The sequence below is a fragment of the Nonomuraea sp. NPDC048892 genome, from assembly GCF_040649735.1.
Classification (GTDB): domain Bacteria; phylum Actinomycetota; class Actinomycetes; order Streptosporangiales; family Streptosporangiaceae; genus Nonomuraea; species Nonomuraea maheshkhaliensis.
In genome coordinates, this window is record NZ_JBEZFZ010000005.1 from 402346 (window position 1) to 457774 (window position 55429).

General features: G+C 70.5%; 56 protein-coding genes and 1 pseudogene (2 of these 57 running past the window's edge). 29 read left to right on the top strand and 28 right to left on the bottom strand.

All coding sequences use genetic code 11. The annotated features are described in order from the left end of the window. The 3 genes from AB0C28_RS19200 to AB0C28_RS19210 all read right to left on the bottom strand — a co-directional run. On the bottom strand, positions 1-43 hold the 5' portion of the coding sequence (locus tag AB0C28_RS19200; protein ID WP_125632505.1) for an NYN domain-containing protein. Its footprint begins 899 nt before the window's first position; only the first 43 of its 942 coding nucleotides appear in the window; its start codon is at positions 41-43; its stop codon lies beyond the left edge, outside the window. 107 nt (positions 44-150) lie between these two features. Further along, positions 151-351: an acyl-CoA carboxylase subunit epsilon gene (locus tag AB0C28_RS19205; RefSeq protein ID WP_357847411.1), complete on the bottom strand. Its 201-nt coding sequence runs from the start codon at positions 349-351 to the stop codon at positions 151-153. Then, positions 348-1934, bottom strand: a complete 1587-nt coding sequence (locus AB0C28_RS19210; protein ID WP_357847408.1) for an acyl-CoA carboxylase subunit beta — start codon at positions 1932-1934, stop codon at positions 348-350. The genes AB0C28_RS19205 and AB0C28_RS19210 overlap by 4 nt, the downstream gene beginning before the upstream one ends. Positions 1935-1970: 36 nt before the next feature. Between AB0C28_RS19210 and AB0C28_RS19215 the strand changes: the two genes are divergently transcribed. The 3 genes from AB0C28_RS19215 to AB0C28_RS19225 all read left to right on the top strand — a co-directional run bounded on the left by AB0C28_RS19215 (position 1971) and on the right by AB0C28_RS19225 (position 7013). Beyond that, positions 1971-2741 carry an ABC transporter ATP-binding protein gene (locus AB0C28_RS19215; protein WP_346112329.1) on the top strand — a complete coding sequence of 257 codons (771 nt, stop codon included), beginning with the start codon at positions 1971-1973 and terminating at the stop codon, positions 2739-2741. Positions 2742-2766: 25 nt separating this feature from the next. Next, on the top strand, positions 2767-4323 hold the full coding sequence (locus AB0C28_RS19220; RefSeq protein WP_358076077.1) for a hypothetical protein: 1557 nt from the start codon (positions 2767-2769) through the stop codon (positions 4321-4323). A 68-nt stretch (positions 4324-4391) separates the two neighbouring features. Further along, entirely contained in the window at positions 4392-7013 is a 2622-nt protein-coding gene (locus AB0C28_RS19225; RefSeq protein ID WP_358076079.1) for a phosphoenolpyruvate carboxylase, read from the top strand. A 46-nt stretch (positions 7014-7059) separates the two neighbouring features. On the opposite strand, the gene AB0C28_RS19230 is transcribed toward AB0C28_RS19225, so the two are convergent. Beyond that, positions 7060-8142, bottom strand: coding sequence for an epoxide hydrolase family protein (locus AB0C28_RS19230; RefSeq protein ID WP_357847398.1), 1083 nt, complete (start codon positions 8140-8142; stop codon positions 7060-7062). Between the two features lie 162 nt (positions 8143-8304). Between AB0C28_RS19230 and AB0C28_RS19235 the strand changes: the two genes are divergently transcribed. From AB0C28_RS19235 to bfr, 7 genes are all read left to right on the top strand, one after another. Beyond that, complete coding sequence (locus AB0C28_RS19235) at positions 8305-9129, top strand: biotin--[acetyl-CoA-carboxylase] ligase (protein ID WP_357847394.1); 825 nt, start codon at positions 8305-8307, stop codon at positions 9127-9129. Positions 9130-9232: 103 nt separating this feature from the next. After that, complete coding sequence (locus tag AB0C28_RS19240) at positions 9233-9745, top strand: PH domain-containing protein (RefSeq protein ID WP_357847390.1); 513 nt, start codon at positions 9233-9235, stop codon at positions 9743-9745. 15 nt (positions 9746-9760) lie between these two features. Beyond that, complete coding sequence (locus AB0C28_RS19245; RefSeq protein WP_357847387.1) at positions 9761-10753, top strand: adenylate/guanylate cyclase domain-containing protein; 993 nt, start codon at positions 9761-9763, stop codon at positions 10751-10753. Between the two features lie 15 nt (positions 10754-10768). After that, a complete protein-coding gene (locus AB0C28_RS19250; RefSeq protein WP_357847384.1) occupies positions 10769-11854 on the top strand; it encodes an S-(hydroxymethyl)mycothiol dehydrogenase in 1086 nt (361 codons plus the stop codon). After that, positions 11854-12474, top strand: coding sequence for an MBL fold metallo-hydrolase (locus AB0C28_RS19255; protein ID WP_357847380.1), 621 nt, complete (start codon positions 11854-11856; stop codon positions 12472-12474). The genes AB0C28_RS19250 and AB0C28_RS19255 overlap by 1 nt, the downstream gene beginning before the upstream one ends. Before the next feature lie 115 nt (positions 12475-12589). Further along, positions 12590-12766, top strand: a complete 177-nt coding sequence (locus AB0C28_RS19260; protein ID WP_132618226.1) for a (2Fe-2S)-binding protein — start codon at positions 12590-12592, stop codon at positions 12764-12766. Between the two features lie 27 nt (positions 12767-12793). After that, positions 12794-13279, top strand: coding sequence for a bacterioferritin (gene bfr / locus AB0C28_RS19265; RefSeq protein ID WP_106236544.1), 486 nt, complete (start codon positions 12794-12796; stop codon positions 13277-13279). A 37-nt stretch (positions 13280-13316) separates the two neighbouring features. Here the strand turns inward: bfr and AB0C28_RS19270 are convergent, their stop codons facing one another. After that, positions 13317-14027, bottom strand: coding sequence for a GNAT family N-acetyltransferase (locus AB0C28_RS19270; protein WP_358076082.1), 711 nt, complete (start codon positions 14025-14027; stop codon positions 13317-13319). A 228-nt stretch (positions 14028-14255) separates the two neighbouring features. Between AB0C28_RS19270 and AB0C28_RS19275 the strand changes: the two genes are divergently transcribed. Together AB0C28_RS19275 and AB0C28_RS19280 are read left to right on the top strand one after the other, a co-directional pair. Continuing rightward, entirely contained in the window at positions 14256-14924 is a 669-nt protein-coding gene (locus AB0C28_RS19275) for a response regulator transcription factor (RefSeq protein ID WP_043620820.1), read from the top strand. After that, positions 14925-16202 carry an ATP-binding protein gene (locus tag AB0C28_RS19280; RefSeq protein ID WP_357847372.1) on the top strand — a complete coding sequence of 426 codons (1278 nt, stop codon included), beginning with the start codon at positions 14925-14927 and terminating at the stop codon, positions 16200-16202. A gap of 9 nt (positions 16203-16211) precedes the next feature. On the opposite strand, the gene AB0C28_RS19285 is transcribed toward AB0C28_RS19280, so the two are convergent. Then, a complete protein-coding gene (locus AB0C28_RS19285) occupies positions 16212-16694 on the bottom strand; it encodes a GtrA family protein (protein WP_357847369.1) in 483 nt (160 codons plus the stop codon). Between the two features lie 425 nt (positions 16695-17119). On the opposite strand from AB0C28_RS19285, the gene AB0C28_RS19290 reads away from it, so the two are divergent. The 3 genes from AB0C28_RS19290 to AB0C28_RS19300 all read left to right on the top strand — a co-directional run bounded on the left by AB0C28_RS19290 (position 17120) and on the right by AB0C28_RS19300 (position 19846). Then, positions 17120-18268: a 5-(carboxyamino)imidazole ribonucleotide synthase gene (locus AB0C28_RS19290; protein ID WP_357847366.1), complete on the top strand. Its 1149-nt coding sequence runs from the start codon at positions 17120-17122 to the stop codon at positions 18266-18268. A gap of 85 nt (positions 18269-18353) precedes the next feature. Next, positions 18354-18830: a 5-(carboxyamino)imidazole ribonucleotide mutase gene (gene purE / locus AB0C28_RS19295; protein ID WP_357847878.1), complete on the top strand. Its 477-nt coding sequence runs from the start codon at positions 18354-18356 to the stop codon at positions 18828-18830. Between the two features lie 128 nt (positions 18831-18958). Further along, positions 18959-19846 (top strand): GNAT family N-acetyltransferase, encoded by an 888-nt coding sequence (locus AB0C28_RS19300; RefSeq protein WP_357847362.1) that lies wholly within the window; start codon positions 18959-18961, stop codon positions 19844-19846. Between the two features lie 20 nt (positions 19847-19866). On the opposite strand, the gene AB0C28_RS19305 is transcribed toward AB0C28_RS19300, so the two are convergent. Further along, entirely contained in the window at positions 19867-21180 is a 1314-nt protein-coding gene (locus AB0C28_RS19305) for a UDP-glucose/GDP-mannose dehydrogenase family protein (RefSeq protein WP_357847359.1), read from the bottom strand. Between the two features lie 132 nt (positions 21181-21312). Between AB0C28_RS19305 and AB0C28_RS19310 the strand changes: the two genes are divergently transcribed. Then, positions 21313-22476 carry an acyl-CoA dehydrogenase family protein gene (locus tag AB0C28_RS19310; protein WP_358076085.1) on the top strand — a complete coding sequence of 388 codons (1164 nt, stop codon included), beginning with the start codon at positions 21313-21315 and terminating at the stop codon, positions 22474-22476. 433 nt (positions 22477-22909) lie between these two features. On the opposite strand, the gene AB0C28_RS19315 is transcribed toward AB0C28_RS19310, so the two are convergent. The 3 genes and pseudogenes from AB0C28_RS19315 to AB0C28_RS19325 form a co-directional block, all read right to left on the bottom strand. Beyond that, positions 22910-23569 carry a hypothetical protein gene (locus AB0C28_RS19315; protein ID WP_358076088.1) on the bottom strand — a complete coding sequence of 220 codons (660 nt, stop codon included), beginning with the start codon at positions 23567-23569 and terminating at the stop codon, positions 22910-22912. Between the two features lie 115 nt (positions 23570-23684). Continuing rightward, positions 23685-23924: a tetratricopeptide repeat protein gene (locus tag AB0C28_RS19320; RefSeq protein WP_358076091.1), complete on the bottom strand. Its 240-nt coding sequence runs from the start codon at positions 23922-23924 to the stop codon at positions 23685-23687. A 111-nt stretch (positions 23925-24035) separates the two neighbouring features. Further along, positions 24036-24242, bottom strand: a pseudogene (locus tag AB0C28_RS19325) (tetratricopeptide repeat protein); the annotation flags it as partial. 1763 nt (positions 24243-26005) lie between these two features. On the opposite strand from AB0C28_RS19325, the gene AB0C28_RS19330 reads away from it, so the two are divergent. Then, complete coding sequence (locus AB0C28_RS19330; RefSeq protein WP_357847345.1) at positions 26006-26587, top strand: DUF4240 domain-containing protein; 582 nt, start codon at positions 26006-26008, stop codon at positions 26585-26587. A 28-nt stretch (positions 26588-26615) separates the two neighbouring features. Here AB0C28_RS19330 and AB0C28_RS19335 read toward each other — a convergent pair whose 3' ends face one another. The 6 genes from AB0C28_RS19335 to AB0C28_RS19360 all read right to left on the bottom strand — a co-directional run bounded on the left by AB0C28_RS19335 (position 26616) and on the right by AB0C28_RS19360 (position 31535). After that, positions 26616-27092 carry a hypothetical protein gene (locus AB0C28_RS19335; protein ID WP_358076094.1) on the bottom strand — a complete coding sequence of 159 codons (477 nt, stop codon included), beginning with the start codon at positions 27090-27092 and terminating at the stop codon, positions 26616-26618. Positions 27093-27232: 140 nt separating this feature from the next. Then, on the bottom strand, positions 27233-27580 hold the full coding sequence (locus tag AB0C28_RS19340) for a hypothetical protein (protein WP_358076096.1): 348 nt from the start codon (positions 27578-27580) through the stop codon (positions 27233-27235). Between the two features lie 57 nt (positions 27581-27637). Further along, positions 27638-28432 (bottom strand): DUF4240 domain-containing protein, encoded by a 795-nt coding sequence (locus AB0C28_RS19345; protein WP_358076099.1) that lies wholly within the window; start codon positions 28430-28432, stop codon positions 27638-27640. Between the two features lie 82 nt (positions 28433-28514). Then, complete coding sequence (locus tag AB0C28_RS19350) at positions 28515-29171, bottom strand: hypothetical protein (RefSeq protein ID WP_358076101.1); 657 nt, start codon at positions 29169-29171, stop codon at positions 28515-28517. 126 nt (positions 29172-29297) lie between these two features. Then, positions 29298-30020, bottom strand: coding sequence for a MerR family transcriptional regulator (locus AB0C28_RS19355; protein WP_357847325.1), 723 nt, complete (start codon positions 30018-30020; stop codon positions 29298-29300). Positions 30021-30110: 90 nt separating this feature from the next. After that, a complete protein-coding gene (locus tag AB0C28_RS19360; RefSeq protein ID WP_358076104.1) occupies positions 30111-31535 on the bottom strand; it encodes a serine hydrolase domain-containing protein in 1425 nt (474 codons plus the stop codon). Positions 31536-31659: 124 nt separating this feature from the next. Between AB0C28_RS19360 and AB0C28_RS19365 the strand changes: the two genes are divergently transcribed. Next, positions 31660-32028 (top strand): hypothetical protein, encoded by a 369-nt coding sequence (locus AB0C28_RS19365; RefSeq protein ID WP_357847319.1) that lies wholly within the window; start codon positions 31660-31662, stop codon positions 32026-32028. Positions 32029-32170: 142 nt separating this feature from the next. Further along, on the top strand, positions 32171-32329 hold the full coding sequence (locus AB0C28_RS19370) for a hypothetical protein (protein WP_357847316.1): 159 nt from the start codon (positions 32171-32173) through the stop codon (positions 32327-32329). 18 nt (positions 32330-32347) lie between these two features. Here AB0C28_RS19370 and AB0C28_RS19375 read toward each other — a convergent pair whose 3' ends face one another. Then, complete coding sequence (locus AB0C28_RS19375; protein WP_358076107.1) at positions 32348-33154, bottom strand: NAD(P)H-binding protein; 807 nt, start codon at positions 33152-33154, stop codon at positions 32348-32350. Between the two features lie 78 nt (positions 33155-33232). On the opposite strand from AB0C28_RS19375, the gene AB0C28_RS19380 reads away from it, so the two are divergent. Both AB0C28_RS19380 and AB0C28_RS19385 read left to right on the top strand, forming a co-directional pair. Next, the gene (locus AB0C28_RS19380; RefSeq protein WP_358076110.1) at positions 33233-33652 is read left to right on the top strand and encodes a VOC family protein; all 420 of its coding nucleotides are present in this window, start codon (positions 33233-33235) and stop codon (positions 33650-33652) included. A gap of 91 nt (positions 33653-33743) precedes the next feature. Continuing rightward, complete coding sequence (locus tag AB0C28_RS19385; RefSeq protein ID WP_358076112.1) at positions 33744-37052, top strand: hypothetical protein; 3309 nt, start codon at positions 33744-33746, stop codon at positions 37050-37052. A gap of 105 nt (positions 37053-37157) precedes the next feature. Here the strand turns inward: AB0C28_RS19385 and AB0C28_RS19390 are convergent, their stop codons facing one another. Next, on the bottom strand, positions 37158-37346 hold the full coding sequence (locus AB0C28_RS19390; RefSeq protein ID WP_357847304.1) for a hypothetical protein: 189 nt from the start codon (positions 37344-37346) through the stop codon (positions 37158-37160). Positions 37347-37536: 190 nt separating this feature from the next. Between AB0C28_RS19390 and AB0C28_RS19395 the strand changes: the two genes are divergently transcribed. Then, positions 37537-38358 (top strand): hypothetical protein, encoded by an 822-nt coding sequence (locus tag AB0C28_RS19395; RefSeq protein WP_358076115.1) that lies wholly within the window; start codon positions 37537-37539, stop codon positions 38356-38358. A 208-nt stretch (positions 38359-38566) separates the two neighbouring features. Here AB0C28_RS19395 and AB0C28_RS19400 read toward each other — a convergent pair whose 3' ends face one another. The 5 genes from AB0C28_RS19400 to AB0C28_RS19420 form a co-directional block, all read right to left on the bottom strand. Next, on the bottom strand, positions 38567-39229 hold the full coding sequence (locus tag AB0C28_RS19400; RefSeq protein ID WP_358076118.1) for a DUF4097 family beta strand repeat-containing protein: 663 nt from the start codon (positions 39227-39229) through the stop codon (positions 38567-38569). A gap of 202 nt (positions 39230-39431) precedes the next feature. After that, on the bottom strand, positions 39432-40271 hold the full coding sequence (locus AB0C28_RS19405; protein ID WP_357847295.1) for an LLM class flavin-dependent oxidoreductase: 840 nt from the start codon (positions 40269-40271) through the stop codon (positions 39432-39434). Continuing rightward, entirely contained in the window at positions 40268-41098 is an 831-nt protein-coding gene (locus AB0C28_RS19410) for a GNAT family N-acetyltransferase (RefSeq protein ID WP_358076121.1), read from the bottom strand. Before AB0C28_RS19410 ends, AB0C28_RS19405 begins: the two co-directional genes overlap by 4 nt. Before the next feature lie 200 nt (positions 41099-41298). Next, entirely contained in the window at positions 41299-41646 is a 348-nt protein-coding gene (locus tag AB0C28_RS19415; protein WP_357847289.1) for an STAS domain-containing protein, read from the bottom strand. A gap of 34 nt (positions 41647-41680) precedes the next feature. Next, positions 41681-43120: an LCP family protein gene (locus AB0C28_RS19420; RefSeq protein ID WP_357847286.1), complete on the bottom strand. Its 1440-nt coding sequence runs from the start codon at positions 43118-43120 to the stop codon at positions 41681-41683. Positions 43121-43202: 82 nt separating this feature from the next. On the opposite strand from AB0C28_RS19420, the gene AB0C28_RS19425 reads away from it, so the two are divergent. After that, on the top strand, positions 43203-44261 hold the full coding sequence (locus AB0C28_RS19425; protein ID WP_358076124.1) for a glycosyltransferase family 2 protein: 1059 nt from the start codon (positions 43203-43205) through the stop codon (positions 44259-44261). Positions 44262-44274: 13 nt separating this feature from the next. Here the strand turns inward: AB0C28_RS19425 and AB0C28_RS19430 are convergent, their stop codons facing one another. After that, positions 44275-46014 (bottom strand): CDP-glycerol glycerophosphotransferase family protein, encoded by a 1740-nt coding sequence (locus AB0C28_RS19430; protein ID WP_357847280.1) that lies wholly within the window; start codon positions 46012-46014, stop codon positions 44275-44277. Positions 46015-46230: 216 nt separating this feature from the next. Beyond that, the gene (locus AB0C28_RS19435; RefSeq protein WP_358076127.1) at positions 46231-46989 is read right to left on the bottom strand and encodes an IspD/TarI family cytidylyltransferase; all 759 of its coding nucleotides are present in this window, start codon (positions 46987-46989) and stop codon (positions 46231-46233) included. Between the two features lie 72 nt (positions 46990-47061). Between AB0C28_RS19435 and AB0C28_RS19440 the strand changes: the two genes are divergently transcribed. The 6 genes from AB0C28_RS19440 to AB0C28_RS19465 all read left to right on the top strand — a co-directional run bounded on the left by AB0C28_RS19440 (position 47062) and on the right by AB0C28_RS19465 (position 52877). Beyond that, positions 47062-48519 carry a CDP-alcohol phosphatidyltransferase family protein gene (locus AB0C28_RS19440; RefSeq protein ID WP_346102440.1) on the top strand — a complete coding sequence of 486 codons (1458 nt, stop codon included), beginning with the start codon at positions 47062-47064 and terminating at the stop codon, positions 48517-48519. Next, positions 48516-49139: a DUF5941 domain-containing protein gene (locus AB0C28_RS19445; protein ID WP_357847271.1), complete on the top strand. Its 624-nt coding sequence runs from the start codon at positions 48516-48518 to the stop codon at positions 49137-49139. Before AB0C28_RS19440 ends, AB0C28_RS19445 begins: the two co-directional genes overlap by 4 nt. A gap of 121 nt (positions 49140-49260) precedes the next feature. After that, positions 49261-49995 carry a phosphocholine cytidylyltransferase family protein gene (locus AB0C28_RS19450; RefSeq protein ID WP_357847268.1) on the top strand — a complete coding sequence of 245 codons (735 nt, stop codon included), beginning with the start codon at positions 49261-49263 and terminating at the stop codon, positions 49993-49995. 28 nt (positions 49996-50023) lie between these two features. After that, positions 50024-51064, top strand: coding sequence for an iron-containing alcohol dehydrogenase family protein (locus AB0C28_RS19455; protein WP_357847876.1), 1041 nt, complete (start codon positions 50024-50026; stop codon positions 51062-51064). Further along, on the top strand, positions 51042-51809 hold the full coding sequence (locus AB0C28_RS19460; RefSeq protein WP_357847265.1) for a CDP-alcohol phosphatidyltransferase family protein: 768 nt from the start codon (positions 51042-51044) through the stop codon (positions 51807-51809). The genes AB0C28_RS19455 and AB0C28_RS19460 overlap by 23 nt, the downstream gene beginning before the upstream one ends. Before the next feature lie 183 nt (positions 51810-51992). Then, positions 51993-52877, top strand: coding sequence for a glycosyltransferase (locus AB0C28_RS19465; protein WP_346102448.1), 885 nt, complete (start codon positions 51993-51995; stop codon positions 52875-52877). 18 nt (positions 52878-52895) lie between these two features. Here AB0C28_RS19465 and AB0C28_RS19470 read toward each other — a convergent pair whose 3' ends face one another. The 3 genes from AB0C28_RS19470 to AB0C28_RS19480 form a co-directional block, all read right to left on the bottom strand. Beyond that, positions 52896-53609 carry an acetoacetate decarboxylase family protein gene (locus AB0C28_RS19470; protein WP_358076130.1) on the bottom strand — a complete coding sequence of 238 codons (714 nt, stop codon included), beginning with the start codon at positions 53607-53609 and terminating at the stop codon, positions 52896-52898. Positions 53610-53697: 88 nt separating this feature from the next. Beyond that, positions 53698-54660, bottom strand: a complete 963-nt coding sequence (locus AB0C28_RS19475; protein ID WP_357847259.1) for a glycosyltransferase — start codon at positions 54658-54660, stop codon at positions 53698-53700. A 56-nt stretch (positions 54661-54716) separates the two neighbouring features. Further along, positions 54717-55429: the 3' portion of an acyltransferase family protein gene (locus AB0C28_RS19480; RefSeq protein WP_357847256.1), read on the bottom strand. Its footprint extends 565 nt past the window's final position; the window shows 713 of its 1278 coding nt (coding positions 566-1278); the start codon falls outside the window, past its right edge — the gene reads right to left on this strand; the stop codon is at positions 54717-54719.

A 55429-nucleotide genomic window follows, 5' to 3' on the forward strand; every position in this document is an offset into this window, starting at 1 on the left:
ACTTGGCTGCCACAGGATGCGGCATGAGGTCTGGGATGGCCATGTCGTCCTCCAGGCCGCGGTGTTAGTTGATCGGCTGACTATATACGCCTACTTTCTCTAGATAGTCCCAACTCCCGGGGAACTTGACACCCGATTCGCAGGATCTATCTAGGGTAGAGCGCTCATCCGCCATGCCGACTTCCCTGGCACGACAGGCTTACGCATACCTCTAGCCGGGTTTCGCCACGTATGTCTTCGGGGGGTGGCGGGAGGCTCGGGCGCGGCGGGTCTCGTCGCGAGGACGGCGATCAGTGCGGCGATCTCCTCGGGCGTGGCGTCGCCGCGGACAATGCGCAGATGTGGCGTCACAGCGGGATGTTCCCATGCTTCTTGGGGGGCAGCGTGGCCCGCTTGTTCCGTAGCGCGCGCAGCGCCCTGACCACCTGGGGCCGGGTCTCGGACGGCCGGATCACCGCGTCCACGTAGCCGCGCTCCGCCGCGATGTACGGATTCGCCAGCGTGTCCTCGTACTCGGTGACGAGTCTTGCCCGCTCGGCGTCGGGGTCGTCGGAGGCGGCCAGTTCGCGCCGGTAGAGGATGTTGACCGCGCCCTGCGCGCCCATGACCGCGATCTGCGCGGTGGGCCAGGCCAGGTTGACGTCCGCGCCGAGGTGCTTGGAGCCCATGACGTCGTACGCGCCGCCGTACGCCTTACGAGTGATCACGGTGATCAACGGGACGGTGGCCTCGGCGTACGCGTAAAGGATCTTGGCCCCGCGACGGATGATTCCGTTCCATTCCTGATCGGTGCCCGGCAGGAAACCCGGAACATCGACAAAAGTCAGGATTGGAATATTAAACGCATCACATGTTCGAATAAATCTGGCAGCCTTCTCGGATGCGTTGATATCCAGACATCCGGCGAAATGCATGGGCTGGTTGGCCACGACCCCCACCGGCTGGCCGTCCACCCGGCCGTACCCGACCACGATGTTCGGCGCGAACAGGGCGTGGACCTCCAGGAACTCCCCGTCGTCCAGCACGTGCTCGATCACCTGGTGCATGTCGTACGGCTGGTTGGCCGAGTCGGGGATCACCTCGTCGAGCTCGGGATCCGGCTCCAGATCCGCCGCCGCCTCGAACACCGGCGCCTCGTCCAGGTTGTTCGACGGCAGGTACGACAGCAGCGCCTTGACGTAGTCGAGCGCGTCCTGCTCGTCGGTGGCCTGGTAGTGGGCCACGCCCGACTTGGTGTTGTGCGCGTGCGCGCCGCCGAGCTCCTCGAACGTGACCTCCTCGCCGGTCACCGTCTTGATCACGTCGGGCCCCGTGATGAACATGTGGGACGTCTGGTCCACCATCACCACGAAGTCGGTCAGCGCGGGGGAGTAGACGTGGCCGCCGGCCGCGGCGCCCATGATGAGCGAGATCTGCGGGATCACGCCCGAGGCGTGCACGTTGCGCTTGAAGATCTCCGCGTACAGGCCGAGCGCGACCACGCCCTCCTGGATGCGGGCGCCGCCGCCCTCGTTGATGCCGATGATCGGGCAGCCGGTCTTGATCGCCAGGTCGAGCACCTTGACGATCTTCTCGCCGTACACCTCGCCGAGCGAGCCGCCGAAGACCGTGACGTCCTGGGAGAAGACGCACACCTGACGGCCGTCGATCGTGCCGTGCCCGGTGATGACGCCGTCGCCGTAGGGGCGCCGCCGTTCGAGCCCGAACATCGTGGAACGGTGCCTGGCGAACTCGTCGAACTCCACGAACGAGCCCTCGTCCAGCAGCGCCAGCACCCGCTCCCTGGCCGTCATCTTGCCCCGGGCGTGCTGCTTGTCCACCGCGGCCGCCGAGCCCGCGTGCACGGCCTCGTCGAGTCTGCGTTCGAGGTCGGCGATCTTCCCTGCGGTGGTGTGGATATCCGGTTCTTCTGGCATCGCCTCGGCAGCGCTCATGCGCGCAAGGCTAGCCCCTCTGCCTAGAGTGGATCCATGACGGATGCCGTTCGCACCCATGGGCTGTTCAAGCGATACGGGCAGCAGATCGCCGTCGCGGAGGTGGACCTCGTCGTCCCCGCGGGCAGCTTCGCCGGGCTGGTCGGCCCCAACGGCGCGGGGAAGACGACCACGCTCAGCATGATCACCGGGCTGCTCCGGCCCGACGGGGGCTCGGCCGAGGTCGACGGCTTCCACGTGTGGCGCGACCCGGTCGAGGTCAAGGCCCGCATCGGCGTGCTGCCCGAGGGGCTGCGGCTGTTCGAACGGCTGTCGGGCCGCGAGCTGCTGCTCTACAACGGCAGGCTGCGCGGCATCCCCAAGGCCGAGGTCGAGCGGCGCGCGGGCGAACTGCTCGCCGTGATGGACCTGGCCGGCGCCGCCGACAAGCTCGTCATCGACTACTCCACCGGCATGCGCAAGAAGATCGGCCTGGCCGCCGCGCTGCTGCACAACCCGTCCGTGCTCTTCCTCGACGAGCCGTTCGAGGGCGTCGACCCCGTCAGCGCCAACACGCTGACGGAGGTGCTGCGGCGCTTCACCGCCTCCGGCTCCACCGTCATCTTCTCCAGCCACGTCATGGATCTGGTCGAGCGGCTGTGCGACTGGGTGTCGGTGATGAGCGCGGGCCAGATCGTGGCGCAGGGCCCGTTAGCGGACGTACGCGGCGGGCGCAGCCTCAACCAGGCGTTCCTTGAGCTGGTCGGCGGCTCGCCCCAAGACGGCGAGACGGGCCTGACCTGGCTCGGCGCCAAGCCGCAGGCATGAGCGGCCCGCGACGGGAGGCGGCACGATGACCACGGTGACGCTCTTCGCCCGGCTCAAGCTGCGCCTGCTGGCCGGCAACCTGCGCGGAGACCTGCAGCGCAAGCTCGGCTTCATCTTCACCCTCGTGGCCGCGACCTTCCTGGCCGCGCTCGGCTTCTTCCTCATGAGCCTGCTGCGCTTCGCGCCGCCCGACATCTCCTCCTCGCTGACCATCGTCGCCTTCACGGCCTTCCTCGTCGGCTGGATGATCGTGCCGCTGCTCGTGTTCGGCCTGGACGACACGCTCGACCCGGCGAAGCTGGCGCTGTTCCCGCTGCGTACGGGCCGGATGGCGGTCGGCATGTTCACCGCGTCCGTCACCGGCGTGTGGCCGGCGGCCATGCTGATCGTCACGTTCGGCGCCCTGGTGGGGCTGGCGTCGAGCGCCGGTGGCTGGCTGCTCGGGGTGCCGGCCGTGCTGGTGCAGTTCGCGCTCTGCGTGGTGGCGTCCCGGCTGATCACCACGTCGCTGTCGAGCGCGCTGCGCACCCGGCGCGGCCGTGACGTGCTGGCCGTGGCCGCGCTGCTCTTCGTGGTGCTCTCGCAACTGCCCAACCTGGTGATGAACGCCGGGTTCGGCGACCCGGCGGCCATGCTGCACCGGATGGCGGACGTGCTGCGGTGGACCCCGTCCGGGATGATGGCCCACGCCATCGCGGACGGCGGCCTCGTGGGCCTGGCCGAGATCGTGTTCGTGGCGCTGCTCGTGGCCGTGCTGGCCTGGCTGTGGATCAAGGCGCTGAACCGGGCGCTGGTCACGCCCGACGCCTCCACCCAGGCCGCCTCCGTACGCAGGGAGCTGGGCCTGATCGACCGGATCCTGCCGGACGGGCCGCTGGCGGCGGTGGTGACGAAGGAGCTGAAGTACATCAGGCGCGAGCCCCGCTCCCGCGTGGGCTGGTTCAGCGCCGCGGTGGTCACGGTCGTGCTGGCCTTCTCGATGCGGAACCTCGGGGCCGGGGCCGGGCTGCCCGTCCTCCTGACGTCCGCGGGCGCGCTGATGATCGCGTTGCAGGCGGGCAACATCTTCGGCATCGACGGCCGCTCCCTGTGGATGAACGCCGTCGTCTTCGGCAGCGAGCGTGGCCTGATCACCGACCTGGCCGGGCGGCACCTGGCCAACGCACTGCTCGCCGTGCCGCTGCTGACCGTGATGGGCGTGGCCGCCGGGCTGCTCACCGGCAATCCCGGCTCGATCGTGCCGGCGGTGATGGCCGGGTGGGGCGCGCTCGGGATCGGGCTCGGAGTCGGCTCCGTGACGAGCGTGGTGCTCCCGTACACGCTGCCCGAGCGGATGAACGCCTTCAGCGGCGCCGCGCCGGGCCAGGGTGGCGTGGCCGCCGCCTCCGCGCTGGGGGCCACGGCCGGTATCGCGCTGCTGACGCTGCCGTTCGTGGTGCCGCTGCTGTTCGGGCTCTACTGGGTGTGCGTGGTGGCGCCGTTCTACGGCCTGCTGGCCGAGACAATGGGCCGCCGCCTGGCCGCCAAGATCGGCTTCCCCCGTACGCCCGAGCTGCTCGCGGCCATCTCGAAGCCCACCTGACCAGTGGTCTAGTCCAATACCTGAGACCGGTCTACGGCGCCGAGAAGCGACTGGATACCCTTCGAAACATGATTGACCAGGGGCTCGAGCGTCGCAGTGCCGCCGTAACCGAGATGCCGGACGAGCTACGCCACGATGTGCGGCTGCTCGGCAAACTGCTCGGCCAGGTGCTGGCCGAGCAGGGCGGCGACGACCTGCTGGCCGACGTCGAACGACTGCGCAAGGCCGTCATCGCCGCGCGCAGGGGTGAGATCTCGGCCGACGTGATCACCGAAATGGTCGCCGGATGGGAGATCGAGCGGGCCGTGGCCGTGGCCCGCGCGTTCACGTGCTACTTCCACCTGGCCAACCTCGCCGAGGAGCACTACCGCATCCGCACGCTGCGCGAACGGGACGCCGAGGGCAGGGTGCAGCGCGAGTCGCTCGCGCACGCCGTGCAGGAGCTGGGCCACGAGCGCGTCGAAGAGCTGCTGCAGGGCCTGGAGCTGCATCCGGTGCTCACGGCGCATCCCACGGAGGCGCGCAGGCGCGCCGTCGTCACCGCCATCCAGCGGATCAGCGGCCAGCTGACCGAGTACAACACCCCCGGACGCGGGGCCTCCGAGCGCGCCGAGAACAGGCGGCGCATGCTGGAGGAGATCGACCTGCTGTGGCGTACGGCCCAGCTCCGCTCGACCAAGCTGGACCCGCTCGACGAGGTCCGCACGGCGATGGCCGCCTTCGACGAGACGCTGTTCCGCATGGTGCCGCAGGTCTACCGCGCGCTGGACGCCGCGCTCGACGAGGGCACCGGCACCCGTCCGCCGCTGGCCAGGCCCTTCATCCGCTACGGGAGCTGGATCGGCGGCGACCGCGACGGCAACCCCAACGTCACCTCCAGGGTCACCCGCGAGACGATCCAGATCCAGTCCGAGCACGTGCTGACCGCCCTGGAGACGGCCTGCACCCGCATCGCCCGCACGCTCACCGCCTCCGCCCAGTTCGCGCCCAGCTCGTCCGAGCTGGCCGGGGCGCTGGCGGCGGCCGTGGACGCCCATCCCGACGTGGTCTCCGAGCTGGCCACCCGCTCGCCGCGCGAGCCGCACCGGCAGTGGCTGCTGTTCGTGGCCGCGCGCATCGCCGCGACCCGCCGCCGCGATCTCGACCTGGCCTACCGCTCGCCCGCCGAACTGCTGGCCGAGCTGCGGCTGGCCCAGGAGTCGCTGGCCGCGTCCGCGCCGCGGCAGGCGTACGGGGAGCTGCAGCACCTTATGTGGCAGGTGGAGACGTTCGGCTTCCACCTGGCCGAGCTGGAGGTGCGCCAGCACTCCCAGGTGCACGCGGCCGCCCTGGAGGAGCTGCGGGCCGGCGGCGAGCTGTCGGAGCGCACCGAGGAGGTCCTGGCCACGATCCGGGTGATCGGCTGGATCCAGGAGCGCTTCGGCGTCACGGCCTGCTCCCGCTACGTGGTCTCCTTCACCCGCTCGGCCGACGACATCGCGGCCGTCTACGAGCTGGCCCGGCGCGCCCTCGGCGAGCGGGCCCCGACGCTCGACGTGGTGCCGCTCTTCGAGTCGGGCCAGGACCTGGCCAATTCGCCGGCCGTGCTGACCGGCATGCTCGACATCCCCGAGATCCAGCGGCGCCTGGCCGACACCGGCCGGCGCATGGAGATCATGCTCGGCTACTCCGACTCGGCCAAGGAGCTCGGCCCGGCGGCGGCCACCCTGCGGCTGTACGAGGCGCAGGAGGAGCTGACCGCCTGGGCCGCCGAGCACGACGTCAAGCTGCGCATGTTCCACGGCAGGGGCGGCGCCCTGGGGCGGGGCGGCGGCCCGGCCAACCGCGCGGTACTCGCCCAGGCCCCCGGCTCGGTCGCCGGCCGGTTCAAGGTCACCGAGCAGGGCGAGGTCATCTTCGCCCGCTACGGTCACATCGCCATCGCCCGCAGGCACCTGGAGCAGGTGGCCAACGCCGTGTTGCTGGCCTCCTCGCCCACGGTCGGCGCCCGTACCGCGACGGCGGCTGAGCGTTTCCGCGGCCTGGCCGAGCGGGTGGCCGGGGCCTCGGAGGAGGCGTACCGGGCGCTGACCGAGGCGCCTGGCTTCCCCGAGTGGTTCGGCCTGGTCAGCCCGCTGGAGGAGATCGGCACCCTGCGGCTCGGCTCCCGCCCGGCCCGCCGCGGCCTGGGCGCGCCCCGCTCCCTCGACGACCTGCGGGCCATCCCCTGGGTCTTCGCCTGGGCCCAGACCCGGGTCAACCTGCCCGGCTGGTACGGCCTGGGCACCGGCCTGGCCTCGGTCGGCTCGCTGGAGGAGCTGCGGGCGGCGTACGCGGAATGGCCGCTGTTCAACGTGATGCTGGACAACGCGGAGATGTCGCTGGCCAAGACCGACCGCTCGATCGCCAAGCGCTATCTGGCCCTGGGCGGCAGGGAGGACTTCGCCCGCCAGGTGCTGGAGGAGTACGACCGCACCCGCGACCTGGTGCTCAAGGTCACGGGCCACACCCGGCTGCTGGAGAACCGCAAGGTGCTCTCGCGGGCCGTCCAGCTCCGCGACCCGTACGTGGACGCGCTCTCGCACCTCCAGCTCCGGGCCCTGCGCGCGCTGCGGACCGAGGACCTGTCGGAGCGGGAGCGCGACCGCATGTCCACGCTCCTGCTCCTGTCGGTCAACGGGGTGGCGGCGGGGCTGCAGAACACCGGCTGACCCCGCAAGGGCGGCGGCCCGTGGCGCTCTCCGCCACGGGCCGCGCTCAGCGCACACTGCCGAAGAAGGCGATGACGTCGGAGGTCAGCGCCTCGGTGGCGGTGTGGGCGGTGTAGTGGCCGTGGGCCGGGGCGGGCAGGGTCTTCCAGGAGACGATGTTCGCGTGGTCGCGCTCGGCGAAGCGGCGGATCGACCTGAAGTCGCCCTCGGCCATGGCCAGCGCGGTCGGCGTGGTCGTGGGCTCCTTCGGCTGCTCGGCCCTGGCGTTCTCCCAGTACAGCCGCAGCGCCGAGCCGGCCGTGCCGGTGAACCAGTGGATGGCCGCGTTGAGGAGCACGAAGTCGTCGTCGAGGTCCTCGTCGAAGAGCTGGGCCAGCCAGCCCACGAGCCCGGCGGGGGAGTCGGCGATGGCGTGCGCGAGCGTCTGCGGCTGCTGTGACTGCAGCACGTTGAAGGCGCCCTTCTCCTTCCAGAACCAGTCGAGCACGGCCAGCCCGGCCTGGTCCTCCTCGCTCAGCTCCGCGAACTCGGCCGGGTCGCCCGACGGGAACGAGAACAGCTGGGTGACGTGCACGCCGACGACGCGCTCGGCGTCGATCCTGGCGACCTCGGGGGAGATCATCGAGCCGGCGTCGTTGCCGACCGCGCCGTAACGCTCGTAGCCGAGCCGCGCCATCAGCTCGGCCCACGCCCTGGCGATGCGCTGGTTGTTCCAGCCCAGCTCCCGCGTCGGCCCGGAGAACCCGTAGCCGGGCAGCGACGGGATGACCAGGTGGAAGTGGCGCGACAGCGGCTCGACGGCGTCGAGGTATTCGGCGATCGAGCCGGGCCAGCCGTGGGTGAGGATCAGCGGGAGCGCGTCGGGGTTATCGGAGCGTACGTGGATGAAGTGGATGTTCTGCCCGTCGATCTCGGTGGTGAACTGCGGGAAGGCGTTGATCCTGGCCTCCTGCGCCCGCCAGTCGAACCCGTCGCGCCAGTGGCCGATCAGGCGCTTGACCCGCTCGACGGCGACGCCCTGCTCGGCGCCGGGGATCTCGTCGGTGAAGCGGGTGAGCGCGAGGCGGGCCTGGAGGTCGTCGAGCTCGGACTGCGGGATCTCGACGCGGAAGGAGGTGATGGCGCTCATGGGGAGCCTCCGGATAGTCGTGGATCGGAACGCTTTGTTCTGATCTCAGAATAGCAGAACGGAATGCTTTATTCCACACTTTTCTCGGACGGAGATCTGTCCGGCCCGTCCTGCCTGGTAGGCGTCGTCCTGAGAGGTCAGGCCATCCGCGAAGATGGGAGGATGCCCGACTCGCGATACTCCGACCTCGACCGTCCGCCACTCTCGCAGACGTCCCTCAACCGGGCCCTGGTCCGCCCCGGCTCGCTGTGGACCGGTGTCACCGTCGTCGAGAGCACCGGCTCCACCAACGCCGACCTGGCCAGGGCCGCCAGGAGCGGCGCCCCCGCCGGGACGGTGCTGGTGGCCGAGGTCCAGGAGTCGGGCCGGGGCCGCCTGGGCCGCGCCTGGTCGGCGCCGCCCCGCTCGGGGCTGACCTTCTCCGTGCTGCTCAGGCCGCAGACGCCGATCGCCGCGCAGGGCTGGCTGTCCCTCCTGTACGGCGTCTCCGCCGCCTCGGCGATCCGCCGCCTGGCCGAGGTGGACGTGGGCCTCAAGTGGCCCAACGACCTGCTGATCGGCGAGCGCAAGCTGGCGGGCATCCTGGCCGAGCGGGCCGACGACGCCGTCGTCATCGGCATGGGGCTCAACGTGACGCTGAGGAAGGACGAGCTCCCGGTCGAGACCGCCACGTCGCTGGCCATCGAGCAGGCTTCCTGCCTCGACCGCGACCCGCTGCTGCGGGCCGTGCTGAGAGAGCTGGAGAGCCACTACCGCGACTGGACGGAGGCCGGCGGCGACGCGGACGCGTCCGGGCTGCGCCCCGCCTACCTGGCCTCCAGCGCCACGGTCGGGCGGCTGGTCCGGGTGGAGCTGCCGGGAGACCGGTCGCTGACGGGGCTCGCCGCCGGGATCGACGCCTCCGGGCATCTCCAGGTCGAGGCGGGCGGCGAGCGCCACACGCTGAGCGCCGGCGACGTGGTGCACGTCCGCCCGGCCGACCTGTAGCCCGTCCCCGCCGGTCGCAGCCGGTCGCCGCCGATCGCCGGAGGGTCGTCCGGTTGTGTCGTCGGCATAGCAGGCGGGCCGGGTTGATGGCACGATTTGGGCCATGACCATTCCCGACCACCATCTGACGCAGGGTGAGCGGCGCGTCCGATCCTTCCACCCCCACTGGAAGCGACTGATCGTCCCCTTCATCGCGCTGCTTCTCATCGCCCTCGCCTCCGGTGCGGCGCTCTACTTCATCCCCGGCGACTTCGAGTACGCCTTCTACGCCAGGATCGCCGTCGTCGTCGTCGGGCTCATCCTGCTCACGATCTGGTCGTTCGTCCCCTATCTGCGGTGGAAGAACACCGGCTACGTGCTCACCACCCACCGCTTCACGATCAGCACGGGCGTGCTCAACAAGTCGACCGACGAGATCCCGATCACCAAGGTCAACACGGTGAGCTCCGACCAGACCTTCGCCGAGCGCCTGCTGGGCTGCGGCACGCTGACCGTCGAGTCGGCCGGTGACCGGGGCGAGATCGTGCTGCGCGACATCCCGCGCATCCAGGACGTCAGGACCGACCTGTTCCGGCTTGTGGAGGACGCCTCGGACGGCGAGCTCGATGGGCGCTGACCCGTCCGGCCGCAGGTGAGCGAGGCGCGCCCCGGCCGCCCGAGCGCCGAGGAGATCGAACGCCTGCTGCTCGGCCAGGCGCCCCGCTACACGCGGGCGGAGGTGGCCGCGGCGAGCGGGGTGCCGCAGCCGCTGGCCGAGCGCATCTGGCGGGCGCTCGGCTTCGCGCAGCGGGCGGACGACGCGGTCGCGTTCACCGAGGGCGACGCCGACGCGCTGCGCCGGGTGCGCAGCATGCTCGACGGCGGCCTGCTCGACGAGCAGACGCTGATCCGGATGGCCCGCGCCCTCGGCCAGACCACGGCCAGGCTGGCGCAGTGGCAGGCCGAGATCATGATGGGCACGATGATGCCGGAGCCGTCGGTGGATGCCGAGCCGTCGGCGGATGCGGATCTGGATCGGGTGCTCGACACCGCCCAGCGGCTGATGCCCGACTTCGAGCGCGTGCTCGTCCACGTGTGGCGGGCCCAGCTGGCCGCCGCCGGCACCCGGCTGCTGGCCATCGCCGACGTCACCGACGAGCTGGCGCCGGCCAGGGTGCCGATGGCGGTGGGCTTCGCCGACCTGGTCTCGTTCACCAGACGCAGCCGCGAGCTGGACGAGAAGGCGCTGGCCGAGCTGGTCGAGGGCTTCGAGTCGCGGGCCTCCGACGTGGTGGCCACGCACGGAGCCAGGCTGGTCAAGACGCTGGGCGACGAGGTGCTGTTCACGGCGCCGACCCCGGCGCAGGCGGCGGCCGTCGCGCTCGACCTGACCGGCACGGACGAACTGCGCATCGGCCTGGCCTACGGCCCCGTCGTGCCGCTGATGGGCGACGTCTTCGGCACGACCGTCAACCTGGCGGCCAGGCTCACCGCCATCGCCAGGCCCGGCACCATCCTGGTGGACGCGGCCCTGGCCGAGGCCCTGACCGGCGAGGACGGCTGCGAACTACGCAAGATCCGGCACCGTCCGGCCAGAGGACTCGGCGTGGTCCAGCCGTATGTCTTGCGGAGATCATCCCTCTGACACAAGATGGCTGGCATGCCGTACGAAGTGCAGGGCGTGGTCGCCCGGGGCAAGGGCCAGGAAGTATCGCTCGAGACGGTGATCGTGCCCGATCCCGGTCCGGGCGAGGCGGTCGTCGATGTGCAGGCCTGCGGGGTCTGCCACACCGACCTCCACTACCGCGAGGGCGGGATCAGCGACGACTATCCGTTCCTGCTGGGCCATGAGGCGGCGGGCGTGGTCGAGGCGGTCGGCCCAGGCGTCACCGAGGTCGAGCCCGGCGACTTCGTGATCCTCAACTGGCGCGCGGTGTGCGGCCAGTGCCGGGCCTGCCTGCGCGGCCGCCCGTGGTACTGCTTCGCCACTCACAACGCCAAGCAGAAGATGACGCTCAAGGACGGCACCGAGCTGTCGCCCGCGCTCGGCATCGGCGCGTTCCTGGACAAGACGCTCGTCGCGGCCGGCCAGTGCACGAAGGTCTCGGCCGAGGCTCCGGCCCAGGTGGCGGGGTTGCTCGGCTGCGGCGTGATGGCGGGGCTCGGCGCGGCGATCAACACCGGCGGGGTGACGCGCGGCGACAGCGTGGCGGTCATCGGCTGCGGCGGCGTCGGCGACGCGGCGATCCTCGGCTCCTCGCTGGCCGGGGCGAGCCGGATCATCGCGGTCGACGTCGACGATCGCAAGCTGGAGTGGGCCAAGGAGTTCGGCGCCACCCACACGGTCAACTCGCGCGAGAGCGACCCGGTCGAGGCCATCCGCGACCTGACCGGCGGCAACGGCGCCGACGTGGTGGTCGAGGCGGTGGGCCGGCCGGAGACGTACGAGCAGGCGTTCTACGCCCGTGACCTGGCCGGGACGGTCGTGCTGGTCGGCGTGCCGACCCCGGAGATGCGCATCGACCTGCCGCTGCTCGACGTGTTCGGCCGCGGCGGCGCGCTCAAGTCCTCCTGGTACGGCGACTGCCTGCCCAGCCGCGACTTCCCCATGCTCATCGACCTGTTCCTGCAGAACCGCCTGCCGCTCGACAAGTTCGTCTCCGAGACGATCGCGCTCGACGGGGTCGAGGAGGCGTTCGCGAAGATGCACCGCGGCGAGGTGCTGCGCTCGGTGGTGGTCTTCTGATGATCGACCGGGTCATCACGAAGGGCACGTTCTCGCTGGACGGCGGCACGTGGGAGGTCGACAACAACGTCTGGCTGGTCGGCGACGCGCGTGAGGTGGTGGTCATCGACGCCGCCCACGACGCCGCGCCGATCGCCGAACGGGTGGGCGGCCGCGCGGTCAGGGCCATCGTCTGCACCCACGCCCACAACGACCACATCAACGCCGCCGCCGACCTGGCCCGGCTGACCGGGGCGCCGATCCGGCTGCACCCGGACGACCAGGTGCTGTGGGAGCAGGTGTACGGCCCCGAGGTGTCGTACGAGCCGCTGGCCGACGGCGAGAAGCTGGTGGCCGGCGGCACCGTGCTGGAGATCCTGCACACGCCGGGCCACTCGCCCGGGGCGGTCTGCGTGTCCGCGCCCGAGCTCGGGGTCCTGTTCAGCGGCGACACGCTGTTCAAGGGCGGGCCGGGGGCGACCGGGCGCTCCTACAGCTCGTTCGACACCATCGTCGACTCGATCAGGCAGCGGCTGCTGACCCTGCCGCCCGAGACGGTCGTCCACACCGGTCACGGCGACTCGACGTCCATCGGGGCCGAGGCTCCTCACCTGGAGGAATGGATCGCCAGGGGGCACTGACAGCCGGGGAAGGCGACTGTGACACAGTCAACATAGGCAAGCCTAACCATAGTGAGGTACCTTAGGCGTGCCTAACCTAACGGCACCTTCCCCTGCTCGAAAGGCTTGTCCCCGGATGTACGTGTGCGTTTGTCGTGCTGTGACCGAGAATGAGGTGCACGACTGCATCGCCGCCGGGGCGACGAGCGCGAAGCAGATTCGCGACACTACAGGTGCCGGTGGTGACTGTGCCCGTTGTGTACGGAAGATCTGTGCGATCCTGAAACGGTCGGAAGAACTGACGACCGCATAGCCGGATAGCGATGAGGAGCCCGTTTCCATGCAGGGCGACAAGCAGATCATCGAATTGCTCAACGAACAGCTGACCGCGGAGCTCACCGCGATCAACCAATATTTCCTGCACGCCAAGATGCAGGAGAACTGGGGCTACACCAAGCTGGCCGAGCACACCCGCGACGAGTCCATCGAGGAGATGCGCCACGCGGAACGCCTCACCGACCGCATCCTCTTCCTGGAGGGCCTGCCCAATTACCAGCGGCTGGGCACGCTGCACATCGGCCAGACCGTCGAGGAGCAGCTGCGGGCCGACCTCGAAGTGGAGATGTCGGTGGTCGAGCGGCTGCGGCCGGCGATCCAGCTGATGCGCGAGAAGGGTGACATCACCTCCGCGAACATCTTCGAGGACATCCTGCGGGACGAGGAGGAGCACATCGACTACCTGGAGACGGAGCTGGGGCTGATCCGCAGCCTCGGCGAGCAGCTCTACCTGGCCCGCTACGCCGAGCCCCGCTCCAGCGGCGACTGACGCCCGCACCGACCCGGCCCGGCCTTATCTCACGGCCTCATTTCACGGCGGCGGCCAGGTCGCGGACGCTGAGCTGCTCGCCGTGCCGGCGGAAGCCGAGCGCCGCGGCGACCCGGCGCGAGGCGACCGGCCGGGCCCGCCACTGCGGCAGCAGCCCGTTCGCCAGCGCGTCCGCCACCGCCGCCGAGGCCACCGCGCGGGCCAGCCCGCGCCCCCGGTGCGTGTCCGCCGTCAGGACACAGACGTGCGCCGCCATCTCCAGCCACAGCCTGTACGCCGACGCCGCGACCACCCGCGACCCGTCGCGGACCACGTACACCGGCGACCCGGCATCCTCCAGCCCCGACTCCGCCGCGTCCGCCTCGGGGACCGACGCCAGCAGCGCCTTCACGTCGCCGTGCCCGGACGGCAGACGCTCCACCTCCGCGCCGGCCGGCCGGAAGTCCGTCTCGTCCAGGTAGGCGAGCTCCGCGGGGCCCAGCACCTCGCCCACCGCCAGCCGGGAGAGCCCGTCCCCCTCGCCGAGCAGGGCGAGCAGCCGCGCGCATACGCCGTCCACCAGCTCCGGGCGCGGCACCACGGCCAGGATCGCCCCGCCGAGCTCGACCAGCCCGCTCCAACCCGGCGGGCACAACGCCGACTCGCCCGAGACCACCACGCCGACGTCACCGGGGCGGGGGAAGCCGGCGGGCGCGCCGGCGAGGCGGGACCACATTTCACGCGCGCGATCGGCGGCAGGCAACGACATTTCCCCATGATCGCACCATGCCGTGACGACGACCCGCCGAGAGGGTGGATTGCGGCAATTCATCGGTGGGCATGATCACCCGATGAATTCACCCCCCGAAGCAGCGGTGCTTTAATCACGACCTACCGTATTTTGGCTACGTTTGCCCAGGTCAATGGATAGGTCAACGACGAGTCAAACCGCGCGCTGCGCCCGGGAAACGATCGCCTAAGGTCCTACGATCGCTTTATGACCTGCGTACTTCTCGCCGAGGATGACACCTCGATATCCGAGCCACTCGCGCGTGCGCTGCGCCGCGAGGGCTATCAGGTTGAGGTGAGTCCCGACGGCCCACAGGCCCTGGAAAGGGCACTGTCGGGCGGGATCGACCTCATCGTTCTCGACCTTGGCCTACCAGAGATGGACGGGCTGGAGGTCGCGCGCCGGATCCGCGCCGAAGGGCACGGCACCCCGGTGCTCATACTCACAGCCCGCGTCGACGAGGTGGACACCGTCGTCGGCCTCGACGCCGGCGCCGACGACTACGTGACCAAACCGTTCCGGCTGGCCGAACTGCTCGCCCGGGTACGGGCGCTGCTGCGCCGCGGCACGTCCGAGACCCCGGTCGTGCAGGGAGTGCGCATCGACGCGGACTCCCGGCGCGCCTGGATGGGGGAGAAGGAGCTGCACCTGACCACCAAGGAGTTCGACCTGCTCCGCGTCCTGGTCCGCGACGCGGGCAAGGTCGTCACCCGCGAGCAGATCATGCGCGAGGTGTGGGACACCAACTGGTGGGGTTCCACCAAGACCCTCGACATGCACATCTCCTGGCTACGCCGCAAGCTCGGCGACGACGCGGCCAAGCCGCGCTACATCACGACCGTCCGGGGGGTCGGCTTCCGGTTCGAGCGCGAGTAGATGCGCCGCCGACTGCTCTCCTCCACCCTGGTCGTCGCGGTCATCGCGGTCCTGCTGCTGGGGGTCCCCCTGGGCGTCGTCGTCAGCCGCCTGATCGTCGATGAGGCGGCTCAGGAGCTCGGGGCGGAAGCCAAGCGTCTCGTGGGAGAGGTGGAGTACGCCCGCGTCCAGGAGACGCCGCTCGATCCCCAGCAACTGGAGCAGAAGTACCCGGGCAGATTCATCCAGATCTGGGAACGCGGAACCCCCCTGAGGGTGACCGTCGTCGGCGACCCCCCGCCGTCCGGTCACCTGATGACCGAGGACGCCCAGACCAACACCGGGGTCTACGTACGGATCAGCCGCGACCAGGATCAGGTCGAGCAGGACGTACGGGCCAGGCTGCTGCTCATCGTGGCCCTGGCCGTCGCCGCCCTGGCGGTGGCCGTGAGCCTGGCCGTGGTGCAGTCGCGCCGGCTGACCCTGCCCCTCCAGGACCTGGCGAAGATCGCCGACCGGCTGGGCTCGGGGGACGCGCGGCCGAGCAAACACCGCTACGGCATCCCCGAACTGGACCGGGTGGCCCAGGTGCTCGACCGCAGCGCCACCCGCATCTCCGACCTGCTCACCCGCGAGAGGGAGTTCGCCACCGACGCCTCCCACCAGCTCCGTACCCCCTTGACCGGGCTCACCATGCGCCTGGAGGAGATCGTCGCCGCCTCCGACGAGCCCGAGGTCGTCCGCGAGGAGGGCGAGGCGGCGATCGTCCAGGCCGAGCGGCTGACCGCCGTGATCGACGAGCTGCTGGCCGCCGCCCGCCGCCAGCGCCACGCCCAGGCCGAACCTGTCGCCATCGACGAGGTGCTCGACCAGCAGATCACTGAGTGGGCGCCGGTCTTCCGCGACGCGGGCCGCGGGTTGCACCTCGACGGCGCCCGCGACCTGAAGGCGATGGCCACCACGGGCGGCTTCGGCCAGGTCATCGCCTCGCTGCTGGAGAACTCCCTGCGGCACGGCGGCGGTGACGTCACCGTGACCAGCAGCTGCGGCGACAACTACGTGGTGATCGAGGTGGCGGACCAGGGGCCCGGCATCTCCGACGAGATCGCCCCGAAGATCTTCGAGCGCAACGTGAGCGGTGGGGGAGGCACGGGGCTCGGGCTGACGCTGGCTCGCGCGCTGGCCGCCGCCGACGGCGGCCGGCTGGAGCTCGTACGCCGCCGTCCGGCGACGTTCGCCATCTTCCTGCGGCCGGCGGAGGACGACAACAGGAACCGGGTGGTCAGCGGCCCGGCGTGAGGGGTGGGGTCAGCGCTCCTGCTTGACGCCGCCCTCGGGCAGCTCGACCGGGATCGGCTCGGTGGCCTCCAGGAACACCCACTTCTTGTACGACCAGTAGCGGAAGAGGGTGCCGAGCCCCACGCCGACGATGTTGGCGATGTTGAAGCTGAGGGTGTCGTGCAGGCCGAGCGTGTAGGTGGTGAAGCCGATCGTCAGCATGCCGAACAGCAGCGCGATGCCGTTCAGCAGGAAGAACAGGAAGTATTCGCGGCCCAGCCCGCTCTGCTCGCGGTGCCGGAAGGTCCAGTATCGGTTGCCCAAGTAGGCGAAGGTGGTGGAGATCGTCGTCGCCACGACCTTCGAGGTCAGGGGGCCGAGGTCGAGCACGCTGTTGCACAGGTTGAGCAGGCTCAGGTCGATGACGAACGCCACCGCCCCGATGCTGCCGAACTTGGCCAGCTCGTGCACGAGGGCCGAGAACCGCTGGTAGAGCCGTCTGACGAAATCCACGTCTCTGCTCGGTCCCTTCCCTCATCGTGCCTGTTCGCCCCAGCGTACCGGCCGGGATGTCGGGCGAGTGTCAGACCGCCGAACATACCGCGCAAAGAACATCTAGCGAAATATCGCCTTATGCGGGGCATAACGGCGGGAGGGGGAATACGCTGCGGTGCAGTTCGAGGGCACGCGAACGCTGGACGGCCGTACCTGTGATGCGGCCTGCCGGCTGTGCCTGCGCGACGGCTGGGCGGCCGTGCCTGCGAGACGAGCCGGAACGGCTGCGCTTTGTCAGCGACCCGGAACGGTCGTGCACTGTGAGGCGACCCGGAACGGCGGCGTCTGTGAGGCGACCCGGAACGGCCGCCCAGCCCCGGCCCGTCGCGGATTGCTCCGGGCGGGTCGGGGAAAGCCCATCCGTCCAGGTAAGCTCACCTGGCGTGAGTTCATACAGCCCCATCGGGCCGGTCGTCGGCATCATCGGCGCGGGCCAGCTGGCCAGGATGTCGCAGCTGCCTGCCATCGCGCTCGGCGTCGAGCTGCGGGTGCTGGCCAACAATCCTGAGGAGAGCGCGGCCAGGGTCGTCGTCGACACGCGCATCGGAGACTATCGCGATCTTGGTGATCTGCGCGAGTTCGCCAGGGGCTGCGATGTGATCACGTTCGACCACGAGCACGTGCCCACCGAGCACATCAGGTCCCTGGCCGCCAACGGCTACGTCGTGCACCCGGGCGCCGACGCGCTCGTGCACGCCCAGGACAAGACGGTCATGCGCGAGCGGCTGACCGCGATCGGCGCGCCCTGCCCCGCCTGGGCGCGCGTGCGCTCCGTCGACGACGTCACGGCCTTCGCCGGCGAGCACGGCTGGCCCGTGGTGCTCAAGGCGGTGCGCGGCGGCTACGACGGGCGCGGCGTGTGGGTGTGCCGGTCCCCCGCCGACGTCGTGGAGGCGTTCGCGTCCGGGATCGAGCTCATGGCCGAGGCTTTCGTGCCCTTTGAACGGGAGCTGGCGGTGCTGGTGGCCCGCTCGCCCCACGGGCAGGGCGTGAGCTACCCGGTCGTCGAGACCGTGCAGCAGGACGGTATCTGCGTCGAGGTCATCGCTCCCGCCCCCGGCCTCGATCAGGAGCAGTCGGCCCAGGCCCAGCGCATCGCCCTGACCATCGCCGACCAGCTCGGGGTGACCGGGCTGCTGGCGGTCGAGATGTTCCAGACCTCCGGCGGGCTGGTGGTCAACGAGCTGGCCATGCGCCCCCACAACAGCGGCCACTGGACCATCGAGGGCTCGACGACGTCGCAGTTCGAGCAGCACCTGCGGGCCGTGCTCGACCTGCCGCTCGGCACGCCCAAGATGACCGCCCAGTACGTCGTCATGGCCAACCTGCTCGGCGGCGACGACCCTGACGTGTTCAAGCGCTACGAGCACGTGCTGGCCCACGATCCAGGCATCAAGCTGCACTTCTACGGCAAGGAGGTGCGTCCTGGCCGCAAGATCGGCCACGTGACCGCCCTCGGCTCCAACCTGGACGAAGTACGCGCCCGGGCCCGCCACGCCGCCGTGCACCTGATGACGGGGGAGTACGTGTGAGCAGGCACGTCACCGGGTCGGCAGCAGGACACGGTGCCGCGAGGGTCGCGGGGCCGGCGAAGGAGGCATCGTGATCGGCATCGTCATGGGCAGCGACTCCGACTGGCCGGTGATGAAGGCGGCGGCCGAGGCGGTGGCCGAGTTCGGGGTGCCGTTCGAGGCCGACGTGGTGTCCGCCCACCGCATGCCCGTCGAGATGATCGACTACGGCCGGCAGGCCGCGTCCCGGGGCGTCAAGGTCATCATTGCGGGCGCGGGCGGGGCCGCCCACCTGCCCGGCATGCTGGCCTCGGTCACGCCGCTGCCGGTCATCGGGGTGCCGGTGCCGCTGAAATACCTGGACGGTATGGACTCTTTGCTGTCGATCGTCCAGATGCCGGCCGGGGTGCCGGTCGCCACCGTGGCGGTCGGCGGGGCTCGTAACGCCGGGCTGCTCGCCGTACGCATCCTGGCGGCCTCCGACGAGGGGCTGCGGGCGCGAATGGAGGAGTTCCAGGGGCGGTTGAAGGAGCAGGCGTACGCGAAGGGCGAGAAGCTGCGCGCGGAGGCCGCCGGCCTCTGAGCCCGCCGGGCGCTGAGCCCGGCACCACCGGGACGGGTCGCCGGGCGCTGAGCCCGGCACTACCGGGACGTGGCACTCGGCGCTGAACCCCCTTTATTCATGGGCTCCGAGGCGGTTAGGGTGCCGGGATGGACGACCTGATCAAGGGCCATGCGGCTCGCGTACGCGCCGTGGACCCGCTCGTCGCCGGCCAGGACGAGCTCCACGGCAAGGGCGAATGGTTCGAAGTGCGCGACGCCGTCGGGCTCGCCTCGACGGACCGGCTCGACCCCGACAGCATGCAGGCCACCTGGTCCCCTCTGGTCGTCCACCGCCTCCAGGCCCGCGTCGCGGGCCCCGACCCCGAGGCCGCGCTCGGAGCCGTGCTCGACCGCTGGCTCGCCCGCCGCCGCCCCGCGGGCCCCGGGCAGGCGCTGAGCGTGTCATGGCCGAGCCGCGACACCGCTCCCGTCAAGGCGCTGGCCCTGCGCGGCTTCATGCCCGTCGCCGCCGCGGCGGCCCGCCGCATCCTGCCGCACACGCCTGCCGCTCCCGTCCCCGGCGTCACCGTACGCCGGGCGAACCAGGACGACCTGGACGTCGTGACCGGCATGTACCGGCGGCTGGTCGACTACGACGCCCAGTTCGGCTGGGTCACGGCGCGCGCGTCCACCACGGAGCGGCTGCGGGAGTCGGTGGCCAAGGAGGTGCTGCCGCTGGAGTGGTGCTGGCTCGCCGAGGTATGCGGCCAGGCGGCGGGCTGTGTCATCGTCCAGCCGCCCACCAGGACCCGCTGGATCTCGTCGTCCGTGAACGCCGCGCCCGTGGCGTACCTGGGCACCATGTACGTCGAACCGGCGGCCCGCGGCCAGGGCGTGGGCGTGGCGCTCACCGACGCGGCCCATGATCACGCGGCGGCCGAGGGCGTGACGTCCATGGTGCTGCACCACGCGCTGCCGAACCCGCTCTCGACGCCGTTCTGGGCCCGTCGCGGCTATCGTCCCCTCTTCACCCAGTGGATCCGGCACCTGGCGTAGCCACGGAAGCCGGATGGGGGTCAGGGACGGCCGAGGGCGCGATAGTGCCAGCCCGCCGACCGCCACAAATCGGAGTTGAGCGCGTTGCGCCCGTCCACGATGCGCCGGGTCGCGACCACGGCCCCCAGCTCCACCGGATCGAGCTGCACGAACTCCTGCCACTCCGTCAGCAGCAGCACCACATGCGCCCCGCGCACCGCCTCCACGGCAGATTCGCCGTAGTTGAGCTCGGGATGCGCCTTGCGAGCGTTGTCGAGGGCGATCGGGTCGTACACGGTGACCTGTCCGCCCTGATGCCCGATCGTCACGGCGACGTCGAGGGCGGGAGAGTCGCGGATGTCGTCGGAGTTCGGCTTGAACGCCGCGCCCAGCACGCCCACCGTGCACCCGTGGAAGGAGCCGCCGGCCAGCTCTCTGGCCAGGTCGACCATGCGGGCCCGGCGCCGCATGTTGATGGCGTCCACCTCGCGCAGGAACGTCAGCGCCTGGTCCGCGCCCAGCTCGCCGGCGCGGGCCATGAAGGCCCTGATGTCCTTGGGCAGGCAGCCGCCGCCGAAGCCGAGGCCGGCGTTGAGGTAGCGGCCACCGATGCGGTCGTCGTACGAGAGCGCCTCGGACAGCAGCTCGACGTCGGCGTGCGCGGCCTCGCAGACCTCGGCCATGGCGTTGATGAAGGAGATCTTGGTGGCCAGGAACGCGTTGGCGGCCGTCTTGACCAGCTCGGCCGTGGCGAAGTCGGTCACCACGACCGGCACCTCGCCCAGCGGCTCGTAGATCTCGCGCAACATCTTCTCGGCCCGCTCGCTGCGTACGCCGAGGACGATGCGGTCGGGGTGGAGCGTGTCCTGGACGGCGAAGCCCTCGCGCAGGAACTCGGGGTTCCAGGCCAGCTCGGCGTGCCCGCCCGCCGGGGCGAGCCGGGTCAGCTTGTCGGCCATCCGCTCGGCCGTGCCCACGGGAACGGTGGACTTGCCGACCACCAGGCACTCGCGATCGAGGAACGGGGCGAGGGACTCGATGGCGTTGTCCATGTATGTGACGTCTGCGGCATACTCGCCGCGTTTCTGCGGTGTGCCCACGCAGACGAAGTGCACGTCGCCGAAGGCGGCGACCTCCTCGTAGGAGGTGGTGAAGCGGAGCCGGCCCGATTCGAGGCCACGGCGAAGGACGGTTTCGAGGCCCGGTTCGTGAATGGGAAGCTCGCCCGCGTTCAGCCGGCGGATCTTGTCGGCGTCGATATCGAGGCCCAGGACGTCGAATCCGAGATCAGCCATGCACGCCGCATGCGTGATGCCCAGGTATCCGGTCCCGATCACCGTGAGGCGATATGGCACGAGGAGGCTCCTTTCGATCGCGCAGGCATGCTACCGGCTACCGGCCCTCGCTATCTGCTACGTGCCACCTGCAATTCCCCGCAAACCGTACCCGCTGGTAACAAGATGCTCGGACGTCCTAGTATTTGCAGCATGAGCTTCCCTCTCTATGCGCCCGCCGAAGAGCACGACATGCTCAGGGAGACCGTACGGGCCCTGGCCGACGAGAAGATCGCGCCGCACGCCGCCGAGATCGACGAGACCGAGGAGTTCTCCTGGGACGTCTACAAGGCGCTCGTGGCGGCGGACATGCACGCCGTACACGTCCCTGAGCAGTACGGGGGCGCCGGGGCGGACGCGCTGGCCACGGTCATCGTCATCGAGGAGGTGGCCCGCGCCTGCGCGTCGTCCTCCCTCATCCCCGCCGTGAACAAACTCGGCACGGTCCCCCTCCTGCTCTCGGCGTCGGAGGAGCTCAAGTCCCGCTACCTCGCGCCGGTAGCGCGCGGGGAGGCGATGTTCTCGTACGCGCTGTCGGAGCCGGAGGCCGGCTCGGACGCCGCCGCCATGAAGACGAGAGCGGTGGCCGACGGCGACCACTACGTCCTCAACGGCGTGAAGATGTGGATCACGAACGCGGGCGTCTCCGAGTACTACACCCTGATGGCGGTGACGGACCCGGAGGCCGGCGCGCGCGGCATCTCCGCGTTCGTGGTGGAGAAGTCCGACGAAGGCGTCTCCTTCGGCCCCAAGGAGAAGAAGCTCGGCATCAAGGGCTCACCCACCCGCCAGGTCATCCTCGACGACGTCCGCATCCCGGCCTCCCGCATGATCGGCGCCCCCGGCAGCGGCTTCAAGACCGCCCTCGCCACCCTCGACCACACCCGCATCACCATCGCCGCCCAGGCCCTCGGCATCGCCCAGGGAGCCCTCGACTTCGCGATCGGCTACATCAAGGAACGCAAGCAGTTCGGCCGCCCGGTGGCCGACTTCCAGGGCCTCCAGTTCATGATCGCCGACATGTCCATGAAGCTCGAAGCGGCCCGCCAGCTCACGTACCACGCCGCCGCCAAGTCGGAACGCGCGATGCACGGGGAGCCCCAGAAGGACCTGACCTTCCTGTCGAGCGCGGCGAAGTGCGCCGCCTCGGACGCGGCCATGGAGATCACCACGGACGCGGTGCAACTGCTCGGCGGGTACGGCTACACGAAGGACTTCCCGGTGGAACGCATGATGCGCGACGCCAAGATCACCCAGATCTACGAGGGCACCAACCAGATCCAGCGCGTGGTCATGGCCCGCCAGCTCCTCAAATAGGCCCAGGGGGAAAGCACGGTCATCGCAAAAGCGGCGCTTCGCGCACAGAAGCTCAGACTGCACCTTTGGGGGGCACGGCCCCCCAAGCCCCAACCCAAAAGCAAGGTCTTCCCTGGGGGCGCTGCGCGCACGGGGCTCAGGCTGTGTCCATCGGGGCGCGGCCCCCAAACCCCAGCTCAAACCCCGCCGCGTCAGCCGATGACCTGAACAGGTCCTTCGACCCCATCCAGCCCGTGTCACGCACCCATATCCGCTCGTAGGCGTAGGAGGAGGGCGGGATCCAGAGGGGCATTCGGCTGGTCATCGACGCGGGCCGCACCGGCTGTCCCATAGGACCTCTTGAAGGAGATCGGCCGGGCGACGGCGATCACCCGGTTGTGACTGGTGAGCCGCTGTGACCGGGGCCGGTGAGGCCGTGTCTGGATTTTGTCGGTCAGACGAAACCCTCGGCGACAAGCCGTGCGCCGTGTTCGTCTATGACGTGTCGCTGGCCTGATCCTCCGGCGATGCGGCTCCAGCTTTCCACGGTCAGTTCGGCCCCGCTCAGCCGATAACTGAAACCGCCGTACATGCCGGGAACGGCGAACCAGCAGGCCGGGTTCTGTTGCTCGGTGAGCGGCTCCAGCTCGGGAAGGCGCAACTGATGATCGGTGATCAGATCGTCGGCACGGTCGTGAATCAGCAGGTGGAAGTGGCGTTGGATCGATCTCAGGGTCTCTGCCGGCAGTGGGTGGTGGACGACCGGCGTCAGCGGTACCAGGAGATGATGGTGTCCCCTGCGATCGGCGATGTCGAGCGCCCGCTCTCCTTGAGCCGTGCGCAGCGTGCGCCAGGCGCCGTACGCGACCAGCCGGTGAGCGATGTCGGCGTCGGCGCCGTGCCAGGCGACCTGGTGAAGCGGGGCGTACCAGCTACTGCCGCCGACTCTGCCGCTGTTGATCCAGCCACGGTGTCTTTCGAGGAGATCCAGGACCGTGGACCAATCACCGTCACGCGCCGCGTCCGCCAGCTTGTCGCGTCCCTCGATCGCCTTGTCGCTGTAAGTCGACCGCAGTGTGACGCCGTCCCATGTGGAAACCTCGTCCTGCCCCATGTGACACCATTCTGCTCGGTCGCCGGTAGTCCATCGAGTCCGCAGGTCGTCGGCCGTGCCGGTGATGATCAGGTTGGTGGGAGCGTCGAGGTCGCTGATGTGACCAGCTGCTCGGTCAAGGGTGGTGGAGGCTGCGGCGGACACGTTCCAGGTCGGCTTTGGCCGTCTTGGTCAGGGTCTGTTCAGGGCCCATCACGGCCTCGAACCGGGCGGCTACTCGTTCGTATCCGGCGAGGGCGTCGTCGGCCCGTCCCGCAGCCTCGTACGCGGCGGCCAGGCCGTGCAGTGTGATCAGCGTGTCGGGATGGTCGGCGCCGATCACCCGTTCCTGGGCGGTCGTGACCACTTCGTACAAGCGGGCGGCCTCGACGGCGCGGCCTGCTGCCGCGTGTGCCCAGGCGACCCGTCCACGTATGACGAGAGCGTCAGGACTGTCGACGCCGAAGAGCCGTTCGTGATCGGCCGCCAGTCGCTCGAACAGGTCGGCCGCCCGGTCCGGCTGTCCGGCGTCGACACACACATATGCCTGGGAGAAGCGGGCCTGCAAGAGGGTCGGGTGGCCGGGGTCGAGCAGGCGGGTCTGGTCGGTGACGACCTGGTCCAGGAGCGCCAGCGCCTCGGCGGGCCGGCCGGCCGTGGTGTGGCTGAACGCGTGCCAGGAGCGGGCCAGCAGCGTATCCGGTGATCATCGCCCAGGACCCGGGCACGTTCGGACGCGACGTGCTGGAAGAGTTCGCGTGCCTGCGAGGCCTGATCCGCCGGGTAGGACCGCGCCAGCGTGAAGAGGGCGGTGAGCGTGTCCGGATGGTCGGCAGGCAGGAACTTCTCGCGCCCTGCGACGAGACTCTGCGCGATCGGAAAGGCTCGGATGTCGTCATTGAGATAGATGAGGTGATTGGCCGCCACCTCCCAGACGCGGAGCACGATCTCGGCAGCCGGCTGGGCATGCGCGGAGTCATCGTCGCCGAACTGCTCCATGGCCTCCCACAGGGCCGTCGCGTGGCCGGCCACCGCCATGATCGTGGGCGATTTCCGCCAGGTGTCCTTGTCGGGGATCTCCTCGACGGCCGCGCGCATCCGCTGGGCGGCCGTCTCGATCAACTGCGCCAGAGTGCGGTCACGCATGGCCTGTTCGCGTACGGCACGGCGGACCAGGCGGTGGACGAACGCGGTGGTGTCGTCGCGGCTGAAGGTCACCAGCGATCGACCGGCCAGCCGGCTCAATGCCGTTTGTGCCTCCGCGCCGAGCAGGTCCAGGCCGATGCCTGAGGTCGACAGCGCCGACAGTTCGCCGAGCAGGTGCGCGGACGCCGGGTCGATCTCCCCGACCGACTGCATGATCGCCTGCGCGACTCCTCGGGGGTAGGGCTCGCCACGAGGCCGCGTCAGGAGCACCTCGACCGGGGTGGTGCGCAGCCGTACGAGATAGGACGCACAGGACAGGCGGGGAGGGCCGAGCAGCGCGGCGGCGGCGATGGAGAGGGCGAGCGGCAGGCGATCCAGTTCCTGGGCGAGCGGCCGGAACCCGTCGCCCTCGTCGCCGCCCACCCGCATGCTGAGGTAGCTGACCGCCTCCTCCTCCGAGAACTGCTCCACCGTGATCAGCGTGGCGAGCCGCTCGAAAGATTGATCATTGGTGGTGATCAGTACGCGTGCTCGGCCGTGGGACGGGAGCAGCGACGCGAGCAGGTCGGGGTCCGTCGCGTTGTCGATCACGACGAGGTACGGTTCGCGGCGTTCCTGGAGCCAGGCTCTGACCTTGCGCGTCACGGTCGCCGCATCGTCGCCCTCGCCGCGGATCCGGAGTTCGGCGGCCATCCGATCCACGGATCCGTGCAGTTGCCCGGCGGTTTCCGCGTGCAGCCACGCCACGGGAACACCCTGGTCGATGCAGACGCGGGCGTAGGTGGCGGCCAGGTGCGTCTTGCCGACCCCGCGTCCGCCGGCCAGCGCGCACACCGCCGCCGCATGATGCCCGGAGAACACCTTGTCGATGCGCTTACTCAGGTCCGGACGCGGCTGGAAAGCCTTCGGCTCGCGGGGAACCTCGCCGATCACCGCGGGCGCGGAGCGTCGGTCGGCCTCCGGGGCGGGTTCCGGGCCGGTGTTCGGCTTCGCCTGCCCGGCCCAGATGGCGAGCGGGGTTCCTGGAAGGAGGACGACCAGCCCCACGACGATGCTCGTGGTGTCCAGCGCGAGCCCACGCGCCACACAGATCCACCAGGCCAGAACCCCCGCCGTGGACGGGACCACCGCCGCGATCGTGACCTTGAGCCAATGCGGCATCTCCGCCCTTCCTGCGCGCGAACGGTTTCGGTGATGAGCCGGAACGCCGTACCCGACGAGTTTGACATGCGGTGATCGGCTTGTCGCGGCCGGTTTTCCCGTGCTGGGTGATCTTCACACGGTGATCCGGAGGTGCGAGCATGACGCGGCATGACCATCGATGAGTTCTGGGATTTGATCGAGCGTTCCGGGCGTGAGAGCAGCACGAGGAAAGTGCGGGTCGCGTGGCTGGTGGACGAGCTCGCTCGGCGGCCCGTCGATGAGATCGTCGATTATCACGGCCTGTGGACGAGCACGATGAACCGCGGTTGCACCGTGGATCTCTACGCGGCGTACTGGTTCGTCTTCCAACTGGGTTCGCTGGACGGCTTCGAGTACTTCGTGCGCTGGCTCGTCAGCTTGGGACGGGAGACGTTCGAGATGGTGACCGACTGCCCTGATCGGCTGGTCGAGGCGCCTCAGGTTCTGCGGATGGTGGAGCTGGAGGAGTCGTACGACGGCACGGGGGAGTCACCTCGCCCCGGATTCGAATCGCTGGGGTACGTGGCGTATTACGCCTATGAGAAGGCGACCGGAGAAGCCGCCGATGGGCTCGTCGGGGCTGTTGAGAGCAGGTTTCCGCTGGTTCCGGCTATCGGTGGCGGTCCCGAGGGGGAGGATTGGGATTTCGACGATAAGCGGGAAGTGGCTCGCAGGTTGCCGCGGATAGCGCGCTACCTGGATCAAGGCTGACGCCGCCGCGCCTTGCCCGGTCGTTCTTCTAGCGGGTCGGGGTGAAGGAGGAGGCGATCAGCCAGAGGGCGCCGGCTGCGATCAACAGGGTGACGATGACGTACCTCGTGCGGGCCTGCGGGCGGCGCATCAGGTTTCTGGCCAGGCGGGCGGTGCCGGTCCAGGAGAAGCGTGGCGGCGGGTACCAGGCGGCCGATGCGACCAGTGCGGCCGTGAGAAGCAGGCGCCAGGACGCTGAATCGGTGAGAAGCAGTTCGAAGACGTCTGTGCCGAGGCTGACGCATGACGCGATTTCGACGAGGACGAACAGGAGCAGGGCTGCCGCGGACGTCGAGCCGGCTGTGCGTCTCCAGCGTGGGGGAGCCGTGGCCGTGGTGATCGCGGCGAGGGCGACGAGGACGAGGGGCAGGCCGATCCTGTCGGCGTCGCCGAACCACGACGCGAGGCCGTCCCAGACGGACGTCTCGGTGATGTAGGCAGTGCCGCCGATGAACATGGTGTACATGGGCGGAAGGCGGTCGAACAGCGCCGGCCACGCCGCCGCGATGGCGGCGACGGCCCAGAGGATCAGCCCGTACCTCCTGTGGGGCCGGGGCGATCGGGCGGTCAGGAGCAGGGCTCCGGCGGACAGCGGGTAGCAGGTGATCAGGAGCCAAGGCGGCGTGAGGGCATGGGGCCGGCCACGATGATCGGCAGCAGGAGCACGACCCAGAAGAGGAGTTCCCCTGGCAGGTCGTCCGGCGCGTACGAACTCCATCTGTAGGGGCCCGCCAGCGAGTACAGGCCCTCGAACGCGTACAGATCTTCCAGCGGGTACGAGTTCTCCCCTGCGTGATATGGCGGCGGAGCGCAGAACCAGCCGACTGTTTGCCGACCGATTCCGAAGGCGGTCAGGATCACCGGCCCGGACGCCGCCAGAACCGCGCCGGAGCGCAGGAGTGCCGCCGTTTTCGGGGATGGCGTGGGTAACGCGGGTTGCTGATCCTGGGTCATGCTGCCGCCTTCTCCTTGGGAAGATCAATTGGAGAAGTGTAGTGATGGTGGGCGTGTTTACTGGAGCGTGGGGGGAGGGGTCATTCGGAGTTCGGTGGCTATGGCGGTGGTGAGGTGGGTGGTTTCTTCGGACACGAGGTTGCGCAGGGTGTCCGGAGTGCGGTCGGTGAGGTGTGATCGGTCCATCGTGAATTGTGCTCTGGCGATGTTCCTGCCGCGTTCGATCCGGTGGTGGTTCTTGTCGGCGTTGACGGTGATGCCGACCTTGATCTTGCGGAGTGAGGTCTGCCGCCACCACGCGAGCCATTCCGCGGAGTGGTTGAGTTTCCGGTCGAGTTCGTGGGCGGCGGTGAGGTAGGCCGCCGGGATGGATTTCCCGGCCGATCCCCGGAAAGTCTCCCACCAGCCTTCGTCGGGGGGTGAAGGCGCTCTCAGGGGGTCGAGTTCGTCGTACCAGTCGAGGCCGGCGGACTCCCACAGGGTCGTGGCCGCCAGGTCGATGAGGAGTTCGGCTTCGCCGGCGTCCCATTCCGATTCTTCGACCGTGGAGGGATCGGTGATGACGGTGTCGTAGCGGGCCCGGCCGGCGGCGACGATCGCGTAGAGGAGGTTTTCGTGGGCGTCTCCCGACAGGGGCAGGGGCGGGTGCCCGGCGTCGGTGATGTCGGGGATGGCGGAGTCGGCCAGCGGTAGTTCGGTGAGTGCGCTTACTTTGGCGGCGAGGTGGGCGCAGAAGGACTCCACGTCTTCCGGTGAGAGTGAGGACAGTTGCTCGCCGAGGACGTCGACGCTGTCGTCGTCGATCACCCCGTCGAGTTCGTCGATCAGATCCCAGAAGGTCTCTTCGGTCATCGGCGAAGCCTTCCCTGCGGGTGCGGAGGAGAACGTGAGACGCCGGTCTCGGCGTCTCACGTTCTTGTCGGCGAGGGCCCTGCTATTTACAGCTTTTCAGCTGTCCGGGAGGGCAGTGGCCGTGCATGATGAAATACGCGGTGATCCTGCCGTGCTCCCACCAGCGTGCCTTGAGATAGCCCACTTTACGCGTGAGGATCTTGTACGTGCAGCCGCCCAGGATGCCGAAGTGGAAATTGCACGCCCTCAGCTGTTCCTGCGGTCGCACCACGCCCCGGGAGGCGAGGCTGATCCCGTACTTGTAGGTCTTGCGGCCGTAGAAGATCTCGTATCCGATGTAGAGATTGCGATCGTTCCTGGCCTTGTTGGAATTGATGTCGGGACGTTGGACGGCGGTTCTGGCCTTGGTCAGGTTGACGCTGCAGCCGTGCCGCTTGCAGTAGTTGATCGCCTGTTGCGTGGTCGTGACGGTCACCACCGTGCCGACGCTGAAGATCAGCGCGGTCATCAGCTCCGCCCCGCCGATCGCCAGCAGGGGGACGGCGAAGACGAGGGCGCCCTGGCGCCGGTCCTCGGCGGAGGCGATCCCGAGGTAAGGGGTCGCGTGCGCGACGGCGGTGGTGCTGACGTTCGCGCCGGCCGCCGACGTGGGCGGGGGTGCGGTCGTGGTGAGGAGGCCGGCGAGGGTGAGTCCCAAGCAGATCCGCAGGCCGGCCCGGCGTAACCGTGGTCGTCGCATGGTGGTCCTCTCGTACCGGGGATGAGGTCAACTCGCGGTACGAGGGGGGAGGGTTCGGGTGTTCAGGTCGGAGAGCGGGTGAGGTGCTGTCATAGCGAAGCGGTCTGGGACGTGGTGGTCGGTTGCCTACTCCTTGCCCATGAGCTGGGCCAGGCGGGTCCAGGCCGGGGACGAGGCTTCGGGCTGGGATTGCTGGGCCAGGCGGGCGACGGCCGGGTTCTGTACGGGGCGGGTCTCGGAGCGGCTGTGGTGGCGGGCGAACCAGTCGCGGGTACGGTCCGCGAGCCCCGGGAGCCGGGGGTCGTCCGGCGACCAGTCGTAGGCGGCGTCGTGTTCGAGGTAGAGGGCACGGAACTCGGGATCGGCGATGAGCTCGTGCTTCTCGGCGATCCACACGGCGGCGTCCTCGGGTGAGGCCGTCCGCATGAGGATCCAGCCGTCGCGTTCCAGCTGGATCTGGCGCTCGCTGACGCCGATGTCGCGCAGGGCGTCGAGGTGGTCGGCGACCTCGGTGGAGACGTAGAGCCGGTCGCCGCCCTGGAGTTGGGCGAGCTGGTCGCGAAGGTGCTCCAGTTGCGCGATGCGGTCCTGGAGGTTCAGGTCGATCTCGGTGACGGCCGCGGTGAGGATGTCCGGGTCCGCGTCGAGGAGGTCCTTGATCCGGGCCAGTGGCACGCCCGCACGGGCCAGGGTTCTGATCTTGACGAGGTCGATGGCGTGCTTGGCGGTGTAGCGGCGGTAGCCGGAGGAGTCGCGGCCGGGCTCGGGGAGCAGGCCGCGCTCGTGATAGTGGCGGATGGCCTTGGTGGTCACCCCGGCGTAGTTCGCCAACTGGCCGATCGTGAACATGCCGGGAATCCTTCCATCAAGCGGTCTATGGGTGGGTTGAGCGGCCAAGGAGGCGGTCAGGCGGGTCGGGCCGGCCTGGCGGTTCGGGGGTCAGGTGCGGCGGGTGAGGCGACCGCCGGCGTTGCGGTAGCGCGCCCGGCCGTCGCGGATGTCGTGGAAGGAGACCAGCAGCAGCCTCAGGTAGCCGTCGAAGACTTCCATCGGATATCCGGCGGGCGCGAACAGACCCGGCCGGATCGGTACGTAACGCTGCGGCGGTGCGGAGGTCGTGCCGCCGGCGAACTCGGTGAAGATCCGCTCCTGCGACTCGTCCGCCGGTTCGTACGTCGTCCGCTCCTCCAGCTGGCCGTCCACGATGCTGACGTCGATGCGGAGCTGGTCGGAGCGGTACGTGCCCGCGTACGGAGTCAGATCGACGTCCTCGCGCACGCCGGTGATCAGCCTGGGCAGCGGGACGCCGAGGTGGTCGGTCAGCAGCCGGCACAGGAGCTGGTCCTGGACCATGAGCGCTCCCGGGGTGTTGCCGAAGGCGGTGAAGACGAGGTCGTGCTCGGGCACGACGCACAGGAGGGACACGCCGCCGGGCGACGCGCCGGACATGGCGAGCACCGTCGTGTCGCCGAAGGGGTACAGGACCCAGCCCAGCCCCATCGGCGGCACGTTCGGGCTGTCCATGTCGTACGAGACCTGCCACATCAGCGCGACCGACTCGGCCGACAGGACGCGCGTGCCCGATGGGGCGATGCCGCCCGCGAGGTGGGTGCGGCCGAAGGCGAGCAGGTCGGCGACGGTGCCGATCGGGGTGCCGCCGGCCGGTCCCCAGGTCTCGGGCAGGGTGAACATGTTCGTCGGCCGAAGCAGCCCGGTCTCGGGGTCGGGGAAGTGGCCGACGGCCGTGCTGCGCAGGATGGCCTGCTCGGCCGACGTACTGGAGTCCTTCATGCCGACGGGCGCGTAGACGTCCCGTGCGAGCAGGTCGGCGAACGGCAGGCCGGTCACCACCTCCAGCAGGCGGCCCGCGACGATCATGCCGCCGTTGGAGTAGCTGAGCCGCTCGCCCGGCTCGAACAGGGTGCCGCACCCGCTCGCCAGCCCGTTCATGTACGTTTTCAGCGCGTCGCGGCCCTTGGCGTCGGGGAAGTACAGGTCCGCGTCGATGCCGTTGGTGTGCGAGAGCAGGTGCCGGACCAGGATCTTGTCCGCCGCGCCCGGCACGGCCAGGGCGAACTCGGGAAGGTAGGCGACCACCGGCGAGTCCAGGTCGATTTGCCCGCGTTCGACCTGCTGCATGACGAGTGTGGTGGTCAAGACCTTGGTGACCGAGCCGAAGAGGAAGCCGGTGTCCTCCAGCATGGGCGCGCCGGTGGCGAGGTTGGCGGTGCCGTGGGCGACGATGATCTGCTCGCCGGCGTGGTGGACGCCCGCGACGAAGCCGGGCACCTCGCCGGACTCGCAGGCGGCGGCGATCTGCTCGCGGAAGTGGGTCTCGACGGTGTGGAGCGCGTTGGTGTTCATGTGGAGCATCGTTCAGGCTTGCCCCTGGGGCAAGGTCAAGGGCTCGTTCGGGAACGGATGCCGCCGCCGTCCCCATGCGCCGCCGTCCCCATGCCGGCGCCGGGCACCCGGTACGGTGGGCTGCGTGTCCTGGACGCTCGAAACGCCCGATGGCAGGTCGTTGCGCGTCAACGCCTGGAACTGGCGGCCGACCCTGGAGTTGCTGGAGCGGGGCCGCGTGCTGGACGAGGAGACGCTGATGGCGCTCGGCTACAACGGCCGGGTGGAGCTGAGCGGCGCGGAAGCCCGTCAGATCGCCGTCTTCCTCGACGGTTACCTGCCGGGCGTGCCCGGTGAGGGGCGGGTGCTGCTCGACGGGACGGTCACCACGGAACCCGACACCTTCGAGTTCCACCGCGAGGAGCTCGACCGCAACTACTCGGCGACGACCGAATGGCTGACCGGTTTCCGCGATTTCTGCCGGGACGCGCCGCAGGGCTTCACCTGCTCCTGACCAGCCCTCGGGCGATTTCGCCAAATATGGCGATATACCCGAAATTAAGGCTCTTGTTGGCTTTTATTGGCCTCGGTATCATTAATTCATTGCGCCCAGGTGAAATCAGGATCGCCTGGGACTTTTCATTCGGAGGTATCCCGTGGCCGCGAAGAGCTGGGCAGCGAAGGTCCTCGTCGCCGCGGCGGTCGTGGCGGCCGGCGTCGTGGCCGGCGGGGCACTGGCGAGCCCCGCCTCCGCCGACACCGCGACGTCCGGCGGAGCCCCGGTCTCCACCAACGGTTTCACCTGGTCGGACTGACGCTCGCCGGGTTCGTCGTTACGAGGTGAAGCGGCCGGCGTGCTCGGTGGCCCACTGGGTGAACGTGCGCGCCGGCCGACCGGTCACCCGCTCGACGGTGTCGACGACGGTCTTGGACTCCATGCTCGCGGCGGCGTGCCAGCCGATCACATACTCGGCGTCCGCCCGCGACACGCCGGTGGCCACCAGCCGGTTCACCGCCCGCTCGGGCGTGATGGGGACGAAGGCGAGGTCGCGGCCGATCGCCCGGCCCAGGATCGCGACCCGTTCGCTCGTGCTCAGCGCCTCGGGGCCGGTGAGGTTGTAGGCGCGGCCCGCGTGGCCGTCGTCGAGCAGCGCGACGGCCGCCACCGCGCCGATGTCGGCCTCGTGGACGAGCGCGCCGGGGTGGTCGTACGGCTCGCGGACGACCCCTTCGGCGCGGATCGAGGGGGCCCAGGTCAGGGCGTTGGACATGAACTCCTGCGGTTCGAGGCGGGTCCACTCCACCCCCGACTCGGCCACGGCCTGCTCGGCGGGGCCCACGTAACCGCCCCACACCACGGTGATCCGGCGCACGCCGGCGTCGACCGCCCGCCGTACCAGCTCGGGCGCGGCCTCGGCGAGTCCCGCCGTCACCGTGACGTGCAACCGGCTGACGCCGTCGAGGGCGGGGCCCAGCTCCTGCGGCGCGGTGTGCGTGCCTTCGACCACCTCCACCTCGTCGGGGAAGCGCGCCTTGGCCGGGTCGCGGGTCAGGGCTCGTACGTGCTCTCCCCGGCGGACCAGCTCCGCCACCACGTGCCCGCCCGTGTTCCCCGTCGCGCCGGTCACCAATGTCGTCATCGTCCTGTTCCTTTCGTCTCCTGCGACGCTAGGAACTCAACCGAACTTGAGGTCAAGCCCGGGAGGACAATCAGGGGCATGGCCGAAGAATCCGCTGTCGGTGCGCTGCACCATGTCGAGATCTGGGTGCCCGACCTGCGGCGGGCCGTCACCGCCTGGCGGTGGCTGCTGGAGGAGCTCGGTTATGAGCCGTACCAGGAGTGGGAGGACGGCCGGAGCTGGCGGCTCGGGGCGACGTACCTGGTGTTCGAGCAGTCGCCCGCGCTCAGCGCCGGGCGGCACGACCGCCTCCGCCCTGGGCTGAACCACCTGGCCTTCCACGCCGGCGACCGCGCGCGGGTGGACGAGCTGGCGGAGCGGGCGACCGCGTACGGCTGGACGTTGATGTTCCCCGACCGCCACCCGTACGCCGGTGGCGAGGCGCACTATGCCGCCTACCTGGAGAACGCGGACGGCTTCGAGGTGGAGCTGGTCGCCGGAGCGGTCACGACGACGTGAGGTGAGCGTGGGCGGCCACGACGAAGAGCGCCGGGCCAGGGGCGGAAAAGCACGCGCTTGCTTGACGGCCGAGCGCCATAATGAGGCGATTATGCAGCCTGAATTCCTCTCCCCGGACGAACTGCTCAACGAGGTGGAACCCCTGTCCCACGGACAGCGGTCCCGCCGCCTGGCCGAACGTGGCAGGGAGCTGGCTGGCCGGCCGGACGAGCTCCAGGCCCTGCTCACGGCCCTGTCGGAACGGAGCCCGTACGAGCGGCTGCTCGCGGCGCGGCTGGCCGTCATGGCCGGGCACCTTCCGCACCTCGTCCGCGCCACCGCTGACCCGGATCCTGACATATCCCAGTACGCGATCGGCCACGCCATCAGGCTGGGCATCCCCGATGACGCCGTCATGGAGATCGTCCGCGACGCCCCCGCCGCCCATCGCGCGGTCGTGTACCGGGCCGTCCGGCGTGAGCGCAGGAGCGATCTGGTCGAGCGCCTGGTCGACGAGGCACGCGGGCGCTGGGGCGACCGCGAGGCCGCGGGGCTGCTGGCCGCCTGTTCCGCCGAGGCGGTCGCGGCCCGGCTCGGCGACCTGGCGTACGCGGTGCCCAACTGGGGCGCCCTGGCCAGGCGGCATCCCCACACGGTGCTCGACCACGCCGAGTCGACGCTGGCCGAGCTGCCGCGCCCCCTGCGCGAGACCTGGTGGACGGCGACGGCCTCGGGCATCGAGGTGGCCGCCACGCACGCCCCCGAGCGGGTGATCGCGCTGCTGGAGCGCTACCCGACCAACCGGATCTGGCACTGCGCGGGCCGGCTGCTGGACGCCGACCCGGTGCGTACGCTGGCCCTCTACCTGGCCCCCGGCCACCGCCACCAGCTCACCCGGCTGCTGCAGCGCAAGTCCGTCCGCCGGCGGCTGGCCCTGCTTCCCGACGCCCGGCTGGCCGAGCTGGGGCGGGCGCTGCGCGACGAGGAGCCGTCGCTGATCAACCTGCTGCGCTCGGTGGCGCCCGCGCGCAGGGACGCGCTGTTCACCGAGGTGATGGCGGGGGTCGACCAGTCCCAGGCGATCTACTCCCCGTACCTGCTGGACGTCCTGCCGCTGCGCCGCCGGGTCGCGGAGGCGCGCCGCATGCTGGGGCTGCGTTCCGTCGCCGACGATCCGCGGCAGACCCGGCAGATCACCGCCTTCCTCCCGTACGACGAGGCCGAGTCCGTGCTGCGGGCCGCCACCCGCCGCTCCGACGCGCTCGACCGCGCCGATGGCTACCGGAACCTGATCGCCTGCGCGGGGCGCGCCCGCGATCCCGAGGTCGTCACCCGGATGCTGGACGCGCTCCGGCGGCTGCGCAACGAGCAGGACCCGGTACGCCAGGCCGCCGTCGAGGCGCTGACCGGTGTTCCGCCGCGGTTGTGGACGGCCGGGCACGTGCCCGTGCTGGACCGGTTCGTCGAGGACGCGGTCAACGCCCGCGACTGCTCCTACCAGACGCGGAGCAACCTCTCCCGCCTGGCGGCCGCGATCTTCGAGGAGGGCGCGCGGCAGGATGAGGCCGCCATGCTGGAGTACGGGCTGCGGGTATTCGAACGGCTGGCCGGCTCCGTGGGCATCGTCTCCGTGCACCGGCTGTCGCGGGTGCTGCGGCGGGGCCAGGAGAGCGAGCTGGTACGCCGGCTCGCCCCCTACCTGGAGGCGGAGGCCCGTCACGACCGGCACCAGCTGGCCTTCCTGCTCGCCTCGGCGCTCGGCCGGCGCGGCCACGACCTGCCCGAGCTGCAGCGGGCGCTGGAACGCGCGCTGACGGCCACCAGTGAGTCCGACGCGATCAGGGCCGTCGACCTCTGGCTGGAGCCGCCGCGCACCAGGGGGGAGCGGGTGGAGCGGCTGCTGGCAGCCGATCCGTCCGTGGTGGCGCTGGGCTCCGTGTTCGACGAGCTGACGGCGCGGCGTACGGACCTGCTGAGGCATGTCCTGAGCCGGCGGGCCCGCCAGGGGCGCTTCGCCCAGAGCGGGGTGCGGCGGGTCCGGTACGTGGCGCGGCAGTACGTCCGGCGGTGGACGGCGCGGCAGCGCGAGGCGTACACGGAGCTGCTGGAACGCGTCGTGTGGAACACGTCGCTGCCGCTGCACGAGCGGGCCCAGGCGGTGCGGATGATGGGCGCGATCCCGGCGATGGAGGCCGGGCGGCTGCGCAACCTGGAGGCGGAGCCGCTGTTGCGGCAGGCGAGGCTGGCGGCGCTGCCCTGGACGGCGCGCCCGCAGGAGGTGCTGGCCGAGCTGCTGGAGTACGCGGGCTCGGACGACGCCCACGTGGCCGTGTCCGCGGCGGCCCGGGCGGCCCGGTTCGTCCGCCCGGCCGAGCTGCCGGCGGCGTTGGAGCCGGTCCTGGCCGAGGGCAAGGTCACCGCGCGCAAGGAGGCGGTCCGGCTGCTGGCCCGGCACCACGCGCCCGGCGCGATGGCGCGGCTGCGCAGCCTGTGGGAGGCCGAGGGGCAGCACAAGGACGTGCGGGTGGCGATCGTCTCGGCGGCCCTCGGCCTGCTCGACGAACCGGGCGCCTGGGACCTCCTCAGGGAGGCGGTCGCCATGGCACGGAGCGTGGCGGGTGGCGCGGTGGCGGATCTGGTGGCTCCTGTGCTGGATGCGCGGCCGTTGGACGTGCCGGGGCGGTGGCGGGCGGCGTTCGGGGAGCTGGTCATCGCCGCCACGCTGGCGGAGGAGCGGACGGTACGGCTGCCCGCCGTCGCGGCGCTGCCCCGCTGGGTCGCGTACGCGCCCGAGGCCATGGAGCGGCTGGCCGGGATCGCCCGCGATCTCGACGACACGGCGAGCTGGCAGGCCGCCGTAGGCGGGCTGGTCACGGGCGCGTGCTCGGGCTACCAGCCGGAGGTGCTGCGGCGGACCGTACGCGCGCTCGCCGCCGCGCCCGCCGAACCCGACGCGGGAGCCGACCGCGACCGCCCGGCCGCCCGGCGGCTGGGGGACCTTGTCGCGGAGCTGCGCTGGTGGCACCGGGCCCAGAGGGAGCCGATCGTGACCGGGCTGCCCGACGACCTCCCGCCCGACCTCGCCGCCGAACTCCTGGCCGGCACCGTCGACTGGGACGACCCGCGACCGGCGCTGGAACGGCTGGTGGCGACGGTCCCTGGCGTGCTGTCCGCGGTCGAGAACGGCCACTACCTGGCCGAGTCGACCGGCGACGTGCCCTTGGAGCAGGTGCTGCCGCAGGCGGAGTGGCTGGCTGGGCAGGGGGAGAAGGGCGCACTGCTGGCCATGGCGCTGGCCGCGTCCTGCGGTCCCCGATCGGGCTGGGCGGCGCCCTGGCGAGAGCTGGTGCGGCGAGTACGCGCGTCCGACCACCCGGAGGCCGCTCACCAGGCCCTGCGCGTCACGACGGCCGACGAGTGAGCACCGCGCCTGAGCCCCATACAGCGCCCATGCCTGAGCGCCGTATAACGGCTCATGTCACGGCTCAGGCCCGCTGACGGCTCGGGTCGGCGTGTGAGGGCCCGGTCAGAGGTCGGTGTGGGCGTAGTCGCACTCGTCGAACTGCGGCGTCCGCACCACCGTCGAGTCCGTCTCCGTGCCGCCGCCCACCTGCTCGGCCTGGGCGGCCGGTGCGGAGGTCAGGACGAAGGTGGCCAGGATGACGGCGGCGGACGCGGCCACGCGGCGGACGGGGCCGCTCTGGTGAGCCTTCATGGGTCCTCCATGAGGAACGCTCGACTGGCCCCCATCGTGGGTCCTGATGCGGCGGATGTCCAGGCCGAGCCCTGTTTTGCACAGTCTGGTGCGGTTTGGGCGGCGTGAGGCGGGCCTGCGAGGTGTTGGCGAGGGCTGTTAGGGTCGGTCCTCATCACTGACCGAGTCAAGAATTCGTCATGGGAGGGTCATGAGGACCTCTAGAAAGATCGCGATCATCACCTCCGTGCTCGCCGGAGCGGCGGCGACCGCAGGGACGGCGGCGCCGGCCGCCGTCGCCGAGAGCGGGCCGGCCTGGGCCGCCTACCACGGGCTCAGCGCCAGTCAGAGCGTGAGCCGGGTGACCCGGCTCAAGAACCAGGGCTATCGGCCGATCACGGTGAACGTTTCGGACGGGGAGCGGTACGCCGCCGTCTGGATCAAGGGCGGCGCGTCCAACGACTGGGGCATCTGGCAGGGCATGTCGGCCAGCGGGTTCCAGAAGCGGTTCGACGCCGCCGTGAAGGAGGGCGCGCAGCCGACCTCCGTCTCCGCCACCGGCCCGGCCGACTCGCCCGTGTTCACCGCCGTCTTCGAGCGCAAGAGCGGCGCGTTCGTGGCCAAGTCCGGGCTCACGCCCGCCCAGTTCGGCGCCGCCAACAAGCAGGCCGCCGCCAAGGGGCTCGCGCTGAGCTCGGTGGACGCGTACGGCACCCCCGGTGACATCCGCTACGTCGGCGTCTGGAGCGCGAGCTCCGGCGCCTGGTACTACACGTACGGCAAGAGCAGGCAGCAGCACCAGGCCGAGTACTACGCCAAGAGGCAGAAGGGCTTCCGGCCGGTCAAGGTCTCCGTGGCGCCCGACGGTACCTACAGCGCGGTGTGGCGCAAGGACGGGGTGAAGTCCTGGGCCCACTACGTGGACATGAACGCCGCCGGCTACCAGAAGCGCGTCGACGACTTGAAGGCCAAGGGTCTTCACCCCGTGCAGGTCAACGCCGAGAACGGCAAGTACGCCGCCATCTGGCAATAGCACGCCGTATGGCGTACCTCCTGCAGTGTCACGCCATATGACGTATCTCCGGCGGTAACGGGCCGGAGGATGTGTACGGAGCTCCGGTGGTAGCGGGCCGGAGAGCGTACGGGTGCGATGCGCGCCGCTGTCGCCGCCGGGCGCCGCACCCCGCACGAGAGCCGTCCCCGCGCCTCGTCCCCCGGATCGCGGCCTGAGAGCCGCCGGGTCAGTTCCGCAGGATCCGGACGTCGGCCGACGTGCTGCGCGCCACGATCGTGCTGTCGCTCTTGCCGTCGTGCTCGACCTCGGAACGTTCGCTGCCCTCCTTGCTGGCCGCCGTGACCGCGTAGGCCCCCGAGGGCACTCTCGCCGTCACCCTCCCGTCCGTGGACTGCAGGTCGAGCGTGGTGGGCCGGGCGGTGAACGCCACGTCGATGGCTCCGTCGAAGGTACGTACCCGTACATGTGCTGACTTGAGGCCCTCGGCCGTGATCGGGCCCTCGCTGCGCAGCCGCAGCCGGCCGGAGGCGCCCGTCACCTGGATGCGGTCCCCGCTGACCGCGTCCACGTCCTGGGTGAGGTCGTTGAGGATGACGCCGTCCCCGGCATCGACCGACAGCTTCACGCCGGGCGGGACCTTGACGTGGTAGCGGGCGCCGCAGTCGCCGAAGACCAGGTTGCAGTCCGTGCTGAGGCGCAGGTCGCCGTCGCGCAGGGACCAGGCGGGGCCGTCCGTGGCCGCCTTGCCGCGCAGCCAGCGCTCCACCTGTACGGTGCCGCTCGTGCCAGGGAGCACGCGCACCCCGCCGAGGGAAGCGTTGATCTTCAGGTCGGTTCCGGTGAACGGGAACGACCGGGTGGCGTGGACCTCGTCCGCTTCTAGTTCCACGCCACAAGCGCCGGTCGTCGCGACGAGTAACGCCGCGCATGCCGCAAATGCCGCGATCTGCCTCATGGTCACGATCGTGGCCGAGCGCCACTCCCGCCCCCATCGGCCATCCGGCCGAACCGCCCCCGGCTCCCTCATCCGTTCGGCCGGTCCGAGATCCGTTCGGCCGGTCCGAGATCCGTTCGGCTGGGGCTTCAGTCGCTTACAGGGCCGCCAGCAGGGTTCGCACCTGGCCGAGTGGGTCGGCGCCGACCGGGCGGAGCACCACCGTGTCCGCCCCCGCCGCCCACAGGCTCTTGACCCACTCCGCGGCCTCCTCGGCCGCCCCGGACGCCATCGCCACGTCCTCGGGCGCCACCCCCAGGAACTCCGCCTGCCCGTTCAGCAGCGATTGCGCGGCCTCGTCCAGTTCGGCGGTCCCGCGCAGGTAGGCGAAGACGACCAGCTCGTGCTCCTCGGTCGCGCCGATCCGTTCGACGACCCCGGGCAACTGGTCGGGGCCGACGCCCTCGGGCAGGATCGTGCCCTGGGCCACCCGGCCGGACAGCGCCAGCGAGCGCGGCCCCTTGACCCCGGCCAGCACGGGCGGCGGCACGGCGGGCTTGTGCACCAGCGTGACGCCGTCCAGATGGACCGACTTCCCGTCGAGGGTCACGCTCTCGCCGCGCAGCAACGCGCGTACGGACGTGATCGTCTCCTCCAGGAGGGCCAGCGGCGACGGGACGGCGGCGCCCACCTGCTCCATCCAGGCGCCCACGCCGTGTCCGATGCCGGCGGCCAGCCGGCCGGGGTGGAGGCGGGCCAGGTTGGCCAGCTCCATCGCCAGCAGCATGGGGTTGCGCAGCGGCGCGGGGGTGATGCCGATGCCCACCCGCAGCCGGGAGGTGACGGCGAGCGCCGTCGCGGCGGACGAGACGCCGCCGGTCCAGCCCAGGTCCTCGACCACCCAGAGATCGTCCACGGACGTCTCGTCGAGCGTCTTGGCGAACGGGACGAGCTGCTCGGGCGGCAGGTCGCGGTCGAACATGACTCCGAGTCTCACGGTGCCCTCCAGTAATAGCGGTAGAGACGGCCGGTCTCCGAGTATCCGGCACGCAGGAAGGCGTTGGCGGTCGGGACGTTCGCGACATCGGTGGCCGCGACGATGCGCCGCAGGCCGGCCTCGGCGAGGGTACGGGTGCCGTGGGCGAGCAGGTCGTTCACGTAGCCGTGGCCGCGGTGCTCGGGCAGCACGCCGATGTAGGCGATCGAGTGGTCGTCGGGGGCCACCAGGCCGACGGGGGCGTCACCCAGGTGGCCGATGACGAACCAGCCGGGCTTGGCCTTGCGGTTCATCAGGTCGTCGTACATCCATCGGGCCTCCTTCTCCGCGCCCGACGTGGCCACCTCGACCCGGGTGTCGTGGTCGAGCGAGCCCTCGGAGACGCGTACGAGGATGTCGATCACCTCGTCGGGGTCCATGCGGCGCGCGGGTCGGTAGGTCAGCCGCCCCGGATCGCCGGGGACGTCGCTGCCCGCCACCCACTCCAGCAGCAGCCGCTCCACCTCCATGGTGAATCCGGCCTCCATGAGTGCTTCGTGCTCGACGGCGCGATCGACGACAGGGGTGAGCCCGGGCTTGAGCGGGATGTCATGAATGATCTTGGTCAGCCCCATCGCGTCCAGGCTGCGGCGCAGCAGGCCGGCGGCGGCGAGAGGGTCGGGTCCCGGGTCGAACTGCCAGACGATCGCCGGCTCGGAGCCGGTGAAGGGCGCCCAGTAGGCCAGGCGCGCCCGCCCTTCCGCGAAGCACCACTCAGGCCGGGTCCTGCCCTCGTCATGGGCGGTCCTGAGCTGGGAGCGCGCGGGCTCGGGGAACTCGTCGAACAACGTGGAAGCCTCCGCATGTGAGAGGGCTCTCCCGCGACGCCTGATACGTCGGGAGGAGATGCGCCCGCGATGACATGACCATCATGTTCTCGCATACGTCCACGCGATCAAGCGGAGATCACGTTCTCACGAGCCTCCACCGCAAAGCCGGGCGGAGCCGGTCCCGGACCGGGTTCGGGGAGGGCGTTCGGGGAGGGCGTTCAGGCGGCGGTGCCCAGCGCCGTACGGGCCTCGTCGAGGGATCCGCTGGTCGCGAAATGCCGGTCGAGGTTCGTGATCGTCAGCAGATGCCGGATCATCCCCGGCCCGACCACCAGCACCATCCGCCCCCGCAGGCGCTGGACCTGGTTGAGCGTCGCCACGAGCACCCCCAGGCCCACCGAGTCGCAGAACGGCACCTCGGTGAGGTCCACGATCAGGTTGAGGGGAGCAGGAGCGCCGAGCGCCTGTTCCAGCTCGGCCCGGAGCCGGGGCGCGCCCGCGACGTCCAGGTCGCCCACGACACGGACCACCGTGAAGGGGCCCTCCCGCCAACACCTGACCACCATTGGCCTCACCTGCCCTGAGCCCAGAAAGATATGCCTATTTCTTACATATGTTGTCCATTGCCGTTTTGGTGGTTGGTGTAACGCCGGGCTTCGCGGATGGCGTGGCATTCGCCTTCGGTTGCTTGATCTTGAGCTGGTCGCTGCCCAGGATGACCTCGATGCCCTCGGTGCCGGTCTTGCGGATCTCCGCCCCGGGAATGGCGGCCGCCACGACCTTCGCCGCCGCCTCCTGACCCTCGCCGTGGCGGACGATGGTCTTCTTGTAGTCCTTCTTGGTGGTGTTGCCAGGATCGCCGGGCACCTTGAACCCGTACGCGACCAGCGCCGTCTTGGCGCGCGCCGCCAGGCCGGTGATGAGCGTGCCGTTCTTGACCTTGAGCGAGATCTCCCCGGGCGGGATCGCGGACGGCTTGGCCGACGGCGTCGGGGCGGCGCTCGGCGTGGGCTTGGCCGGGTCGCGGTCGGCGTCGATCGCGGCGAACATCTCGCGGGCCGCCTGCTTGTCCCACAGCACCGCCGACTCGCCGGTGGGCGTCTTGAAGTCGACGTCGGACAGCGGCACCTCGGCGAACGTCACGTCGTCGAGCGCGACGTCGCGCATCTGCGTGGCAAGACCGATCAGCCCGTCGTCGGGGTCGACCTTGACCGTGCTGAGCGTCGAGTTGACGAACGAGGCCAGCTTGGCCGGATTGGCCAGCGTGTCGGCGCTGAGCGCCCGGTTGAGCAGCGCCGAGATGACCTGCTGCTGCCGGTCGATGCGGTCGAGGTCGGAGCGGGCGGTGGCGCGGGTGCGGGCGTAGCCGAGCGCCTGCACGCCGTCGAGCTGGTGGGTGCCGGCCGGCAGGTTGAGCGCGATCTTGGTGTCGTTGATCGGCACGGGCGTGCAGACGGTGACCCCGCCGAGTGAGTCGACCACGTCGATGAAGCCCAGGATGTTGACCTCGATGTAGCGGTTGATCTGCAGCCCGGTGACCGCCTCGACGGTCTGCTTGGCCAGCTTGGGTCCGCCGAACTGGTACGCCGAGTTGATCTTGTGGTCGCCCTTGCCCGGAACCGTGGTCCAGGTGTCGCGCGGCAGGCTGACCACGGTCACCTTCCTGTGGTCCTCCGACAGGTGGATGACCATCATGGTGTCGGTGCGCTGGCCGGCCTCGCGGCCGAGCTTGAGCCGGTTCTGCTGCTGGCGGGTGAGGTCGTCGCGCTTGTCGACGCCGACCATCAGGATGTTCTCGGCGCCCGAGGACGAGGGCGCGGTCACCCCGGCGTCCACCGTGCCGATCTGGCGCGGGGTCGCCCACACCACACCCGTGGTGACCAGCACGCCCGTGGACAGCAGACCGGCCAGCACGACGTTGCGGCGGCGGGCCCTGGCGCTCCTGCGCGGCCTCCGGGTGCGGACGGGTGTCAGCTTGACGCCTCCGTAGGCGTCGCCGCCCACGAGCACACCGCCGTCCTCCTCGCCCGGGTCGCGCATGCCGTCCCCCTTTTGTCACCCCGGTGGATCGGGGCCTTCGATTGCCCTCCTCCCCTGGTCGTACAGTAGCGTGAGCCCCGCCATGAAGCAGTTCCCCGACTCGCCGCACGCGCCCGCGGAGACGCGCGGCTGGCCCCCCATCTCCGTCATCATGCCGGTCCTCAATGAGGAGCGGCACCTCCGCGAGGCCGTCGATCAGGTCCTCGCCCAGCAATACCCAGGCGAGATCGAGGTCGTCCTCGCCGTGGGTCCGTCCCAGGACCGCACCCAGGAGGTCGCCGACGCCATCGCGGCGGCCGACAGACGGGTGACGGTGGTGCCCAACCCGACGGGCCGCACCCCCAACGCGCTCAACGCGGCCATCGCCGCCTCGCGTAACGACATCGTCGCCAGGGTCGACGGGCACGCCATGCTGCCCTCCGACTACCTGCGCGTCGCCGTCGAGACGCTGGCGGAGACCGGCGCCGACAACGTCGGCGGCGTCATGGCGGCCGAGGGGATCACCCCCTTCGAGCAGGCCGTCGCCTGCGCCATGACGTCCAAGATCGGCGTGGGCGCCGCCGCCTTCCACGTGGGCGGCACGGCGGGCCCCGCCGACACCGTCTACCTCGGCGTCTTCCGCCGCTCCGCCCTCGCCAGGGTCGGCGGCTACGACGAGCACTTCCAGCGGGCCCAGGACTGGGAGATGAACCACCGCATCCGCCAGACCGGCGGCCTGGTGTGGTTCCAGCCGCGCATGCGGGTCTCCTACCGGCCGAGGCCCGACGCGAAGGCGCTGGCCAAGCAGTACTTCCACTACGGCCGCTGGCGCCGCGTGGTCTCGCGCACGCACGAGGGCACGATCAACCTGCGCTACCTGGCGCCGCCCGCAGCGGTGCTGGCGATGCTGCTCGGGTTGCTCGTCTCGCCGTTCTTCCCGCTCGCGCTGATCGTCCCCGGCGGCTACGCGCTGGCCATCGTGGCCGGCTCGGCGGTGACCGGCAGCGGGCTGTCAGGGGCGGCGAAGCTGCGGCTGCCGCTCGTGTACGCGACCATGCACTGCTCCTGGGGCTGGGGCTTCCTGACCAGCCCGAGAAGGCTGGCCCGCCCGCCGGGGCAGCCGGTCGGGAGGGAGCAGCCGGCGCCGCGCTTCGGCGAGTAGCCACTCAGCCGAGTCATGAGCCGGCGAAGACCCGCTCGACGGCGGCGTTGAAGCGGGTCAGCGCGTCCGGATACTCCGGGCCGAAGAGCCGGCTCCTGAGCTTGACCCTGGCCCCGGCCAGGGTGTCATCCCCGTCCAAGAACTCGGCGAGGTTCGACAGGTCCTCGCCGAGCAACACCCCCGCCTCGGCGCTGGGGTAACGCTCGTGGAAGGCGCTCTCGGGCAGCCCGGCCACGTTCGTCACCGCGTACGGCTTCTCGCTGGCCAGGAAGTCGGCCACCACGCTGGAGATGTCGCTGATCAGCAGGTCGCACTCGTTGAAGCAGTCGTAGAGGTGCGGCTCGGGCCCGTCCACGATCAGATGCCTGATCCGCTGCTCCTCCTCCCCGCTCCCGTGCGAGGGATGCCGGGCCTTCGACTTGGCCAGCTCGGCCGCCTCGATCATGGCCACGATCTTCCTGTGCGCCCGGGTGGCGCTCTTGTCGCGGTGGCCGGTCAGCGGGTGGGGCTTGTAGATCACGCGCAGCGGCGACCGGTGGTCGAGCAGCGCCCGCACGATGCGCGGGCCCATGGTGATCAGCGAGGTGTGGAACAGGTCGTCGTTCCAGCCCTCCCAGGTGGGGGCGTAGAGCACGGTTCGGTACGGCAGCCCGGGCCCCTCCGTCGAGATGCCCTCAAGCTGCGGCCTGCCGACCTCGTGGATGTTCTCGTCCCTGACGCCCACCTTGGCCTTGCGGTAGCGGTCGCGGCCCGCGGGCCCGGCCACCCACACCTCGTCGTACACCCGTGAGAACGGGTTGAACGAGGCCTCCTTGTCGCTGTCGCCGTGGTTGAGGAACGCGCTGCGCAGGGTGGGGATGCGCAGCATGTGCACATTTCTGCCGACGTTGGCGACGTACAGGCAGAGCCGGGCCCCGGCCAGCGCGCGGAAGCTCATCAGGTCGGCCGACGACGGGATGCACACCATCGGCAGGCTGGTGCCTTCGAGATGCGCGGCCATGCCGCGCTCGCGCAGCACGACGATGGCCCGCCGGTCGAGCCGCTCCAGCGTGGGCAGCCACATCCTGGCCTGGTAGGCGGCGGCGGTGGCGCCGGAGAAGTACAGGATGATCTCGGGGGCGTACCGCTCGACCTGCTCGCCGACCACCCGCAGCACGTTGGCGCGGTCGGTGAGGGGCAGGGCGCGGCGCACGTACGGGATGAGCGCGAGCGCCGCCACGAGACCGGCCACGAGCGCCACCCCGGCCCCCAGGGTGGCGAGCACGGCCCCGTGGACCGCGCCCAGCACCGGAAGAGCGTCCAGGTAGAGGAACGGCACGCTGCGCGCGTCACGCAGCCGCCTGGGCGGCATCTTGGGGATGCGCAGCGCGGAGACGTCGATGTTGCGGGTGGTCACCGGCATGCGGCTGAGCATCTGCCGCAACCGCATCGCCAGGCCCGTGTGCAGGGCCCGTACGGCGTGCAGGGCGAGCACGCCGGCCGCGAGCGCCACGAACCACGGCGAGTCGGCCCCCGCCGTCCGCGCCACCAGCAGCAGCGCCAGCGTCTCGCGCACCGCGAAGCGCAGCGTGATCCCGAGGTGCACCTTGCCGAGCAGGTCGGGCAGCGGGCGGGCGGCGCGCGGTGCGACGCACTCGACGGCGTACGAGGCCACGGCCACCGCGCCGAACAGCAGCGGAGCCGGCCACAGAGCCGTCACCAGGAGCGCGGGGTAGCAGCCGAGCAGGGCCGCGATCACGATGAGTCTCCTCATGTGATCGCACGGTAACAATGCTCAGGTCAAGAGCCGTCCACGCGCACGTCTATGACTTGCCCTGATAGGTCGGAGATGAGGATGTCCAGCGAGGTCTGCGAGCCGAGGAGGGGAGAGGCGCCGGTATTGACGCAGTTGACCCTGATGCCGACCCTGATGCCGTCAGCGGCCACTCGCGGGCCGGCGCCCTGGTCGGCGCGGCCACGTCGAGCGCGCTCAGTTGGCCGGCCCCGGCGACTCGCTCGCCGCTCGCCGCAGGCCGAAGAGCAGCTCCGCGATGTGCAGGTCGGCGGGATGGGTGACCTTGATGTTGTGCTCGCTGCCCGCCACCAGGTGGATCGGCACCTCGGGCAGGTAACGCAGCACCACGCCGCAGTCGTCGGTGGCGGGCAGGTCGCCGAAGCCGGGGTCGGCCATCGCCCGCTCATAGGCTTCGCGGATCACCGAGAGCCGGAAGCACTGCGGAGTCTGGCTGCGCCGCAGCCGCGCCCGGTCCAGCACCTCGCCGATCACCTCGCCGCCGTCCGGCCCTGGAACCGCCACGAAGACGGTGTCGGAGCTCGGGATCGCCACGTTGACGGCCTCGTGGGTCTCCAGCGCCTTGACACACTCCGTGATGATCCGGGGCTCCAGGAGCGGGCGTACGGCGTCGTGCAGCAGCACGTTGCACTCCGCCGCGCCGAGCGCGGCCAGCGCCCGCCACGTGCTCTCCGTCCGGCTCGCGCCGCCGTCCACGACCTTGCTGACCTTGCGGTATCCGCCCGCGGCGACGATCTCCCTGACCCGGCCGGCGTATCCGGGCGTCATCAGCACCACGACCTCGTCGATCTCCGGCGCGTCCTCGAAGACGGCCAGCGAATGCTCGATGATCGTCCGGCCCGCGACCTCGATGAGCTGCTTGGGCGTGCTGAGCCCGACCCGCTGCCCCACGCCGCCCGCGAGGAGCACTCCAACCGACCGCAGCGGTGAATCCATACCGGCAGCGTAGTGCCGCTGGTCCGTGATATCGCGGTGACCTGTCGCTACGCTGTGTCTACGCACCCCCAAGTGACCGCACTCCACCCCGGCCGGGAGGAGATCTGCGCTTTGCCCGACTCACTGATCCGCGGGGGCACGACCACGTCGGCCGTGCTGCTCGCCACCACGCCCGCGTGCAGGCTCTCCAGCGGTGACGGCACCCTGCTCGACCGCCTCCACGACCAGCTCGCCGTGCTGCCCGTCCGCGACGTCCTGGTGGTGAGCGCCGGCGGCGGCCTCGGGGCCGACCTGCGCGGCGTCGCCAAGATCGCGCGCACCACCACCGGCACGGTGGCCGTGCTCCCCGCCGACCTGGTGGCCCACACCGAGGCGCTCGCGCTGCTGCTCGAACACCCCTCCCGCGACACCGCCGCGCTGATCGCCCACGACGTGGTCACCTCGCCGCTGCGGCCTCCCGTACGCGTCGAGGGCGGCAAGGTCGTCGCGGCGGGCAGCTCGTTCCACCTCGTGCCGGAGGCCAACGCCACGTTCAGAGGCGTGCTCCAGGCCGGCGAGGCCGACCTGACCTCGCTCGCCGACATCGCGGAAGAGCTGGCCGAGCTGTCCGAGGCGGGCAAGCTCGGCCCCGTCACCGCGGTCGAGGCCGTCGATCTGCTGCTGGTCGGCCTGGTCAGGTCGGGCGTCGGCGTGCGCGCCGCGGCGATCGGGCCGCTGCACGCCGAGCGGGTGAGCGGCCAGAACGCCGCCGACGCGGCCGTCGTCAGGCTGTCGGAGGTGGACGAGGAGCAGGTCAGGCTCGACACGTCCGTCAAGGACGACGACGGCTTCCTCGCCACGTTCCTGGTCTCGTCCTGGACCCGCCACCTGGTCAGACCGGCGGTGCGGCTCAAGCTCGCGCCCAACACCGTCACCGGCGTCTCGGCCGGGCTGGCCCTGCTCGCGGCCGTCTGGTTCTCCGCCGGCACGCAGGGCGGGCGGCTGGCCGGCGCGGTGCTGCTCTACCTGTCGTTCGCGCTCGACTGCCTCGACGGGCAGCTCGCCCGCTACACCCGCACGTTCTCCCCGCTCGGCGCGTGGGCCGACGGCATGTCCGACCGGCTCAAGGAATACGTCGTCTACGTCGGCCTGGCCTTCGGCTTCGCCGGTCCCGGCATCTGGCCGCTGGCCGTGGGCGCCATGATCCTCCAGGTCGTCAGGCACGCCATCGACGCCACGTACGCGGGAGCCCTCGCCGACGCGGCCAAGGTCGGCGCCATGTGGGGCAGGCCCGCGCGCTCCCTGATGGAGTCGCACGACGTCCGCCGCGACCACGGCGGCGTGCTGAAGCTCGCCCAGAGACTCGAACGCGGCACGGTCGCGCGCTGGCTGAAGAAGATCGTCGTCCTGCCCATCGGGGAGCGCATGGCGCTGATCGCCGTCACCGCCGCCGGCTGGAACGCGCGCGTCACGTTCCTGTCCCTGCTCTGCTGGGGCGGCGTCGCGGCCCTCTATCAGCTCGCCGGACGGATCGCGAGGTCGGCACGATGACGACGGTTCACCTGACCCCCGTACCCAACAGCGCCGTCGTCGCCTACCGCGACGACGGGCCGCTCTCGCGCGCCATGGGCCTGCTCGTGGCCGGGCAGCTCCCGCCGCTCCCTCCGGTCATCGCCGGCACGTTCGTCACGGGCATGCTGCTGCTGATCGGCGTGGCCGGTTCCGACGGGCTGGCCGTCTTCGCGCCCGCCGTGACGCTGCTGCTGGCCGGGCCGGGCAGCACCCACCCGCACGACGGCCGCTTCGACTGGCTCGTGCCGCCGATCCTGCGCCTCGTCGAGTACGCCTTCATCGCCGCGGTCGGCTTCGCCCACCGGCTGAACCCCGTACTGATCTTCCTTCTGCTCGGCGCGCTCGCCTTCCACCATTACGATCTGGTCTACCGGCTGCGCCAGCGCGTCTACCCGCCGCCGTGGCTGGCCGCCCTCGGGCTCGGCTGGGACGGGCGGATGATGGTGGTCTCGCTGACCGCCCTGTCAGGGTGGCTGACCGGCGGCTATGTGGTGCTCGCGGTCTATCTGTGGGCCCTGTTCGGCTGGGAGAGCCTGACCTGCTGGCTCGCCGCCCCGGTGTCCGGGGCCGAAACGGCCGATACGGGAACGCAAGACTAACGCCGGATTACCCGCACGGGGTCCAAAGACGAATACTCTTTGGGCCTATGGTGGGACGCTCGCGGACGTCCGCGTAACGCTCCGCGAATCCGAACAGACCTGCTCGACTGAGGAGTGCACGTTGCTGGGAATGGTTCTGGCCGCTGGAGCCGGACGACGCCTGCGGCCGTACACCGACACGCTGCCCAAGGCGCTCGTGCCGGTCGACGGCGAAACCACGATCATGGACATCTCGCTGCGCAATCTCGCCGAGGTGGGCCTGCGGGAGGTCGTGGTCGTCGTCGGTTACGCGGCCCAGGCCGTACACGAGCGTAAGGACGCCCTGGAGGAGCGGCACGGCGTCAAGCTCACCCTCGTGCACAACGACAAGGCCGAGGAGTGGAACAACGCCTACTCCCTGTGGTGCGCCCGCGACTACTTCGCCCAGGGCGTGCTCCTGGTCAACGGCGACACCGTGCACCCGGTCTCGGTCGAGAAGACGCTGCTGTCGGCCCCCGAGACGAGCGACGTCCTGCTCGCCGTCGACGACGTCAAGAAGCTGGCCGACGAGGAGATGAAGGTGACGCTCTCGCCCGAGGGCTCGCTGCGCCGCATCACCAAGCTGATGGACCCGGCCGAGGCCTACGGCGAGTACATCGGGGCCACCCTGATCAGGCCCGGCGCGGCCGACCGGCTGGCCGACGCGCTCAAGACCACGTTCGAGCGCGACCCCCAGCTCTACTACGAGGACGGCTACCAGGAGATGGTCGACCGCGGCGAGACCATCAACGCCGCGCCCATCGGCGAGGTCGACTGGGTCGAGGTGGACAACCACGACGACCTGGCCAAGGCCCGCACCATAGCCGTTCGCTACTGAGGGAGCGCGCATGCCGCTTCTCGCGAGGATGTTGCCGGCGCCGCTGACGATGGACGTCAGGCGGGGCGCGGTGGCTGAGCTCGGCGCGCTGCTCGCCGACAGCCGCGTGGCCACCTCCGGCCGGGTGGCCGTGGCCGTCGGCCGCGGCCAGGGCGACCACATCGAGAGCCTGATCGCGCCCACGCTGGGCGAGGCCGAGGTGTTCCGGGTGGCCGACGGGTCGGTCGACGCGGCCGTCTCGCTCGGCGCCGACCTGCGCAAGGGCGCCTACGAGGTCGTGGTGGGCGTCGGCGGTGGCAAGACGATCGACGCCACCAAATACGCCGCGTCGCTGGCCGGCATCCCGATGGTGGCCGTGGCCACCAACCTGTCCCACGACGGCATCTGTTCGCCCACGGCCTCCCTGATCTACGAGGGCGGCAAGGGCACGTTCGGCGTGCCGATGCCGCTGGCCATCCTGGTCGACCTCGACTTCGTGCACAACGCGCCCCAGGCGCTGGTGCGCGCGGGCGTGGGCGACGTGGTCAGCAACCTGTCGGCCATCGAGGACTGGCAGCTCGGCAACGTCGAGCGCGGCGAGCCCATCGACGGGCTGGCCTGCTCGATGTCGCGCACCGCCGCCGAGGCGCTCATCGGGCGCACCGACTCCATCGAGTCCGACGCGTTCCTGACAGTGCTGGCCGAATCGCTGATCCTGTCCGGCATGTCGATGGTCGTGGCCGGCTCGTCCCGGCCCGCGAGCGGCGGAGACCATGAGATCCTTCATGCTGTGGATCAGCTCTTTCCCGGCACCTCCAACCACGGCGAGCTCGCCGGGATCGGTGCCGCCTTCTGCTTCTTCCTCAGGGAGGACGACGCCCGCGTCAAGCAGGTCGTCGGCTGCCTGCGCAAGCACGAGCTGCCCGTCGTCCCCGGTGACATCGGGCTGAGCGCCGAGCAGTTCGCCGAGGTCGTGGCGCTGGCCCCGGCCACCCGTCCCGGCCGTTACACGATCCTGGAGCACCTGCGCATGCAGGACTCCGAGATCCGCGATCGGGTGGGGGACTATGTCCGGGCCTTCGGTAGCTGAGCTCCGGCAGGTGGCGCAGCCTCCCGGCCACCTGGAGCGCAGGAACGGCGAACACTGGGCCGGCGTCCTCTACATGCGCCGCCTGTCCATCTACGTGACCTGGATGATGACCAAGACCTCGGTCACGCCCAACCAGCTCACCTGGATCATGACGGTCGCGGGCGTGGCCGCCGGGTTCGTGCTGGCGCTGCCGGGGCTGTGGGCGGCCGTGCTCGCCGCCCTGCTGATCCAGGTCTACCTGCTGCTCGACTGCTCGGACGGCGAGCTGGCCCGCTGGACGGGCAAGACCTCGTTGGCCGGCGTCTACCTCGACCGGGTCGGCGCCTACTTCGCCGAGGCGGCCGTGCTGGCCGGGCTGGGCTGGCGCGCCTCCGAGGTGCTGCCCGACTGGTACACCGTGTTCGGCTTCGCCGCCGCGCTCGGCGCCATCCTGATCAAGGCGGAGAGCGACCTGGTGGAGGTGGCCAGAGCCAAGGGCGGGCTGGGCGCCGCGACCGAGGCGGCGGCGGTGCAGTTCAGGTCGGGGCTGCTGGGGCTGGGCCGGCGGGTGCTGGCGGCGACGCGGTTCCACCGCATCATGCAGCCCATCGAGCTGTCCCTGCTCGCGCTGGCGACCGCGGTCATCGACGTGTTCGCGGGGAATCTCACCGCCACCCGCGTGCTCGTCGTGGCCTGCCTGCTGGCCGCGGCGGTGCAGACCGTTCTGCATCTGATCAGCATCATGGCATCGAGAAGACTTGCTTGATCTCTGTCGGAACCGGAGGCGCCCCTCGTCCGTCGTATTGATCGGACGTCCGCCGTTCGGTGGGGGTTCACTGCCGGTTCCGATACGCTTAGCTTCACCATCCAGACCATGCAAACCCAGCAGACTCGGTGATCATGAAAGAATGCTCCGCTCGTGCTCTCAACGCGTCAGGACGATGATTCGTTGAAGATCTCGTGCGTCATCCTCACCATGGGCAACCGGGTCGCGGAGCTGAACCGGGCGGTCGAGTCCGCGCTCAACCAGGTCGACGGCGACGTCGAAGTGGTGATCGTGGGCAACGGCGCCGACGTGCCCGCGGTGTCGGCGACGCCACCCGAGGGGTCGGCCGCGGTCGTGAAAACGATCCGGCTCGACCAGAACACGGGCATTCCCGCCGGCCGTAATCGCGGTGTGGAGGAGTGCTCGGGAGACGTCGTGCTCTTTCTCGACGACGACGGCTGGTACGCCAGCCAGAAGGTCGTCGCGCACGTGCGCGACCGTTTCGCCACCGAGCCCGACCTGGCGGTGATCTCCTTCCGGATCATGGATCCTGACGGCGGCATCGGCCAGCGCCGCCACGTCCCGCGGCTGCGTTCGGGCGACCCGCAGCGCTCCTCGCCGGTGACCACCTTCCTGGGCGGCGCGTCGGCGATCAGACGTTCGGCCTTCCTCCAGGTGGGCGGTCTTCCCGAGCGGTTCTTCTACGCTCACGAGGAGACCGACCTGGCCTGGCGGCTGCTGGGCGAGGGCTACCGGATCGAGTACGACGCCGAGACGGTGATGTACCACCCCCAGGTGCCCCCGACCCGACACGCCGAGTTCCACCGGCTCAACGCGCGCAACCGGGTCTGGCTGGCCCGGCGCAACCTGCCGTGGCCGCTGGCGCTGCTCTACCTGACCAACTGGGTCGTGCTGACCGTCATCCGCGAGCGCGGCGCCTCCGCGGCGCTCAAGGCGTGGTTCGCCGGCTTCTTCGAGGGCCTGCGCACGCCCGCCGGCGAGCGCCGGCCGATGGCGTGGCGGACCGCGTGGCGCATGGTCAAGCTCGGCCGCCCGCCGATCGTCTGAGCCCCGCCGCCCGCGGGGTCAGGTCGTGGTCGCGTCCTCGAACGCCATCGAGGCGTGGGTCACGGTGGTGCTGAACATCGCCCGCTTGGGCAGCCCCAGCTCGCTCAGCTCCTTGGCGATGGGGTGGTTGCCCAGGCGGATCAGCGCGCCGCCGGGGCGGATCTTCGCGCCGCGGGCGCGTACGGACCAGGGGACGCGCCGGGTGACGCCGTCGCGGTGCGTGTAGGCGTCGAGCGGCGCCATGGCGCCGCCGGCCGGCACGGGCAGGCCCGGCTTGACCAGCATGTCGAGCACGAGCCGGCCGTCCTTGCGCAGAATGCACCTCTTGTACGGCGAGGCCAGCCGCAACTCGATGTCGGCCAGCTCCTTGGGAAAGCCCCACAACGTCCGCCCGGCCTCCAGCGTGAACCGCTGGTCCACCGGCAGCCAGTGCACGAAGATCCCGGCCTGGCGCAGGTCCCGGAGCCCCGTGGGGCCCGATCGCCCGGGCGGTCGGACCAGGAAGGCCATGCCGAACTCGTGGTAGGCGTCGAGATCACCGTCGCGGTAGTCCACGAACACGAGCACGCAGACGGCCTTGCCGGGCAGGACCTCGGCCACGTCTAGGCCGGAGTACGCGATCACCGCCCTGGCGGCGTCGGCACGCACCGGGTAGAAGGCGCTGCACACCTCGGCGTCCCTCACCCGCACAGGCATGCCCACCGTCCGGCCTTGGATCAGATGCGATGCCATGGACCCAGTACATCAACCGGCGGCCCGTGTGGCCATTCCCGGCCCGGTGTCGTCCAGGTGCGATGTCCGTGGACCGCGGAGGCAGTGGTCACACGGCGAGGGCGTGCGTCGGGATCCCGGCCCAGGACTCGGCGCGGCGGACGAAGGCGGCGGCGTGGTCCGGCCAGTGGTGGCGCAGCCGCGCCCGCGCGTGCCCCAGCGTGCCCAGCTCGGCCCGGCGCGCCGGGTCCTCCTTCAGGTCCAGTACGGCGTTCAGCACCGCGTCCACGTTCAGCGGCACCACCAGCCCGCAGCCGGCCTCCTCGACCAGAGAGGCGCCCTGCGGGGTGGTGATCACGGGCAGCCCCCGGCCCATGTAGTCCATGATCTTGGTGGGCAGCGCCCTGACCGTGTCGTCGGCCAGGGACAGACCGGCCAGCGCGCCCTCGGCCATGCGCAGGGCGTGGCGGTTGGGCACGTACCCGAACCAGTCGAGCAGCCCGACCCGCTGCGCGTCCCGCAGCAGCGGCCGCACCTCGCGGGCCGCACCGCCGATCAGGTCCAGCCTGATGCCGTGCGGGATCAGCCGCTCGGCCAGCCCGATCAACTCGGTCACGCCGCGTTCCGTGGACAGGCGGCCGAGGTGGACGACCCTGGTGTCACCCGGTGGCGGCGGGCTCGCGGCCACCAGGGTCGCCTCGGGGACCTCGGCGGGCGTGATCAGCCGGTGCCGCCGCCCGGCGCGGGCCAGCTGCCTGGGGGTGACCTGCTCGCGAACGTCCCAGACGACCGGAGGACGGCGGTGGGGCAGCGCGCGCAGAAGCCGGTGGTCGTGCACGAGCAGCAGGTCCGCGTCCCGCACGCCGCGTCTGAGCGCGCTGCGGGCGCGGCCGTAGGAAGCCTGGCGCGGCACGTCCACCGCGGTCAGCCCCATGGCGGGGGTCACGTTGAAATAGCTGAAAGGAGCGACGTAGGTCACCTCGTGGCCCGCGTCGAGCAGCGCCCTGATCTGCCGGTGCATGATCCGGGCGTCCTCGGGATGATGGACGGTGGTGGCGACACATGCGCGCATGTGTCGATGCTCCGCGCCTCCCAGGTCGGAGGCGTTAATGCGGAAGGAACGGTCGCTTAACTTCGGGAGGGACGGCGATAGAGCCAGACCAGCCGGGGCTCAAGCACCCACTTGAAGACCGTACGGGTCTCCGGCAGGCACAGGATGATGGCCAGCGCGAAGCAACTCGTGCTGATCGCCAGCACGCCCAGCGGCCCGTGCAGCCACGGGAGCTCCAGCCAGCCCATCTCCTTGGCGATCAGCACCGGGATGCCGTGGAGCAGGTAGCAGTAGAGCGTGCGGGTGCCGAGGTCGGTGTACCAGGTCTCGCGCCTGGGCACCAGCGCCAGCACGGCGAAGCACATGGCCAGCGCGCACACGAGCAGCCCGATGCGCACCCCGAGGCCCATGTACCAGGACAGGTCGAGGTCCTGGTAGCTGTTCTTGTAGTAGAACGGGCTGAGCTTGGCCATGGGCGCGATGTAGATCGCCACCCCCGCCGCGCAGAGCACGGTGACGACCGAGACGATCTTGATCCAGCGGCGGTTGAGCAGCTCGAAGTGCTCGGGCTGCAGGACCAGGCCGATGACGAAGAACGGCAGCAGGCCGAAGAAGCGGTCCATGCTGAAGTCGCCGGAGATCTGGGAGAACCCGGCGAACAGGTAGATCGCGATGGCCACCGGCACCGGGTATTTCATCCGCTTCCACACCGGGGTGGACAGGCGCCAGAACAGCAGCGCCAGCAGATACCAGTTGAGCCACGCAGGGTCGATGATGGTCAGGCTCCACT

Excerpts from the sequence above, each read along its gene's own strand:
- AB0C28_RS19270 (WP_358076082.1), bottom strand. The coding sequence starts at position 14,027 with ATGTCGTTGCCTGCCGCCGATCGCGCGCGTGAAATGTGGTCCCGCCTC.
- AB0C28_RS19350 (WP_358076101.1), bottom strand. The coding sequence starts at position 29,171 with ATGCGACGACCACGGTTACGCCGGGCCGGCCTGCGGATCTGCTTGGGA.
- AB0C28_RS19355 (WP_357847325.1), bottom strand. The coding sequence starts at position 30,020 with ATGTTCACGATCGGCCAGTTGGCGAACTACGCCGGGGTGACCACCAAG.
- AB0C28_RS19445 (WP_357847271.1), top strand. The coding sequence starts at position 48,516 with ATGACGACGGTTCACCTGACCCCCGTACCCAACAGCGCCGTCGTCGCC.
- AB0C28_RS19420 (WP_357847286.1), bottom strand. The coding sequence starts at position 43,120 with ATGCGCGACCCGGGCGAGGAGGACGGCGGTGTGCTCGTGGGCGGCGAC.
- AB0C28_RS19235 (WP_357847394.1), top strand. The coding sequence starts at position 8,305 with ATGCCCGACTCGCGATACTCCGACCTCGACCGTCCGCCACTCTCGCAG.
- AB0C28_RS19475 (WP_357847259.1), bottom strand. The coding sequence starts at position 54,660 with ATGCGCGCATGTGTCGCCACCACCGTCCATCATCCCGAGGACGCCCGG.
- AB0C28_RS19380 (WP_358076110.1), top strand. The coding sequence starts at position 33,233 with ATGGCCGAAGAATCCGCTGTCGGTGCGCTGCACCATGTCGAGATCTGG.
- AB0C28_RS19375 (WP_358076107.1), bottom strand. The coding sequence starts at position 33,154 with ATGACGACATTGGTGACCGGCGCGACGGGGAACACGGGCGGGCACGTG.
- AB0C28_RS19280 (WP_357847372.1), top strand. The coding sequence starts at position 14,925 with ATGCGCCGCCGACTGCTCTCCTCCACCCTGGTCGTCGCGGTCATCGCG.
- AB0C28_RS19300 (WP_357847362.1), top strand. The coding sequence starts at position 18,959 with ATGGACGACCTGATCAAGGGCCATGCGGCTCGCGTACGCGCCGTGGAC.
- AB0C28_RS19220 (WP_358076077.1), top strand. The coding sequence starts at position 2,767 with ATGACCACGGTGACGCTCTTCGCCCGGCTCAAGCTGCGCCTGCTGGCC.
- AB0C28_RS19430 (WP_357847280.1), bottom strand. The coding sequence starts at position 46,014 with ATGAGGAGACTCATCGTGATCGCGGCCCTGCTCGGCTGCTACCCCGCG.
- AB0C28_RS19240 (WP_357847390.1), top strand. The coding sequence starts at position 9,233 with ATGACCATTCCCGACCACCATCTGACGCAGGGTGAGCGGCGCGTCCGA.
- AB0C28_RS19395 (WP_358076115.1), top strand. The coding sequence starts at position 37,537 with ATGAGGACCTCTAGAAAGATCGCGATCATCACCTCCGTGCTCGCCGGA.
- AB0C28_RS19335 (WP_358076094.1), bottom strand. The coding sequence starts at position 27,092 with ATGTACACCATGTTCATCGGCGGCACTGCCTACATCACCGAGACGTCC.
- AB0C28_RS19415 (WP_357847289.1), bottom strand. The coding sequence starts at position 41,646 with ATGGTGGTCAGGTGTTGGCGGGAGGGCCCCTTCACGGTGGTCCGTGTC.
- AB0C28_RS19210 (WP_357847408.1), bottom strand. The coding sequence starts at position 1,934 with ATGAGCGCTGCCGAGGCGATGCCAGAAGAACCGGATATCCACACCACC.
- AB0C28_RS19425 (WP_358076124.1), top strand. The coding sequence starts at position 43,203 with ATGAAGCAGTTCCCCGACTCGCCGCACGCGCCCGCGGAGACGCGCGGC.
- AB0C28_RS19250 (WP_357847384.1), top strand. The coding sequence starts at position 10,769 with ATGCCGTACGAAGTGCAGGGCGTGGTCGCCCGGGGCAAGGGCCAGGAA.
- AB0C28_RS19455 (WP_357847876.1), top strand. The coding sequence starts at position 50,024 with ATGTTGCCGGCGCCGCTGACGATGGACGTCAGGCGGGGCGCGGTGGCT.
- AB0C28_RS19435 (WP_358076127.1), bottom strand. The coding sequence starts at position 46,989 with ATGGATTCACCGCTGCGGTCGGTTGGAGTGCTCCTCGCGGGCGGCGTG.
- AB0C28_RS19310 (WP_358076085.1), top strand. The coding sequence starts at position 21,313 with ATGAGCTTCCCTCTCTATGCGCCCGCCGAAGAGCACGACATGCTCAGG.
- AB0C28_RS19275 (WP_043620820.1), top strand. The coding sequence starts at position 14,256 with ATGACCTGCGTACTTCTCGCCGAGGATGACACCTCGATATCCGAGCCA.
- bfr (WP_106236544.1), top strand. The coding sequence starts at position 12,794 with ATGCAGGGCGACAAGCAGATCATCGAATTGCTCAACGAACAGCTGACC.
- purE (WP_357847878.1), top strand. The coding sequence starts at position 18,354 with ATGGGCAGCGACTCCGACTGGCCGGTGATGAAGGCGGCGGCCGAGGCG.
- AB0C28_RS19385 (WP_358076112.1), top strand. The coding sequence starts at position 33,744 with ATGCAGCCTGAATTCCTCTCCCCGGACGAACTGCTCAACGAGGTGGAA.
- AB0C28_RS19215 (WP_346112329.1), top strand. The coding sequence starts at position 1,971 with ATGACGGATGCCGTTCGCACCCATGGGCTGTTCAAGCGATACGGGCAG.
- AB0C28_RS19460 (WP_357847265.1), top strand. The coding sequence starts at position 51,042 with ATGTCCGGGCCTTCGGTAGCTGAGCTCCGGCAGGTGGCGCAGCCTCCC.
- AB0C28_RS19225 (WP_358076079.1), top strand. The coding sequence starts at position 4,392 with ATGATTGACCAGGGGCTCGAGCGTCGCAGTGCCGCCGTAACCGAGATG.
- AB0C28_RS19255 (WP_357847380.1), top strand. The coding sequence starts at position 11,854 with ATGATCGACCGGGTCATCACGAAGGGCACGTTCTCGCTGGACGGCGGC.
- AB0C28_RS19315 (WP_358076088.1), bottom strand. The coding sequence starts at position 23,569 with ATGGGGCAGGACGAGGTTTCCACATGGGACGGCGTCACACTGCGGTCG.
- AB0C28_RS19360 (WP_358076104.1), bottom strand. The coding sequence starts at position 31,535 with ATGAACACCAACGCGCTCCACACCGTCGAGACCCACTTCCGCGAGCAG.
- AB0C28_RS19345 (WP_358076099.1), bottom strand. The coding sequence starts at position 28,432 with ATGACCGAAGAGACCTTCTGGGATCTGATCGACGAACTCGACGGGGTG.
- AB0C28_RS19390 (WP_357847304.1), bottom strand. The coding sequence starts at position 37,346 with ATGAAGGCTCACCAGAGCGGCCCCGTCCGCCGCGTGGCCGCGTCCGCC.
- AB0C28_RS19260 (WP_132618226.1), top strand. The coding sequence starts at position 12,590 with ATGTACGTGTGCGTTTGTCGTGCTGTGACCGAGAATGAGGTGCACGAC.
- AB0C28_RS19230 (WP_357847398.1), bottom strand. The coding sequence starts at position 8,142 with ATGAGCGCCATCACCTCCTTCCGCGTCGAGATCCCGCAGTCCGAGCTC.
- AB0C28_RS19340 (WP_358076096.1), bottom strand. The coding sequence starts at position 27,580 with ATGACCCAGGATCAGCAACCCGCGTTACCCACGCCATCCCCGAAAACG.
- AB0C28_RS19330 (WP_357847345.1), top strand. The coding sequence starts at position 26,006 with ATGACCATCGATGAGTTCTGGGATTTGATCGAGCGTTCCGGGCGTGAG.
- AB0C28_RS19470 (WP_358076130.1), bottom strand. The coding sequence starts at position 53,609 with ATGGCATCGCATCTGATCCAAGGCCGGACGGTGGGCATGCCTGTGCGG.